This window comes from Vibrio eleionomae (genome assembly GCF_009874545.1).
Lineage (GTDB): Bacteria > Pseudomonadota > Gammaproteobacteria > Enterobacterales > Vibrionaceae > Vibrio > Vibrio nitrifigilis.
Genome location: NZ_WEKT01000009.1, coordinates 1 through 57671, shown reverse-complemented (window position 1 = coordinate 57671; position 57671 = coordinate 1). Strand labels below are relative to the sequence as shown.

The window sequence follows — 57671 nt, the reverse complement described above, 5'->3', positions numbered from 1 at the left end:
TCAAGAACTTAACTTCAATCGTAAACATATTACGATTGACCCAGCGAAAGCATGTCAGCCTCTAGGTTCAGTATTATGTGCGCTTGGTTTTGAAAAAACCTTACCGTATGTACACGGCTCTCAAGGATGTGTTGCTTATTTCCGTACGTATTTTAACCGTCATTTCAAAGAGCCTGTCGCTTGTGTTTCTGACTCTATGACAGAAGATGCAGCGGTATTTGGTGGTCAGAAAAACATGAGTGAAGGTTTGGAAAATGCGTATGCATTGTACAAGCCCGAAGCGATTGCGGTATCGACGACTTGTATGGCAGAGGTTATCGGTGACGACTTGAATGCGTTTATCAATAACGCGAAAAAAGACGGCCATGTTCCTCAAGAATTGATAACACCAAGTGCGCATACACCAAGCTTTGTGGGAAGTCATGTGACTGGCTGGGACAATATGTTTGAAGGTATCTTGCGTTATGTCACCCTTGATCCAAGCGGCGAATATAACCCAGGTACTACCGATAAAATTAATATCGTACCCGGATTCGAAACTTACCTTGGTAACTATCGCGTTATTCAACGCATGTTAGATGAAATGGGCGTGGAATATAACTATCTGTGTGATCCTTCAGAAGTATTGGATACTCCTGCTGATGGTGAATTCCGCTTATATTCTGGTGGTACCTCTTACGATAAAGTCCGTGAAGCACCAAAAGCGAAAGCGACTTTGCTGCTACAACCGACTCAGTTAGTGAAAACCAAAAAATTCATTGATAACACTTGGAAGCAAGATACACCAAAAATTGATATTCCAATGGGACTTGAATGGACTGATAACTTTCTAATGAAAGTGTCAGAACTGACTGGTAAAGCCATCCCTGAGTCATTAACCAAAGAGCGTGGCCGTTTAGTCGATATGATGACTGACTCGCACACTTGGTTACATGGTGTGACAGTGTCACTATTTGGTGACCCAGATTACTTATTGGGTATGTGTAAGTTTTTGACTGAACTTGGTTGCGAAATTAAACATGTCTTGTGTAACAACGGCGCAAAACGTTGGCGTAAACAGCTCGAAGCACAGTTAAAAGAAACCCCTTATGGTGAAAATGCAACTGTGTATATGGGTAAGGACTTGTGGCATTTACGTTCATTAATGTTCACTGATAAACCAGACCTACTGATCGGTAACTCTTACGGTAAATTCATCCAACGTGATACCAAAGCAAAAGGAGACGAATTCGAAGTGCCATTAGTTCGTATCGGTTTCCCAATCTTTGACCGTCACCATCTACACCGTTACACCACATTAGGTTATGAAGGTGCGATGTATATGTTGACCACTATCGTTAACGAAGTTCTGGAAAAATTAGACCGTGAAACGATTGAAATGAACAAAACTGACCTTGGTTTCGATTTGGTTCGTTAATTTCAATCTTGGGTTAGCCCTAGTAATGGGGTTAACCCATGAACTCGCCGTAGGCGGCAAGTTCATCCGGTACATTTTATTCGTTATATCTAAGGGCCGGTGTAGTCCGGCCTATATTGCTGCGAAATAACGTTGCAACGGAATTGATCACAAGGAAGGGAACGCGATGGCGAATGTCATGATTCAATACAATGAAGAAGGCGATCTATGCCTTTACATTGCCAAAAAAGATTTAGAAGTAAACATCACTGAGTTGGAATTTGATGATGAAACGAAGTGGGGTGGGCAAATTCACCTATCCAGCGGTGCCATTTATCATATCGATCCCATTCCCAAGCCCAAACTTCCCATCTCTGTCAGGGCAAAACGTTTACAAGCAGCATAATAGGGAGAAGAGTATGGACACACTCACTGAACAAGCGGCATTGCGAGTCGCAATGGCCGTGAAGTCACTACCTAATGTTAATGTTCGCTCATTACTTGGTTTACTTATTCAACATCTTGGCGAACCGCTTAGCGAAGAAAAACTGATGGGATTGTCAGCACAGGCGTTTCATCTCATGATCAATTCATTAGGTGGTGATGCTAGTCGAAAAGACATTACTAGTGCGTTAAATACGTTAACCGATCCATCGTTGAGTCAAGTTGGAGTTCCAACCGTTAAGGTGACCCAACCTTTGGCTGGGCCTAAGTTACGTGTGGCGCTTACCTCGAATCAAGGGGAAATGATCAATGGCCATTATGGCTCATGTATGCGCGTGCTGATTTATGAAGTCAACGACTTTGCATATCAATTGGTCGATGTTCGCCCTATTGATGCTGGGTTAAAAGGTGAAGATAGAGCATTGTTTTTACTAAGTAAAATTAAAGACTGCCAAATTTTATTCACTCTTTCAATCGGTGGCCCTGCTGCTGCACGCGTCACTCGTGCCAATATTCATCCGATTAAACGAGCGGTGCCACAATCGGCAGATGATGCACTCACCGAACTATCGACGGTGATTCGTCAATCACCACCACCTTGGTTGCAAAAATGCATGGGGATCTATCACCCCAAAAATTTAGTGGATGCCGATGTCGCGTGAGGTGTGCACGATCATTTAAATCGCTCATAGGTGAATATGTATGGAAACGAATTCAACCAATCGAGCACTGTTAGATGAAACGCAATTGGGAGATATTGGTACTAAGTTGGATGAAGTGGTTAATCGTCAAGTTGATTGGTTAGCCTTGATCCAGCAGCAATATCCTCAATTACGTTTTACGGTGTGCTCAGAAGATGATACGGGATGTCATGAACCATTTCATAGTTATGACCAATTTGATTTGCACCTGGTCTCTCATTCACTGAGTGGGTGCAGTTCATTAACCCAAGATGTTAACCACTGTACTGGTCTTGTTATTGCGCTTCACGAAGAGTGAAGCGCTTTTTTTTGTCGTGTTTACGACATTGTCGCACTCTTGTTACCTACCATCCTGATTTAAATAGCACATATAGCTCTTTAAATTCATAAATTTCAGATAGTTATCTTTTTGGTTTGTAAATTGCACCATAGGTAAATCCACTTACACTGCTGCAGATATGTGTAGTTTGGAGACCAATCACTCGTTATCTACGAATTGCTTGCCTTTGAAACCGAGGCACACAAGGACGCGTCTTTAGCATGATTGGGGACACCATCGATCAGGAAGGATCGTGAGCAAAGGTTGGAGGGGCCTATGAAACAATCAGAAATAAAATTACTGCAAGATGAACCCGCTTGTGAACATAACAAAGGGAATAAAAGCGGTTGTAGCCGCCCTAAACCCGGTGCGACAGCGGGTGGCTGTAGCTTTGATGGCGCGCAAATCAGCCTATTACCTATTGCTGATGTTGGTCATATTATCCATGGTCCTATCGCCTGTGCGGGAAACAGTTGGGATAACCGAGGTACGCGTGCGGTAGGCAGCGATCTGTTTCGTTATGGCTTTACTACCGATTTAAATGAACAAGACGTGATCATGGGGCGGGCAGAAAAACGCCTGTTACATGCAATTAAGCAGTTGATTACTGAATATCATCCGCCCGCAGTATTTGTGTATATGACCTGTGTACCAGCATTAGAAGGCAATGACGTGCAGGCGATTTGCGAAGTAGCACAAGAGCGTTGGCATATTCCCGTTATCGCAGTCGATGCAGCAGGTTTTTATGGTAATAAAAACCTTGGGAACCGAATTGCGGGCCATGTGATGGTGGAAAAAGTGGTAGGCACGGCTGAGCCACCAGCCAAACCCTTGATGAAACATGACCCATCGCGCCACGTACACGATATTGTGCTGATTGGTGAGTACAACATTGCTGGTGAGTTTTGGCATGTGTCGCGCCTCTTTGAACAGTTAGGCATTCGCGTGCTGTGTTGCCTTGCTGGCGACACCTTATTTCATGAAATTCAAACCATGCATCGCGCCGATGCGGCGATGGTGGTTTGCGCGCGGGCGCAAGTCAATGTGGCGCGCCGATTAGAAGAAAAATGGGGTATTCCTTGGTTTGAAGGGAGCTTTTATGGCATTGAAGATACGTCTACAGCTTTACGTACCTTTGCTAAATTGCTTAATGATCCCAAGTTGGTCGAAGAAACTGAAGCTTTGATTGAGCGTGAAGAAGCCCGAGTGCGCGCGGCATTTGCTCCGTATAAAGCACGATTGGAAGGCAAACGAGCGTTACTTTATACCGGGGGCGTGAAATCGTGGTCGGTGATTTCTGCCTTGAAAGATCTCGGTATGGAATGTATCGCGACAGGGACAAAAAAATCCACTCAATCGGATAAAAAACGCATTATCGATATCATGGGCCAAGATGCCAAAATGCTTGATGAGGGTGGGGCTCGCTTACTGATTGATACCTATCATCAATACCATGCCGACGTGATGATTGCGGGCGGCCGTAATATGTACACCGCACTAAAAGCCCGCTTGCCATTTCTGCACATTAACCAAGAACGCGAACACGCCTATGCCGGCCACGAAGGCATGATACGTTTGGCTTTGGAGTTGTGCCGTACTTTAGAAGCGCCAATCTGGCAGATGGCCAATACCAAAGCACCCTGGATTGAATCTGCTACTTCTCGCAGCAGCGACAAAGCGTTATCTGACGACAAAAAACTCACCTCTAATCTGATTAAATAAGGAGTAGCAGCATGGCAAAAATCATCAAACAAAATACGCCTTTGGTTACTCAGCCATTAAGAACTAGCCCTGCAACCGGCGCCATTCTGGCAAGCTTTGGTTTTCGTGGCGTGATTCCTCTTTTGCATGGCGCTCAGGGGTGCAGTGCGTTTGCCAAAGTATTTTTAATTGGTCACTTACGTGAGCCAATCCCATTACAAAATACAGCCATTGATCAGGTGTCTGCCGTCATGGGCGGCGATGACAATCTGACCGAAGCGTTAGTGACGTTATGTAAGAAACACGGTCCGGAATTAATTACGGTGATGACCACCGGGTTAACCGAGCTACAAGGCACCGATATCTTTCGCGTGATTAGTCAGTTCAAACGTGATTATCCGCAATATCAAGCCTCTCGTATCGTTGCTATGCATACCCCTGATTTTGTTGGGTCGATGCAAAGTGGTTTTGCCTTTGCAGTGAATAGCGTCATCAAGCAATTAGTGAAAGAGCCATCACTTAGGCCAAAACAGCGCATGCAAGTAAATGTGTTGTGCTCCGTTGGTTTGACTGCCGCAGATATTGATACGTTAAAACGTTATTTAGATGCTTTTGATATCGAGGGAATTTTTGCTCCCGATCTTTCTATCTCTCTTGATGGCCATTTAGGTGATGACGATTTTTCACCCACCAGTATTGGTGGAACGTCAGTTCTTGAGATTGAAATGATGTCGGAAAGCGATGCCACAATAGTGATCGGTGATTCGCTGAAACCGAGCGCGGTGTGGTTAGAAAAACGCTTTGGTATCGCTTATACCGAAATTGGGATGGGGATGAGCTTAGAAGATGTTGATGAGTTAATCATGACACTCTCTGCGCTCAGTGGTAAGGAAGTGCCTAGCTGGATTACGAGAGCCAGACAACGCGTACAAGATGCGATGTTAGATAGCCATTTTGTACTGACTCATGAAACCTTTTCGATAGCGCTCGAACCTGATTTAGCAAAAGGTTATGCCCAAATTATTGCCGCAATGGGTGGGCATATTCACCAAGTGATTACCACCAGTCAAGAGCCAGGGCTTGAAGCGCTGCCTTGTGATGAAGTGATCATTGGTGATTTGGCCCAACTGGATCATCACGCTGATGATTTGCGTTTAGTGATCAGTAATAGCCATGCTGCTGTTATTTGCGAACCTGATATTCCAGTGTTACGGGCGGGTTATCCCGTTTCTGATCGCTTCGGCAATATGGATATTCGCCAGTTTGGTTATGAAGGGATGCGTGAACGCCTGTTCGCCATGGCAAACATTATGGCGGTAACAGAGAAAGAAGACGTTGAACCGCACGTTAGTGCTTACCGCTTTAGTGCCGACCAAGTAAAACAAAATGTGGGGGTCGCATGAAAATCAGTGAAAGAAAATTGCATGTGGAACCTACTCAATCAGGTGAAGCATTTGATTTGAAAATTGCGTTTGCGACAGAAAGTCGCCAAAACGTCGATCAACATTTTGGTAGCGCCAGAGGCATGCTGATCTATGGCATTAATCCACAGGGGTGGAGTGTGTTAGAAGCGATTGAATACACAGAGTCATCGGCTACCGTTCACGATAAATTACCTATTCGTATCAGTGATTTAGATGGATGCGCTGCGGTGTATTGTAATGCCTGCGGTGCGGCTGCCATTCGCCAATTATTAGATAACCATATTCATCCAGTCAAAGTGAGCGCTGGAGTCGCCATTCACGATTTATTGTCGGATTTAAAACAAGAGTTATCTGGTCAACCGAGTGGTTGGCTGGCTCGGGCGATTAAATTGCAAGAACAGTCAACGACGGTTACCCAAGAGAGCAGTAGTGAACGGTTTGAGCAGATGATGGATGAAGAATGGTGACGTGATGTCAAAGATCACCTGGTAAGCAGAGACGTTAACAAATAAGGAAAACACCGTGAGCAAAATTGTCAGTTACACCCGGGGGGGAGACGAATGGGAACCCCAATTTATTTCTGAAATCGATCAAGCAAACTGTATTGGTTGTGGCCGTTGCTATAAAGTTTGTTCAAGAGATGTCTTTGATTTAGTGGAAAAAGAAGATGTCGATGATGATGACGATGATGATTATTATGATGAAGATGAAATGATGATGGTGATGAGCATCAAAAATGCTGAGGATTGTATTGGTTGTACATCATGTAGCAAAGTCTGTCCGAAAAATTGTCAAAGCTTTGCCCCGGCAGAGGCTTAGGTTTCACACTGAATGTAAGTTTCAATCTTTTCTTCTAAGGGACAGTCTGCACTGTCCCTTTCTGTTTCTAGTTATTGGCGTCATTTTCCTACTTAGAATACGCACTGAATACGGTTATTTTCGGTATGAATGATGCCGACTAGCACAATGTCGGGGTTTATGTCGGGTTTGTGTCACACCGATTGTCATCATTTTTGTATCAAAGCGAACAAATTGCGCCTATTGAGGGTTTTATTTTGTGTTTGTTTTGTGACCGAGTTAAAAAATAACTCAATACAATTCATGTGCTTATGTCTCATTTTTTCTACTATCTTCGCCAGTTGTCACAACTTGCCATGTAACTTGCAACATTCCTGTAAAGTCTTGAAACACCAACACCATACACACGCACTGGACGCGTGGCGGGCAATAAAATAATTAAGGAGCAGGTATGTGGGATTACTCTGAGAAAGTGAAAGATCATTTCTTCCATCCAAGGAATGCCAAGTTGGTTGAGGATGCAAATGCTCATGGCGATGTCGGTTCTATCAGTTGTGGCGATGCACTGAGCCTGACGCTGAAAATCAATCCAGATACAGATGTGATTGAAGATGCCGGGTTTCAAACTTTTGGCTGCGGTAGCGCTATTGCTTCTTCATCGGCATTGACAGAAATGATCATCGGTAAACCAGTGAATGACGCGTTAAATGTTACCAATAAAGACATTGCAGATTTTCTTGATGGATTACCTCCGGAAAAAATGCACTGTTCAGTTATGGGCATGGAGGCCTTGCACGCAGCGGTTGCCGATTATCGCGGTGAGGAGTTAGACGACGACCACGAAGAAGGTGAACTGATCTGCAAATGTTTTGCAATTGATGACGCGACGATTAAACGCGTGGTTAAAGCAAACAATCTCACTACATTAGAAGAAGTGATCAACTACACCAAAGCAGGTGGTGCCTGTGCTTCTTGTCATGAAAAAATTGAATGGGTGTTGGAAGATTGCCTCGCTGAAATGCAAGGCGAGGCACCAACAGCACAACATGGCGAAGTGATCGCTATGGAAGGGAATCAATCTGCACCAGTACGAAGCGAAGAAGCGCAACGTGTTTGGGATCTCATCAGCCAAATCATTGATGATGTGCGTCCAAACGTGCAAATGGACGGCGGTGATATTCACTTAGTCGATATTGAAGACAATGTCGTGTTTGTTTCTATGGTGGGGGCTTGTACTGGATGTGGTTTATCTGGACTTACTCTAGCCAACGTTGAACATCAAATTAGCCAAGTGATGGGTGAAATGTTCACCGTATTCCCAGTTCAAGAAAGTGGCACAGAAGGTCTAGCAGACCCAAAGGAGGGGACTTATGATCACTAATAATGCAGCTGAAAAACCAATTATTTATCTAGATAATAATGCGACAACTCGCATTGACCCGCGTGTATTGGGCGTAATGATTCCTTATCTAGACCAATATTATGGCAACCCATCTTCTATTCACCGTTTAGGCGCAAAAGTGGGTCAGGCATTAGAAATCGCTCGTGAGCAGGTACAGCAATTTATTGGTGCACGTTTCTCCAGTGAAATCGTATTTACCTCATGTGCGACGGAAGCCACCTCAACCGCCATTATGTCTGCCGTTGAAGCTTATCCCGATCGTAAAGAGATCATTACCACACAGGTAGAGCACCCAGCCACGCTCACTTTGTGTCAAAACTTAGAGCGCAAAGGCTACAAAATTCATTTTATTGGCGTGGATAAAAAAGGGCGTTTGGACTTTAAAGCGTTTGAAGCCGCACTAAGCCGTAATGTCTGTTTAGTGACAATGATGTGGGCGAATAACGAAACAGGTACGATTTTCCCAATTGAACGTGTTTCTCACTTAGCCAAATTCTATGGCGCATTAATGCACGTAGATGGGGTACAAGCGGCTGGGAAAATTCCAATGGATGTTAAATCATTGCATATCGATATGATGTCTATTTCTGGTCACAAATTCCATGCGCCGAAAGGTGTTGGTGCGCTTTATTTACGTCGTGGTACGCGTTTTAGACCTTTACTTCGTGGTGGACATCAAGAACGCGGCCGCCGAGCTGGGACCGAAAATGCAGCATCAATTATTGCAATGGGGGCTGCGGCTCAGTACGCCTTCAACGCGTTAGAAACGGAAGTGCCACGGATACAAATGCTTCGCGACCGTTTAGAACAAGGCCTGTTAGCGCGTATTCCAAACAGTTTTGTCACAGGTAATCGGGCTCATCGTGTACCCAATACTTGTAACTTAGCAGTGGAATATGTGGAAGGTGAAGCTCTGCTTCTGATGATGAACCAAGAAGGGATTGCGGCGTCATCCGGTTCGGCTTGCACGTCAGGATCTCTAGAGCCTTCTCATGTCATGAAAGCGATGCAAATTCCGTTTACCGCTGCACATGGTACGCTACGTTTCTCATTATCCCGCTTCAATACCGAAGAAGACATTGATTACGTGCTCGAAAAACTACCACCGATTGTGGAACGTTTAAGAGAGCTTTCTCCTTACTGGGACAATGCGACCAACAAAGGTAACGTTGACGCGTTTGCTCCGGTGTACGCCTAGGGAGGTTGCGATGGCCTATGGAATGAATATTCCTAGCAAAGTAGTGATTAACGACACCACTTTGCGGGATGGCGAACAAAGTCCAGGGGTCGCGTTTACGACTGAAGAAAAAGTTCATATTGCTCTATTGTTAGAAGATGCAGGTGTCAATGAACTCGAAGTGGGGATTCCAGCAATGGGCCCCGCTGAGCGAGACACAATACGGGCCATTTCTCAGTCACTTTCTCGCGCACAAACCATGGCTTGGTGTCGGATGCTACCGGAAGATGTTGAACTGGCGACGGGGCTCGGTTTGGATTGGCTTGATTTATCTATTCCTGTATCGAGCGTGCAGTTAAAAAGTAAGCTAAACATCTCTCCAGAACGGCTATTTAAGCGCTGTACACATGTGATTCAAATGGCAATCTCGCGCGGATTTAATGTCTGTGTTGGGATGGAAGATGCGTCACGTGCTGATCCAGAGTTTTTACTACGAGTGGCGGAAGTGGCGGAAGCCGCTGGGGCGCAACGGTTACGTTTCGCTGATACTAACGGAATACTCGATCCGTTTACTACTTTCCAGCGTATTGTGCAGTTACGCACCAGTACTCCGCTTGATATTGAGATGCACGCACACAATGACTTGGGTCTTGCTACGGCAAACACATTAGCGGCAATCCAAGCTGGCGCAACGTCGATTAACACGACCATTAACGGCTTAGGTGAACGTGCGGGTAATGCAGCATTGGAAGAAGTGGCGGTTGCAGTCAACGTATTAGATCAGTCTCACACTGATATCGATTTAACTCAACTTCCCAATTTGTGTCGCTATGTTTACATGGCATCAGGCCGTTCAATCTCACCACAAAAAGCGATTACTGGCGATATTGTGTTCACTCATGAATCGGGCGTACACGTCGATGGCTTACTTAAAGACATCAATACTTATCAAGGCTTTTCGCCTACGTTAATCGGTCGTCATCATCATTTGGTGTTGGGTAAACACTCGGGTATTAAAGCGATCAGTGAAGTTTATCGTCGTCTTGGGGTGATTCTATCGCAAGGCCAATGCGAAGCACTGCGCGATGAACTGCGTCATTGGTCTGAAAAAGAAAAGTGTGTGCCTACCAATGATGATTTATTAGGGATAGCCATGCATGTGATGGTGTCAGCATAAAAAGGGAAAGTTATGGACCATATCGACCCAGAGGAATTTTTAGAAGATTTAGAAGAGCTAAGTACCGCTGAAGCCTTCTTAGATTATTTTGATATCGATTACGAGCCAGAACTTGTTGAACGTAAACATATCCAGTTACTCCGTCTGTTTCAAAAATTGTTATCGAGTCAACCGGCTCGATTAAGTGAATACCGTTATTACCATCAAACCTTGAGTATTGCTTATCGTCAATTGGCACTTGGAAGAGAGCCTGCGTTTGATTCACATGGATGCCAAAGTTGTCACAGTACTGAATGTGGCTCACTGACCGTTGTTGAAGAGGAGCGACCATGACTGATTGGGAATTAGAAAGACAACCCGGCATACGCTTTGCCGAAGGAGAGCCTGTGCGCGTTATCCGCACAGTGCGTAATGATGGGAGCTTCCCTGGTTTTGATAAAGGGGACGTGTTGGTTGAGGCAGGCACTTGTGGTGAAGTGCGTAGCTACGGTTATTTTTTACAAACGCAGGTGATTTTCCAAGTCTATTTTCCTGAGGTGAATCGGGTGATTGGTATCCGTGAAACTGAATTGATCCGAGCTGATTTACCTTGGGTGCCTTGCACTTTATACAGTTTGGATAAAGCGCGTTTAACCAAAAGTTTAACCATCAAAGGCGAACCGCTAGCGAGCAAAGGCGATCTGATTGAGGTGAAACGTTCTTGGCGCGATCTCGAAGATGGCTCTCTCACATACGAAGTCGCGTGTGGTGAATACGTCTTTAAATTGGATGCCTCAGTATTAGAAGCCGTTCATGATTCTCTATAGGTCTCGTGGTTAATTGATAGGAAAGGAGTAGGTATGGAAGCCTATAAAAGACATTATCTAACCGCAAAAGTCGCGACAGAGCTTTATCAGTTAAATCCTGAATTTCTGTCGAGTATGCAGCGTGTCAAAGTCGATGAACAGGTGGAACAGCTCTATCGTATTCAGGAAGCCATTTTGCAATCCCAAGAAGCTCAGTGGATTGCTCTGAGCGAGCAAGAAGTTGATCAGGCATTAGATTCTTGTATTGAAGGCTATGATTCGTATCAAGGGTTTATTCAAGCTCTTAACAATCAACACCTCGATGAAGGGAAGTTGCGCCAAGCCCTCAAAGAAGAACTCAAATGCGACAAGGTTATGGAGTGGGTGAGTCGTGATGTGCCATCACTAAGACAAGAAGATGCCGAGCGTTATTTCAATACTCACCGGCAAGAGTTTCATCGCCCACAAATGTGGGATATGAGCCAGATTTTAATTACGGTGAATGAGGCATACCCAGACAATACGCACGCCAAAGTCGTGGCTCGTATTTGGTCTGTCTATGACCATTGTAAAGCGCAAGATGATGATGTGTTCAGCCAGCATGCGCTAAAATATTCAGAGTGCCCCAGCGCCATGAATAATGGCTATCTCGGTTGGTGTGATGAAACGAAACTTTATCCGCAAATAACCGAGCGCTTGGTATCGCTTGCGTCTAACCAGCTAAGCACTCCGATTGAAACTGAATTAGGCTTTCACTTGGTAAAATACCATCAGATGAAACCTGAGGGGATGGCAAGTTTTGCAGAAGCCTTACCTTTTCTCGAAGAGAAACATACCCAACGCGCTCGCCAATACTTACAGCGCCAATGGTTAACCCAGTTGCTGCAAGCCTACCCAGCGTAATGGTCGTTTAAATCATTTCACCATCATCAAACACCACATCTAGCATGTGGTGTTTTTGTGTTTATTCATTTTCACAATATCCAATACGTGGGTAAATATGCCTTGATTGAATGTCGCTTTAGCCGTAAGCAAAATAATTAAATTGGGGATTTAAAGGTATTGACGTAAAGTTATTTTTGCTTGATTTAGGTTGGCAATCATTTGGTCTATTTGCTCGATCTGGCAGGAGAATTTATGTTTTAGTTGATCACATATTTCCTGTTGACTGATTTGAGTCAATTGGCAATGTAATATGGGGCGAATGTCTTCAATTGTGAAGCCAATTTCTTTGAATAGTCTAATTTTGTTAATTAACTCAATGTCATCTTTTTTAAAGTTTCGATAACCAGAATGCGTACGTGTTGGCTTTAACAGTCCTTGTTCTTCGTAGTAACGAATCATTCTAATACTAACCTTTGTCTGTTGCGATAATTCACTGATTTTCATGATTGCTCCTTGACTCTTACAGTACTGTCACACTTTAACATTGTTACTCCAACAAGGAGGATAAAGATGATTAAATTGATATGTATAGTAAAACGTTCACCTGAATTGAGTTATGAAGAGTTCCTAAAGCATTGGGAAGAGAATCATGCCAAGCTAATCCGGAGGCACGCATCAGTACTAGGTATTAAAAAATATACTCAAAATCGGTCAATCAAGGCTGCAGAGCTACAAACTCAGATGGGCGTGTTGAGGGAAGTAACCAGCTTTGATTTCGATGGGATTGATGAGCTTTGGTATAACGATCTTAAATCTCATTTGAGATCGAGACAAACCGAAGCGGGAGCCAATGCCCTTGAAGAAATTATCGCAGATGAAAAGCGGTTCATCGATTTATCAAAATCGCAAATGTGGTATAGCCATGAATTGGATGTTTTATAGAAAATGACTTTTCTATTCACTTTAAAAGCAAGCCACGGGTGAGATCATAAGGGCACAACCGATACGATACTCTGTGATATCAACTCGGGAAGGCATACACGCCTTTAGAGCAGATATTGACGGATACGTGATCGCCAATGGATAAAGGTTCTAGCGAAGTGGCGATCAGTTTGTTCCCTTTAACATGGACCACGTAGTGACATTGGTCGCCTCTAAATTGTTGCTCTTCTACTTGAGTTTCAGCATGGCTGTCGGATTGTAAAATTATGTTGTAAGGTCTCATGAGTAAGATACATTGCTGTTCAATGGTTAGCTCAGAAGGAGAATCGGCCTGAATGATTCCCAGAGAGGTTAAGTAGTCGTTATCTCGAGATTTTGTGGCGGGAAGGTAGCTGCCGCCGCCGAGAAAATCGGCCACAAATTTGCTTGATGGGTGATGATACAACTCGCTGGCTGTGCCGAATTGTTCAATCTTACCTTGATTCATGACGGCCATTTTATCGGCAAAAGCAAAGGCCTCTTCACGGCTATGAGTGACAAAAATCGCTGTGACGCCTTGGCGTTTAAAAATATCACGAATCTCTTTGATTAAGTCGTGGCGCACTTGAGTATCAATATTTGAAAAAGGCTCATCAAGTAATAACAAATCAGGTTGATAGATCAGTGATCGAGCGATAGCCACTCGCTGTTGTTGCCCTCCAGAGAGTTGATGAGGATAACGATCGGCAAAACCGTTCAATCGAACTAAAGAAAGCATGTTATTGACGCGTTCGCGTTTTTCTTGAGTAGTGACTTTTCTAAGGCCAAAGGCAATATTCTCACCTACGGTAAGGTGAGGGAAAAGTGCATAATCTTGGAAAATCATACCAATATTGCGCTGTTCGGGAGGCACTTGACGACTCCCATCATCCAGAGTGCGATTATTGAGATAGATGGCCCCGGTTTTCACTGGTAATAATCCGGCAATGGCTTTGAGTAATGTTGTTTTGCCACATCCACTGGAACCCAGCAAACAAATAATTTCCCCTTGATTAACCGATAAAGACAGAGATTCAAGTACAGTTTGTTGTTCGTACTGACACGTTAAATTTGCAATAGAAAGAGTATGTGTCATCAGTGAGCCCTCTCCAGTGAACGGTTAACAATGATGAGCGGAATTAAACCAACCAGAACTAACAGCACGGCCGGGAGAGCGGCAAGCTCTAATTGTTCATCGGAAGCAAAGTTATACACATAGGTAGCTAATGATTCGAAATTAAATGGGCGCAGCAGTAATGCCGCATTCAACTCCTTCATCGATTCAATGAAAACCAATAATATAGCAACCAAAATGCCACGCCTTATCATCGGTAAATGAACACGTCGTAGCATTTGTGTTTCGTTACATCCCATTGTGCGACTGGCCATGTCCATTGATGGAGAAACCTTACCTAAACTACTCTCAACACTACCAATGGCCACGGCTGAAAAACGCACCACCATGGCGAAGATAATGGCAAACATCGACCCCGATAGCACCAACCCAGGTTGATCCCATGCCATAAACTTTGCCATGTCATTAATCCAATAATCGACTTTGAGAACAGGGGCTAATACACCAATGGCTAGCACTGTGCCGGGCACGGCATAACCTAACGAGGCGGCGCGCATAAAAAATAGGCTCTGGTGAGCGCCTTGTAAACGATGAGTGAAGTTAACAACAATAGCGATAGCGGTTGCAATTAAGGCGGCCAATATTGAAATTTTTAAACTGTTAAAAGCGTATATTTTAAATTCTGGCGTCCAGCTTTGAATAAAATAATCGTAGGAATAACTAAGCAGTTGTACCAGCGGTAGAATAAATGCGATAGCAACTAACCCCCAACACCATACAACTGAAAGGGCTTTTTTCCAGCCATGTAACTCATAGCGCACATCTTCATGGCTGGTATAGCTGGTTTGAAACAGTTTCTGTTTTCTACGGCTGTAGCGTTCGCCACTCAATAGAAGTACGACGACCAACAGCATAATGGCGGATATTTTAGCCGCGGCACCTAAGTTTGAATAGCCAAGCCACGTATCATATACGGCGGTAGTTAGGGTGCTGACAGCAAAATAGCTCACCGTACCAAAATCACCTAACGTTTCCATGGCAACAAGAGAAAGGCCAACTGCCACCGCTGGACGAATTAAAGGTAAAGATACGCGGCGAAAGCTTTCGAGTGGGGAACAACCCAGTAGCCTTGCGGATTGCAGTAAGCTCACGTTTTGTTCCATAAACGCTGAGCGAGACATTAAGTATACATAAGGGTAAAGCACTAACGCTAATACAAAAATAGCGCCGGGCAAGGTACGAATATCTGGAAACCAGTAGTCTGATGCTCCCCAACTGGTGAGGTCTCTAAGCCATTGCTGAATAGGCCCCGCGTAATCAAACCAATCGGTATAGATATAGCCGACGATATAGCCAGGCATGGCTAAAGGAAGCACAAGTGCCCACTGTAAATATTTTTCTCCGGGCACGCGGCACATTGCCATTAACCACGCTGATGGTAGCCCAAATAATAACGAGAGCAGCATGACGCCAGCAACGAGCAATAAGGTATTTAAAGTATAAGTGGGTAACACCGTTGCAAAAAGATGAGAGAATAAATCACCAGAGCCCTGTATCGAAAGGTAGAACAGCGACAAAATAGGCAGAACCAATAGCAGGGCAAATGCTCCACTACCACATAGCCAGAAGTTAGGTTTATCCATCATGCTGGTGGCTCTCTTATAGATCTAAACACCTTAAAAGTCGTTCTTTAGTAAATATTTACTTGTATAGCAAATACTTAAAGATCGAATTTCACTTCATCGAGCAATTTTACCGCTGTACTGTTATATTTCGCGATCTGTTCCAAACTGAGGGTATCAGGCTTAAAATCGCCCCAAGATTTCACCAGCTTAGAGCGTTCAACACCCGGTTTCACCGGATATTCATAGTTCACTTCTGCGTACATTTTTTGTGCCTTATCACCGGTTAGAAACTCCATCAGCTTTTTGGCATTGTCGTGATTCGGTGCATATCTAGCCATCGCCATACCACTGACATTAACGTGAGTGCCTGTTGTCGTTTGATTAGGGAAATTGATATAAACAGACTCTGCCCATGCTTTTTGTTTCGCATCATTGAGCATGTTGCCTAGATAATAACTGTTACCTAAAGAGAGATCGCACAAGCCTTCTTTTATCGCCTTTACCTGTGAACGGTCATTGCCTTGCGGCTTACGGGCTAGGTTCGCTTTTACGCCTTGTAGCCAGGTTTTTGTTGCTGCTTCACCTTGATGAGCAATCATGGATGAAATCAGTGACACATTGTAGGGATGCTTGCCTGATCGAGTACAAATTTTGCCTTTGAACTTCGGGTTAGCGAGATCGGCATAAGTGAAATCGTGACTCAGTTTTCCTATGCGAGCGCGAGAGGAATATACATTACGAGCACGCAGTGTAAGCGCAAACCATTGACCTTTACTATCTCGGTATTGCGTGGGAACATTGGCATCAATAATGGGGCTATCTAATGGTTGTACGACCTGTTTATCAACTAACTCAGTTAAGAGACTAATGTCTGTGGCGATGACTACATCGGCAGGGCTGTATTGACCTTCTTGTACTAACTTTTCGGTCAATCCTTTTTTCGCAAACTTCACATTGACCTTTATGCCTGTTTCCTTAGTGAATTCTTCAAACATGGGTTTAACGAGAAAAGGTTGTCGATATGAATATACGTTAACCTCATTGGTAGCCATGGCAGAAGTGCTGAAAAGACCCACGCAGATAGCTGAAAGAGTCAGCATTTTTTTCATCGATAATCTCCTAATGCACATAAACAAATTAGTAATGATAATAGTTATTAATAATGTTAATACATAATGGAGATAACGATTATCAACAGAGATGATCTAAAGCGTATTTTTAGAAAAATGTTGCCATACAAGTTGCATAAATACCCTGGCGTGATGAAATGGTTCCTATCGAAATGATATTAACTCCCTGTTTTTCAATAATTATTTGGATATATCATGCTTTAAAAAGCACTAAACCTTTATGGTTTAAGCTTAACTTATTGATTTTAAAGAAAATAAAATATAATAGAGAAATACATATCTATTATATGTATATCGTGTATAGTGTCGTTAGCTCTTCTGGTGAGCTATTGATAATACATTTAGTTCAAGATCTTCTCAGTTTTTCGATTAAATTCGTCATATCTATCCTGCGATACCTTTTTCTTCATACCTTATTTAGTAGCTTCCTTTTTAACTCATTCAATGTATCGAGATATATATGTCAAATAAAACAACTGGTTTAGTAAAATGGTTTAACGAAACGAAAGGTTTTGGATTTATCACTCCTGAAAACGGCGGTGCAGACCTATTTGTTCACTTCCGATCAATTGTTAGCGAAGGCTTCAAAACTCTAGCTGAAGGTCAAAAGGTTTCTTTTGATATTGAACAAGGTAACAAAGGCCCACAAGCTAGCAATGTTACTTTAGTCTCATAATTTGCAAAGTCTCTCTTCTAATTTTTTAGAGGAGGTTATTTGGGTATGCATCCATAAAATATTGATGTACGGAAATATCAGATTTCCATAGTCTAAATAATGGTCCCTTTAAGCATCATTTATTCTTATTTTTCCAAAAATAGGGTGAAGTTTAAGATTATATAGAAAGGTTTTAAAGGGTTTTTATCGAAAAATATTAGAAGGAGACTGAGCTTTGAAAAAAACGTCAACGTGCTCTAAGCCTAAAACAGACAAAGCCAAGAGCCCTAGCGCGAACGAAAGTTCTAATAGTATTCATCATACAAGAAAAAAAATTGAAAAAATTTTGTTAGAACGAGAAGAAAAAAAACTTTGGGATCTATAAGGTAGGAACAATATGAGAAGACCAGTAAGAAAATCGATAAAAAAAACACAGAAGAATAACTTCGAAGAGCGATTCGCTGTTATGGTAAAGCAATATCAAGAAGAAAAAGAAATTCTAGAATCTATGGTTGAAGGTTCACCAGAATACATAAATCAGAAAAAGCTATGCGATAAATTATTTGCAAATGCTGAACGATTCATTAATAGAAATTAATTATTAAATTATTTATTCTGCAGTTTAGGTAATTAACTAAAATTTAACCTGAAATATCGATTGATATTGGTAACTTATTTGTTATAAAAATCTATCTCTCCAAAAGACACTTCTTAATAATTAGCAAGGATTCTTTATCAGAATCCTTTCTTTTCTCCCTCCTTATCTATCTTGTCACATTTTCCCTAACATGAGTGATAAGTCATTTAAGCCTATAACGCGTTTTGATGACAACACTGAACTCAATTTATTTCCCGTGATAACAATGGTTTGTATTTTTAGGCAATAAATGGAATCGATTAGGCTAAGGCTTAAATCGGATACATGGATAAAATATCTTCAGTCCAACGACATCAAAGTAAACGCAGCATGGTTAAAACGTTGTGCTCGTTCTTTGTAGCTAAAACTACTTTCAATGGAGACTCCAATGAAGTCGCTCATATTTGTAAGGACATTCTCAGTTGTTTTACTCATGCTTATCGGATTAACGGAGACTTATGCAATGTCAGAATCATCTTTGGATAGAAGACAAATTGCCATTATTCCCATTGCTGCACAGACTGCTAGTGGCGATATCGAAAACCTGAAAATCAGTTTGAACCAAGGTTTAGATACAGGTTTAACCGTCAACGAAATTAAAGAAATCCTGGTGCAAATGTATGCTTACACGGGGTTCCCTCGTAGCTTGAATGCGCTTGGCGCATTCATGAGTGTCGTTAATGAACGGCAAGAAAAAGGCATTAAAGACGAGGTAGGTAAAGAAGCGTCACCATTGCCAGCTGATTACAACAGCCTTAGAAATGGGACGGCAAACCAAACCAAATTGATTGGCCAAGAAGTCAAAGGTCCGCTATTTGATTTCGCGCCTGCCGTTGATGAATATCTAAAAGCGCACCTCTTTGGCGATATTTTTGAACGTGACGTGCTGACTTGGCAAGATCGTGAATTAGCGACCATTGCAGCTCTCGCCAACCTTAAAGGGGCTGGCAGCCAACTCGGGGCTCACTACGCAATTAGCATGCATAACGGCATCACCGAAGCACAAATTCGTGACTTTATCGAAGTCCTACGTAAAACCGTGAGTGCAGAAACAGCAAATGAAGCGGCTAAGGTATTCGACCAAGTCCTCACTGATCGTAAATAACCACTTTGATTGGTACGGTGCATGATCATCTCTCGGTGCCCTCAATGTGAAGGGAAACATGCCGCCTTTCTTTGGTTCTGACTGAAAAAATAACGACCTATTAATCACTAAGGCATTGAACCTGTTCAGTGCTTTAGTTGTTTATGGAGCATACAATTCAAGAGGTAATATCCAAATGACTGATATGACATTGGAAACCCAACTCATCGAAAATACCTTCTATGAAGGTGAACGTCCGTTATTTGCCTGTGAAAACATGACGCTGGAAAAAGTGCGTTTTTATCCGGGCGAATCAGCCCTAAAACACTCAAAACATGTTGTAGCTAGAGCCTGCGAATTTCTATGCAAATACCCATTTTGGCATAGTGATAACATCTTGTTAGAGGACAGCGTATTCACCGTTTATGGCCGCGCAGCGATTTGGTATACCCAAAATGTCGTGATGCGTCAATGCAAAGTCGATGCGCCCAAAATGTTCCGTAAAGTCTCGCATGTTTCTGTTGAAAACACGGTCTTTTCCTCTGCTGGAGAAACCTTTTGGTGGTGTGACAACATAACTCTAGACACTGTACAACTGAGAGGCGCTGATTATGTGTTTATGCATGGCGAACATATCGAGATTAATGATATGCACATGCAAGGAAACTATTCATTCCAAGAAGCAAAAAATGTGGTGATTCATAATTCTCACCTTGAATCGAAAGATGCGTTCTGGGAATCAGAGAATGTGACTGTGTATGACAGTGTTCTTGATGGTGAATACCTAGGCTGGCATTCAAAAAACCTTCGTTTAGTAAACTGCACTATTCGTGGTGAACAGCCATTTTGTTACTGTGAAAACTTAGTGTTAGAAAACTGCGTTATGTCGGATGACGCCGAGCTGGGTTTTGAATACTCATCAGTTGAAGCAGATATCAAATCTCACGTGGTGAGCATCAAAAATCCTAAGAGTGGATATATTAGGGCGAAATCAGTTGGTGAAATTATTCTCGATGAACATCGTATTACTCCAAGTGAATGTACCATCGAAACTGAAGAATAAATAAGGGACAACGTCATGGCGCAATACGATTTTGACCAAATTACTTCTCGCCGAGGCAGTGGCTGTTACAAATGGGATCGTTCACTGGATAAAGACAGTCTACCTATGTGGGTGGCTGACATGGACTTTCCAACAGCTCCGGCCATTATTGATGCACTAACACATCGTGTTCAGCATGGTATTTTTGGTTACACCAAGGTGCCTAGTTTGTATTACCAAGCGTTAATGGGTTGGTTTGAGCGTCGGTATGACTTTGCGATTGAACGTGATTGGGTGCTCTATACCTCCGGAGTGGTTCCGGCTGTCTCTGCGGCAATTAAAGCATTAACCTTATCAGGTAATGGTGTGATCGTGCAGACTCCGGTTTACAACTGCTTCTTTAGCTCCATTCGTAATATGGGCTGTCAAGTCGTTGAAAATACGTTAATTAACCGCGATGGTTATTATGAAGTTGACTTTGAGGATCTTGAGCAAAAAGCTCAAGACCCAAACAATACCGTATTGATACTCTGTAATCCGCATAACCCTGTGGGACGAGCTTGGACTGAAGCCGAATTGCGTAAAATTGGTGCTATTTGTTTTTCCCATGGCGTAAAAGTGATCAGTGATGAAATTCACTGTGACTTGGTGTTCCCAGAACACCATCATCAGCCTTTTGCGGCGTTAGGCCCTGAATTTGCGGCGAACAGTGTGACGTGCCATGCGCCAAGTAAGTCTTTCAACATTGCCGGTCTGCAAATCGCCAACATTATTGTGCCGAATCCTGAATTGCGTGTGCGTGTTAATAAAACATTAAATATTCATGAAGTGTGCGATGTGAACCCGTTTGGTATCGAAGCATTGATTGCTGCTTATCGAGATAGCGAAAAGTGGTTCGATGAGCTGCTTACGTATCTGTACGGTAATTACCAAATCACTCAAGCGTTCATTGCAAAAGAGATCCCTCAAGTCACGCTCACCAAGCAAGAAGCGACTTACCTAGCATGGATTGATTGCCGTTCATTAGGCATGAGTTCTAACAAATTGGTTGACAAACTCGAACACGAAGCACATCTGATTCTTAGCCCAGGTTCTGTGTTTGGCGCGGATGGGGAAGGGTTTTTACGTCTGAATATGGCGTGTCCACGAGCTTTACTCATGGATGGGTTACATCGTTTCAAAGCAGGGATTAAAGCCTGCTAACGTCTTGCTGATGAGGGTAGGAGTTATTCATGAACAATACCAAGAAACAGCCCCAATATGATGTACCAAGACGGTATACGCCATCCAAGTTGACGAAGTGTTACCGCCGAGCATCAGGCTTATTGTGTTCGTTGCTGTTTGCTTTTTCTATCACTGGTACAGCTCAAAGCGCACTAGCAGATAGCCATTCTAATTTAGGGAGTTCACCGATGAAAATTCGTTTTGTTTTTGACGATCAAACAATCCATGCAACACTCAATGACACGCCGACCACTCGGGATTTTGTGCGTCAATTACCGTTGTCATTTGAGCTAGAAGATTACGCGAGTACCGAAAAAATCGCCTATCTTCCAGAAAAATTGACTCGAGAAGGCGCGCCGTCAGGCACTTCAGCGCGAGCTGGCGATATCGCTTATTATGCGCCTTGGGGTAATATGGTGATTTTCTACCGCGATTTCGGTCATGCAAATGGCCTGATTCACCTAGGTAAAATCGATGCTGGTCTAAAGCGGTTCACGTCCGGTCAATCTATGGTTGTCACTATAGAGTTAGACGAATAGTTTCCGCTGTCATATTACGCTCGATCAAAAATATAAACGACGTTTCAATAAAAATGATTCTATTTGTCACAAATTTGTTTTTGCGTATCCAAATGATATTGCTCAAATTTGTATGAGTGCTAGTCTGGCTCCAATATAAGGAGAAGCTCATGCATACCAATTACAACAGCAATCCATTGGATGCTAAAACATACGATACCGATCGCCTACGGTCAGAATTTCTTACCGAAGACTTATTTCAACGTGATGACATTACTTTGGTTTATAGCCACATTGACCGAATTGTGGCCATGGGAGTGGTGCCGAATAGTATGACACTCAAACTTAATGATTTTGTCGATACCAAAGCGTTTGGTGTGGAGTATTTTCTTCAGCGTCGTGAACTGGGATTAGTGAACCTTGGTGGTCCAGCCAAAGTGAAAACAGCAGTTCAAGAATACAGTTTGAACTATTTAGATGCGCTGTATCTGAGCATGGGAGAACAGGATGTTGAGTTTTCGTCATTAGAACAGTCAGACCCTGCGCTCCTATATTGTTTAAGCGCACCTGCTCACCATTGTTATCCATCCAGAATTATTACCCGTGAACAGGCCCGTTATGTTGAGCTTGGTACAACAGAAAATGCCAACGCTCGGACGATCACTCAATATCTTCACCCTGATGTGCTGCCAACGTGCCAACTTTGCCTGGGCGTGACTCATCTCAAACCTGGCAGCGTGTGGAATACCATGCCAGCCCATACGCATGAAAGGCGTATGGAGGCCTACCTTTACTTCAATGTTGCCCCCAATCAAGTGGTGTTCCATTTTATGGGAGAACCTCAAGAAACTCGCCATATTATTGTGCGCGACAAACAGTTTGTACTCTCACCAAGTTGGTCTATTCACTCTGGCTGCGGCACACAAAATTACAGCTTTGTGTGGGGAATGCTGGGAGAAAACCAAACCTTCGACGATATGGATTTTGTGGACATGAAAGATATTCGCTAATTAAATGCATTAGCGAGCTTGTGTGTAATCAACTAACTGATGGAAAAGTACTAAGAAACAGGATGTTGCGCAAAATAAAGGGCTGCATTACGATGATGACACGATTAGATAAAAGGAAGTATCTTGAAATCATTCATATTAGGAATTTTATATGCGTTCATCGCGGTTGTTCTAATCGGATCTCTGGGACGATGGTTAGTGCCTTATCTAGCATCAATTACTCTAATTGATTACGTTGCTTTCTGTGGTGTTTTTGCTATCGGTATTGCGTACTTAGCTTATGACGGCAGCAGCGCAGGTAATCAAGATGTAACGTTACTAATCACTCATCGTGAACTGGTCAGCAGTGAGAGCGATGCAAAAGACCGACACAACCGAATTAGTTTTGCGTTTTCATTAGGTATTGCTGGCATCATGTTATTGCTAATTAGCGCTTTATTGGCTTGGTTGCAGTAAGTCTTTTTCACCTGAACATACCGTAGAATCTAACGAGGATATACACCATATTGTATTCTGCCGGGCGGGAGTAATGAAATCACAAGATTTATCGAGGATGGGAGCTGCTATTGACTGAGCTCCATTAGTTCGAGGTCTGGGGGGATTCTCATGACTATCAGTCAATTGCCGAGAAGTATGCTAGCTTTAACTCTAAATTTCCCTCTCAATTACTAGAGAAACACTTGGTTATAGCCAAGACATGGATTCTTATTGAAGTGACAAACATTTTAACTAGTCGAAATAAACCAGACACATCAATATACATCAACTGGTACAGAGCCAACGTACCAACGTGGATTGAATCTGTGGGGAAAAACGCTATAAATACACGAAAGCTCAAATGGTCAAAAGAACTAGCTCATACATATATTCTGCATAAATCACATCTAAAATTATGCAGACGCATGCTGTTAAGTTCTAAATAACACCAGATTTAGCATTAAAAACACCGCCATACTAACTACTGTTGTAAGTAATACATTTTTAGTTTTCCAGGCCAAAATTCCTGCGAGTAAGGATGCCCAAATGTAAGGGTTAAAGCTATCGAGCCACAACGATTTTTCATGGGTAAATACAATGGGTGCCCAGATTGCAGTAAGCACTGCTGGGCTAGAATAACTTAGGAAACGTTGTACGTTTGCGCTTAGACGCAGTGGCAACTTAGGTTCTAGAAATAAATAGCGGCTAATGAAAACTAACGCTGTCATGGCGAATATAGATAACATAATCATGACTGAGTTCCTTGCAATTGCTCGGTAGCATAACCCGCAAGCATCGCTCCAATACTAGCGATCATAAGGCCGCCATCTAAATTGATCACTGTTAAGCTAACGGAAAGTAATATTGCTACTAAGACAGAAACAATCATGGGCAAACTTTTGATGTTCGGCACTACAATCGCAATAAATGTCGCTGCGACAGCAAATTCCAGCCCTAACTCGTTCAAAGAGGGAATTCGCTTACCAGCCAAAATGCCCGCGAGTGTCGCCAAGTTCCAAACCAGATAGAAACTTAATCCCGCCCCGAGCGCGTACCATTGGTTGAACTGCTGTTCTTTCTGTTGGCCGCACACTGCAAACAATTCATCGGTTAACAAAAAGCCGAGTATGAGTCTCCAACGAGTTGGTAGTGGGCTAATTTTACTACGCATCGACACACTGTAGAGAAAATGACGTGAGGTAATAAACAGTGTTGTAAGCAACATAGTTATTAAACCCGCACCTGTTTTGATCATACCCGTTGCGACAAGTTGCGCTGAACCAGCAAATAAAATAGCAGATAGTGCCTGGCTTTCAAACGGATTCAACCCGGCATCAATAGCGAATGAGCCTGCAAGTAACCCCCAAGGTAAAACAGCCACGCTTAACGGCAGCATGGCAATGACACCTTGCCAGAAGGAACGAGATTTTGATTTAGTGTAAGAATGCTGCGACAAAACGGTACTACTCATGAAGTCATCCTGCTTTGGATTGTTGACGTTATATGAAACACGTAATATTTATGGTTTTTAGCTGAAATTAGCGTAAATCATGACATCACAGTAACGAGGAAAATACTTGTACAAAGTTGCTGCTTAAAAATGACGGTAGCGGATTAATGTTGAATATACTGCTTGGGGGTAATTCCCATCGCTTTTTTAAAGTGGCGGTGGAGATGACTTTGATCGTGAAAGCCACATTCCTGCGCAGTATCTAAAATCGAATGTCCGGCTTTGAGTAGCCTGCGGGCATAGCGTAGCCGAGCCTGAATTTGGTATGCGTGAGGGGGAAATCCAAATTGTTTCTGAAATGCCCGAACCAGATGAAATGCACTGATACCAGCCAATTTAGCCAGTTCTTCCAATGAGACATCGGCTTGTGGAAAGTCATCAAGAAATTCTTTTACCAGAGTTAATTGTTTCTGAGCTTTGGACATTTCAACAGGTTTAGGCGGGGTCTTACCATGACGTGCCATTAGCTTGACTAAACTCGCGTACACCAGAGTTTCTCGTAGCAGGCGGTTGTCAGATTCTTCTAGAGTAGAAAACACCAGACGAAATTGACTGGCAAGTTCTGGGTCTTTCACTACTGCATCGGGAAAGTAAGGAGCCCCGTAACTGCTATTGCAAAGCTCTTGGGTAATAGCCTGAAACTGCTCTGCTAGAGGGTACATTGCTTTATAAGCCCAGCCTCCTTCCACGGCTGAGTGACCGGTATGCATTTCGTCAGCATTGACCAGAATTATAGAGTCTTGCGGAGCTGTGTGATTTGCTCCCGTACGGTAGAAACTCTGTGCGCCGCGCTCAATGACCCCGATAGTGTATCCTTCATGGCTATGACGGGAAAAAGTCTGGGTCTCATATTTAGCATCAAGTAGCTCAATTCCACCAAGTTCATCTGCCACGTGAAACTTTGCACTTTCCTTCGATTTTAGGGTGTGTTGCTTATCCATAATCCACTCTTGTCTACGACAACTGTTTAGTTTATACAAAAAATCACTTCGTGTTTTGTACAAAATTGCTCAGATGACGAAGTATATGATGATGGGGGAGTTGCATATTGCTCGGCATTCTTATGTAGAGACCGATGTATTCCTAATATAGAGGGAACAAGTTAGTTGTAGCGTTATAAAAAACTAGCTCAAAGAATACGTAGTTACCCTTATTAAAAAGTTATCTCAAACTAGTCGTTAACAAAGTTATACTGCACAGAGCAATTTAACCCGTTTTTATAGTGATTATGTTATTGATTTACCGTTGGGAACGGTGTGCTTGGATAAGCTTCCAACAGCGTTAATAATCCAACAGTTAGCTTATCGCCGGAAATCACACGTTGAAAGCTGGTTGGTAGTTAAAGTATGTTTTTATTCATCGTTTCTGAACTCTTATTTGGGGTATTAATGAGACTCTTCCGGCCATAAAACATCTAATTCACTATGCGAAATTCTCCATTCTCCATTTACACGAACATACTGATCTACGTAATGTCCTAGAAGCAAAAACGGATGTTGAGATTGGTCTCGATCAGTAACAAAATCCAGTAGGTAACAGCTGCCAGATGCATTGTTTTCGTCGATTAAAGTAATATCGTGATTGGTTACCGCGTGTACAAAAGGAAAATGTGCTCGGTTTTGTGTATCGAATGCGTGGTAAGCCTCTTTTAGACTTTGTTTGATTTCAGTTAAACCCTTCATTGAACCGACGGTAACTTTAACTTCGGCATTTTCTGTAAAGACTTCTCCCATTTTTTCAGCTTTGCCACTATCAAGTAGCTGGCTGTAACGTAGTCTTAATGCTCGAATATCTTCGCGGTCAAGTAGGGCGTTAATACGTTTATTGTTATCGGACATGGTGGATCTCCAGTGAGTGAGCTAGGTCAGGTTGTTTCATCTAATAGGAGATATTGTATTGACTTGTTTTAAAATGATAATACAGTTCTAATTCCATTTATTGCATCCCATGGTTCCATAATGAAGGTTGTAGAGACTCAATTTTCTGGTGTTATTGAATACGTTGAAACGCTACGAACGGGTTCATTTACTGCTGCTGGTGAACGTTTAGGGCTTACTGGTTCTGCAGTTGGTAAAAGTGTTACCCGGTTAGAAAAAAAGTTAGGTACGAAATTACTGCATCGAACGACACGCAGCTTAACACCAACACCAGAAGGCCAACGTTATTTTGAAGGTTGGATTGGTATACTGGATGAAATCGACAGCTTGGAGCAAGGTGTTGTCGCAGGAAGTGTTCAGGTTTCTGGAATCTTAAATGTTCATCTTCCAGCAGCATTCGGAAGAAGACACATCATGCCAGTTTTGCTGGAGTTAACTAAGAAATACCCGAATCTCGATTTGTCGATTGCATTTAGTGAAAGGCGTATCAATCTGATTGATGAAGGCGTTGACCTTGTGGTACGCATAGGTACATTAGAAGATGATGCGGATTTAATTGCAAGACGATTAGGGGGCCAACGATTGGTTGTGTGTGCCAGCCCCGAATACCTTAAAAAGAAGGGGACTCCTAAGCTAGTGACTGAACTGACAGAACATGACTGTATTGTCGGCGGGCAGAGAAGCTCTCAACCTGCATGGTTGTTTAGGCATACTAATGGTGAAAGTTTTTCACAGGTGGTTCATGGGCGGTATTGTTTTAGCGATGGTGACGCAATGCTATCTGCTGTCTTAAACGGAGTAGGAATAGCTCAGTTACCCACTTGGTTGATTAGTGAGCACCTTGCGACAGGTGCATTAGTGACGGTACTTAATGAATACGCAGGTGCTGAAATGCCAATACATGCTGTATGGCCGCGTTCACGATATTTAAAGCCGAGACAACGGGTAGTGATTGATGCTTTGTTAGCAGAGGCTGAAAAAATGGGTTCGATTTATCGATTATGACTTAGTCTTATCGTTTAAGTTGATTTATTGTAGCTGTGAAGTTCCTTGTGCATCATTCCAATATATTGGCAAAGTTACTGATTCAGTTTTGTCCACTTTCGTTTCAGTTTGCTCTGTCTAAAACGTTTTTGCCCCAAAATCGTTTAGCACGAGCTTCTTGACCTCTTTCTTAAGTCAGTTCTTGACCTACTTTTCTTAATGGTAGATTATGAGTCTAGTTGAGCACTTTTGATTATACAGACATGTTCTGCAATTTATGAGTGGAAGGAAGAATAAGACATATAGAACAGTATGTTGCAGGTATGGCGTCTGTATTTTCTGAAAATATTATAAAGACAATGTCTGCTGAAAAGATACTGTTAAAAAGCTGAAAAAGGGCAAAGCTAATTAAATAGGTTTGGTTCCGTAATCGCTGAGATATTCGAGTCAGCTTTGGCATCCGTTTTGTTGCTGGTTTCTGCTTTCTTTGGTGCAAGCCGTTTGAATTAAGCGCAAGGCTAATATCGCCATTCAACAGATTCGCCAACTTTGCATCATCAAGTGGCAATTAGCTGTTCGTTACTTTCGTGGACGGCGGGGTTTATCACCCACAAACAAGTCTAATGATGTTGAAGGTTTTGTTGTGGTTACACCGTGGAGTGCAGCACTTGTTGGTCGCTCATGACTGTCTTAAACCCAAAGGTTGCTGTAAGGTATGTGGTTACAGTAAAAGCTTTTTTTAACAAGGCGCAGCAGCAGACACAGTTTAGTTGGGCGGGTGCTGTTTAGAGTCAAATATTCGCTAGTGCAATGGCTAGGTGCTGCTGTGCTAGTCGTTATGTGAATTTATGAAGATCGAGAAAGTAGAACGATTACCAAGTGATATTGAAACTCTGATAACTGAAAGCCAATTGGAAGGTTTTCGCTTTTTAGCACGACTTCAAAATGATTTTGCAAGCGGAGTAAATAAGTTCAATAAGAACGGTGAAACCCTTGTGACTGTTAGGGTCGATGGTAAATTGGTAGCTATCGGTGGTATTAATCGCCAAGATGACTGCGCGCGGTTGCGTCGATTCTATGTAAGTAAGTGCAGTCGTCGTTTGGGTGTTGGACGCGAATTGCTCGAATTTCTTGAGAAACATGCGTCTCAGTATTTCACAAAAGTCACTTTATTTACCGATACTCTACAAGCGAATCAATTTTACGAAGCCTGTGGTTATTTACCTGTAAATAGGCACCACGTTAGTCATGAGAAAGCATTCACATAACAAGAGACTATGCCATCAACATACTTTTCCTAATCTGACAGAAACGCTATTGAGAATCAGTTCTAAGACGCTTCTGTCCATCAACGTGTCAGGTTAACCTTGCATATCTAGAACGAAATTGCCCCATTATCATTTAGAGTCCAAGCATGATTACATGCTTATGCGCGTTTGTTTCCCTTATTAAAAATAATCCCAAAAGTGGTGTAATCCATTATATTGAATAGTCTGTACTCGTTTAAAGGTTTACTGTGCGGTGTTTTCTTGGGGTTTGATTGAACAGCTTTTTAAAAGCCTGTACATAGGATGAATCAGATGCGTACCCCAACTCCATAGCAATTTCCTGTATGCTCATTTTCGAGCTTAATAATGGCAGAGATAAAACCAGCCTTATATTTTGTCGCCAAAGAGCAAATGATTGAGAGAACTCTTTCGCACATAATCTGGATAATGTGCGCTCAGATGCTCCGACTTTTTTTGCCCATTCTTTTAACGTAAACGGTAAGTCAGGTTTCTGTTTAAGCTGTAGAAAAATAGATAAAAGGCGTTTGTCCGTAGGGATGAGAAGTGGTATTTCATAACTTTTCGCTGCCTCGATTTGATCTCGTAAGACCGTTAACAGATGTGTCACATTGGATTCCGACTGTGAGAGCGTATCGTTCTGAAATAAAAGCTGTATCAATTCTTTGAGGAAGGCGTTTACCTGACAGGATTTAGGCTCACTTCCATACTGAACTCGTTTGTTAGGGTTGAGGTAAATCGCTAAAAACTGTGTGTCTGTAATCGCAACAGATTTATGAATGGTATTAGCGGGGATAAAGAGCATACCATTGTGAGGGACTATTACACTTTTATCGCTAATATCTGATTGTAACAACCCTTGACGTGGAAAGATTATTTGATGCCATGGATGTGAATGAAAATCATCAATATATCCAGAGATCATGCTGGTTGATTTAGTTATAAATTGTTTATCCGGAAAATCTCTGATTAAGTCGTTAGCTTGCATGATTGGCGGCTTATCTATATTAATTGTCAGTTATTATAAATTACGCCACTCGGATTTGGTATAACATCGTAGGCCAATCGTTAGAAGAGACAAAAGGTAAAAGGCCAAAAGATGCGTGTTCACTTTATCATTCATGAAAATTTTGAAGTTCCGGGAGCTTACGAGTTCTGGGCTAAAGCTCGCGGTTACACCACGACTTATACTCGAGTTTATGACGGTGACTCTCTTCCGATAAAAGTAGATGATATCGATTTTCTGATTGTCATGGGTGGCCCACAAGATCCTGTAACCACTATCGAGCAATGTGCTCATTTCGATGCCAAAGGTGAACAGGCGGTAATAACAAAAGCGATTAATGCAGGAAAAGTCGTACTTGGTATTTGTTTGGGAGCTCAACTCATTGGTGAAGCGTTAGGTGCTCACTATGAGCATAGCCCTGAACGTGAAATTGGTAAATTCCCTATCACGCTAACCAAAGACGGCATTACCCATCCATTGTTTGACCATTTTGGCACAGTGCTGGAAGTGGGCCATTGGCACAACGACATGCCGGGACTGACACCAGACTCAAAAATAATTGCATACAGTGAAGGCTGTCCTCGTCAAATCGTTGCTTATAGCGATTTAGTGTTTGGTTTTCAGTGTCATATGGAATTGACTAAAGAAGTTGTAGCGTTGCTCATCGAAAATGATGATCTTAGTGGGGCAGCAAACTATCGTTTCGTTGATGAGCCTGAAGTACTAATAAATCATGACTATGCTGAGATGAACCAAAAGCTACACGAATTTTTGGACAAACTAGCGAAAGCCTATCAAGCATAAAGTTAACTTTCTGGTCGCTTTTTATTTTATCATCTGCTCATTGAGCTGGCTTTTTATAGATAGTTAGTGAGGAAACACATGGGCATTGATTTGCAAACATACATGCCAATATTGGCAATCACTGGAGCGCTTACTCTCGGCGCTATGAGTCCGGGTCCCAGCTTTATCTTTGTTGCCAGACGAGCAATTTCACTTTCAAGACGGCATGGAATTTTTACCGCGTTAGGTATGGGGACGGGAGCTTTAGTTCTATCGGTTGCCGCCTTACTCGGATTACAAACGATTTTTAGCCTGATTCCGGTAAGCTATTTAATATTTAAAATTGCAGGCGGATGCTACCTCTTGTTTTTGGCATTTGGAATTGTGAGATCAGCTCGAATTCCGTTACAGACCATAGATGCTACTCGATGCCAAGACATTCCCTTATTTCGTTCGTACTTATTAGGTTTAGGAACCCAACTCAGCAACCCAAAAACAGCCATCGTATTTGCCAGCGTATTTACAACACTGCTTCCGCAAAACATACCTATGTATTTCTATATTGCGGTTCCAATCTGCACATTTTTGAGTAATGCAGGATGGTATCTTATTGTTGCTTTAGTTTTATCTGCTTCACGCCCTCGTCAAGCGTACTTAAAATTTAAAAATTTTATTGATTATTTGTCTGGGTCAGTGATGGGAGGATTAGGATTGAAATTAATCATCAGTCGCTAATAAATGTCACTAATGAGCACTTTGCTATACTTTAAGTAATGTATAAAATGCTAATTTAGTGAAATCGATAACTCAAAAATGTCCACTTTCGTTTCAGTCTGCTCTGGCCGAAAGGTTTTTATCCCATTCGGTGTTACTAACTTCATTTGCTTAGCTTGAATTCCTGATTCTTTGACCAAATTTATTTAATACTCAGGATGTGAGTAGACTAAAAAATAGAAGGAGCTGTCAGTGATCACCTGTCACGTTAGATACGTTATTGACCCTAAGAAAATCCCTGAATTTGAATATTATGCCCGTATGTGGATCCCTCTCGTTGAACAGTTTGGTGGTATACATCATGGGTATTTTTTACCATCGGAAGGAGCGAATAACATTGCAATGGCGTTGTTTTCATTTCCATCTTTAGCCGAATATGAAAAATACCGTCATGAATCAGCATCAGACGAAAACTGTAAAGCTGCATTCAAGTATGCAGAAGAAACGGATTGCGTAGTGAGTTATGAACGTAGCTTCTTCCGTCCAATTCTTTCTGAGTGATTTGTGTGTCACTAGCGATAAGCTCTGACACTATTCACAAAAATGCAGTTTTTCACATCAAATTTACGGTACAATGCAGAATTGACCAAATTATAGTTATTTATGTCTATACCAATCAATACATCTCCTTCCTCAAATGTATCTTGCTCAAACTGTAAAGCTTGTTGTTGCCGTCTTGAAGTGATGATCATCTCAGACACTGGTGTTCCTGAAGAATTTATTGCACGAGATGAGTATGGCGGTGAAACAATGATGCGATTAAATGATGGCTGGTGTGCTGCTTTAGATAGAGACACTCTAATGTGTACAATTTATGAAAATCGTCCTTGGATATGCCGCGAATTCGAAATGGGGTCTAGTGAGTGCTTAGATGAACGTGTTAAGTATCTATAAAGCAACAACCTGATGTTTTTATTCAAGGCTTGTTAGTCATAACAAAACCAAAGCTTCAGCATATTTTCCCTAATCCGACAAAAACGTTCTAGAAAATAAGGTCTAGCACGTTTCTGTCTATCAACGTATCGGAGGCTTTGAGTGGCGCGACGAGTAATGACACGAGAGATTAACTCTGGTATCAAGTATTGATTGGTGAGTTAGCGAAAACACGATCAGTGCTGCATGAATCATATTAACTATTTAGACTAGGCTTAAAAATCGCACAGACATTAGGTAAGTCTTTGTCAGTTATGTTTCTAAAACGACCCTAGGACTAAAGGGAAGTGTTTTATTTCTTCCAGATTGTTTTGCTTGATACAAAGCCTTATCTGCTTTATCGATTGCTTCCGTGATGTCTTCGTCCTCGGTAGAGACTAAAGAATAACCTGCGGATATAGTTAACTTATAATTATCAGAGTGAAGTGTTGAAGACACGTCTATTTGTTCGATTTGAGTTCTCAGTTTCTCTGATAATTGAGCAGCACCTTCGAGAGATGTCCCAGGCAATAAAGCAATGAATTCTTCTCCACCATAACGACACAAAATATCACTAGACCTTACAGTTGATGTGAGGGTGTTTGCGACTAACTGTATGACTCTGTCACCACCTAAATGACCAAATGTGTCATTAATTTTCTTAAAGAAATCGATATCGATCATAATAACACTCATGTCATATTTCATACGATAGTGCTTGGCTTTTTCAAGCTTTGCTAAAGAGAAAAAATCTCTTCGGTTACGCAATCCGGTCAGGGGATCTGTTGATGAAACCTGCTGTAACTCTTTTTCTACTTGTCTTCGCTTTTTGTCCACTTTTTCATAAAAGAGAGAACTGATGGTTATCATGATTATGAGAAACCAAGCAATAGTGTTGACGTATAAGCCAAATGATTTAGCTGCTTCAACGTTTATAAGAGAACGAGATACAAGAAACCCTATGCCGAAGCATACGCAAAATCCTGTAACCATCAGAATCCTAGAAAGTTTTCCACCAATATGTATAGAGAGTAACCCTTTTAACAGAGCTCGATTTGCTGTTGAACCTAAAACAGATAATCCCATAATGTAAGCAATACATGTCGTGGTTAAAGACATTTCTCCATAAAAATCGGTAATGTGAAAAGCATATCCTGTTATTGAAACGGAAGGGAATAGTAGACTAAAGAAGCTAAAAACTTGGCTGAGTAGGGGGTTGTGACGCACACGTGATATTAATGCCGCGACTAAACACATAAAGCACGCTAATGTATTTGCTCCCATCATATTTCGTTCACCTGATACAAGTTCATAAGAGTGAACCGGTAAGTCGTTTATTAATTGAAATAGTGATGTGAGTTCTAGGAATCTATAGATGAGGAGCAGTAAACAAACGATTAAAAAAGCATAAACTGCTTTCATGAGTGATCTTTTAAAATAGGTTTGTGCTAAACATATTAATAAACCTGAAATAGCGGTAAGAGGGTTTGTCGCAGGGCCATCAGGATAAGGCCTATAGATTGACTCAATATCAAAGGCATATCCCAAAACTGTTAATAGACAAAGACATAATCCTAAATAAGCTAATAGTTTAGCACTAACCATTGTCCTGATAATTATTCGATTACTTTGGTCGCGGCTTTTTCTTATCAAACTACCCACCCACACATTTCTTAGTAACAAGTACTACTTTAGTGTAGACGTAAATCATTTGATGCAAATCAATTTCTCGATTTCGGTCCGTTTTTCCTCAAACAGATGTCAATTAAATATCTTAATATGTCAAATAACAAAGCCCGTTGCTCGATATGTAGCAACGGGCTATTGATTTCATTTGGGTTTACTAAGTACGATCGGCTAAATAATCTTGGTAATCTGGGATTTCAATATCCACTTCTTCATTAATAAGTGGAGAGTGGAAGATAAATTTAGCGCTAGCTCGGTTAGTTGCAACTGGAATGTTCCATACACTCGCGATACGTAGTAATGCTTTAACATCAGGGTCGTGTGGTACAGAGTTGAGCGGATCCCAAAAGAAGATGAGCACATCAATTTTACATTCAGCAATCATGGCACCAATTTGCTGATCACCGCCCATTGGCCCGCTAATTTTACTTTTTATTGCAAGTCCGGTTTCTTTACTGAGCATACTGCCTGTGGTGCCTGTCGCGTAGAGAAAATGCTGCTGCAAAATTTCTTTGTTTTCTTTTACCCAACGTAAAAGTTCACTTTTGCAATTGTCGTGGGCGACAAGCGCGACATGTTTGTGCGCACTTAAAGTCCGAGTGGTTTTTTTCATGGTGTTTAGTTCCTAATGTTTCAACACATCGCGAGAGACGAACCTATGGTAAGCCGTAGAACGATATTGGAATAATGTCTAATTTAACGTATTTAAAACGGTGGTTTAGTGATGGTATCGATCTATCTTGCGAGCCAAAATGGATTTTGTGCAAAAATGTGGGAAGGAACCGAAGAATGAGAAAATAAAAAAGCACCACCTCAAATGGGCAGTGCTTGGTATTTACGTTAGCGATAAGGGAGAAATGACCCTATCGAAAAATATCGCGATTACGCTAATGCTTTTTCTAGAATTTCACGAGAACGTTCTAGAGTAACCGCTTGGCTTTCACCTAATGCAGTCATACCGTGCTCATCTAGCTGTTTAACGACAGTATTAACGGCTTCTTCATGAGTTAAACCGTGATCGGCAAACTGTGTATCAACATTCAGAGAATGATAGAACACTTCGATCGCTTCGATAGTGCGTTCTGCCAAATCATCACCGGCTTCTAAACCAAATACGTTACGACCCATTTGCTCTAGCTTCGCACGTTTCGCTTCGATTTGATTACGTAGCAACCAAGGTTGAACGATTGCCAAAGAACGACCGTGATCAACATGCCATAGAGCTGTTAATTCATGACCAATCATATGCGTAGCCCAATCTTGCGGTACGCCAGTACCAATCAAACCGTTTAATGCTTGGTTAGCCGACCACATTAGGTTTGCACGCCAAGTGTCGTTATCGCGGTTATCAAAGTTTTGACCGATTTCAAGCAACGTTTTGAGCAGGGTTTCTGCATAGCCATCTTGAACTTTTGCACCAACAGGCATTGTGATGTATTGCTCACAAGTATGTACCCATGCATCCACAATACCGTTAATCAATTGGCGCTCTGGTAATGTTTTCATTACGTCTGGGTCCATTACCGCAAAGCGAGGTTGAACTTCTGGTGAGCGGAATGGCAATTTAGTCGCAGTCTCTTTTTTAGTGATAACTGCGCCTGAGTTTGATTCTGAGCCTGTTGCTGGCAGAGTTAAAATAGCACCGATTGGCACAGCTGATTTAACGCTGTATTGACCAGTCATAATATCCCAGCCATCACCTTCATAGTGCGCTGCAGCCGCTACGTATTTGGAACCATCAATCACGGAACCACCGCCGACAGCTAAGATAAATTCAATATCATCTTGCTTAACAATCGCAACGGCTTTATCTAATGTTTCTTTGGTTGGGTTTGGCTCAACGCCCGCAAATTCTTGCCATTGGTGTTCGCTTAAAGCGGCGACGACTTGGTCATAAACACCGTTACGTTTGATAGAACCGCCACCATAGATAACAAGGACTTTTTTATCTTTAGGAATTTCGCTAGCGATAGCTGCGATTTGGCCTTGACCAAAATGAAGACGAGTTGGGTTTGAATACGTAAATTGCATCGGACGCTCCTTTTGCTTCCAGAAAAGGGGAATACCTTTTCAGGCTGTTATTCCTGAATTGATGTTCTTTGCATCAAATTTCAAGAGCTCATGTTGAGAAAAATAAATCAGCTCAACAAAGTGATATGCATAATAGTCCTATAAGTTGGCAAACAGTAGGGGTATTTCTCCATATTTATTGCCTATTCCTCTAGAATATGAGAGATTTAGCCAAAATATAACCAGAGAGGTATTTATGGTTGAATTAGCCGAGTTAATGACACAATACGCTGACAAATTCCAATTAAATCAATTGGAAGGTTCTATAGATACCGCAATTCCGGGCGTGAGGTTTTATCGGAGTGGGTTAACCGCTGCAAAAGCGCCATTTATGTACGACTCTGGAATTATCATTTTAGGTCAGGGACATAAAAAGATTACGGTGGGTAACGAAAAGCAAGTGACCTACGGCCCCAATGATTATTTGGTGGCTGGGGTACCTATGCCGCTGGAGTGTGAATCGTTTGGTAGTCAACAAGAGCCCATTTTGGGGCTGACGATCCGAATTGATCACGCCATGATCGTTAAACAAGTGCGTTTGATGAATGAACTGGGGGCCACGGTTAAACGTAAGCATCAAGATCGCTGTGGGGTAAACTCTGTCGCGATGAATGAAAAAATGTTGCATAGCTGCAAGCGCTTGATGCTTGCTTTGCTTGATCCCATTGAAGCAAAAGTGCTTGGTGATGTGTTACTGGAAGAGATTTTATTTAGGGTATTGACCAGTGAAGAAGGGCATTTGTTTGAGCAGTTAGCCAGTTTTGATGGTCAGTACGCAAGGGTGGCTAAAGCGTTAGCGAAAGTGCATGCGGATTTTTGTCAGCCACTAACTGTGCAAGAATTAGCGCAAGAAGCAAACATGAGTGTGTCTGCTTTTCATCAAGCTTTTCGTCATGTCACGATGGAGTCACCACTGCAATATTTGAAAAAAGTTCGACTTAACAAAGCCAAACAGATGATTCAAACCGAAGGGGTGAGAGTCAACGATGCTGCTCGGTTAGTCGGGTATAGCAGCCCTTCACAATTTAGTCGTGAATTTAAACGGCATTTTAACCAAACACCACGTGCAAGTAAGTCGCTTAATGAGGTGGTTGAAGTTTAAATCAAGGGTTTCAATCGGGTACGCTATTTTTAAAAAGGGGAAGGTAACAAAGGGAAAGTTTACTCTTTTCTTATTACGTGGTTGAGCCATACTCAAAGAACCCCCAATGAGCACGTTCGCTCCTGATAATTAAAAACCACTTATTGGCTTTGCCAGTAAGTGGTTTTGTGTTGTGACTAATTTCTCTACGCTATGAGAATGTGTAGCTTTCTGGAACCACGACAATTCCGTTCTCTGAAATATGAAAGCGTTTAGCATCTTCACTGGCATTTAAGCCAATCGTTGTGTTGGCGGGTATTTTTACGTGCTTATCGACAATACAGTTTTGCAACTGGCATCCTGGGCCAACTTCCACGTCATCAAACAAAATGCTGTCTAACACGGTCGCGCCATCTTCAATACGCACGTTAGATGAAATGATACTGTGCTGGACTGAACCACCAGAGTTGATCACTCCGCCAGCAATGATCGAATTAATAAAAATTCCTTCATTACCTGTGGCGGAAGAAACGGTACGAGCCGGTGGATATTGAGGTTCGTAGGTACGAATTGCCCAATCTTTTTGATACAAATCCATTGGTGGAATCGGCTCTAATAGATCCATGTTGGCTGCATAAAATGAATCGATAGTGCCAACATCACGCCAATAACAGTCGCGATTTACGCGTCCTTTTTCACCAAATCGATAAGCGTGAACAGTTTCACTCGGAATTAATTCCGGAATAATATCTTTGCCAAAATCATGGCTAGAGTTTTCAAGATCGGCATCTTTATTTAATGCATTTTGTAGTGCATCCATATTGAACACATAGATACCCATTGAAACTAAACTGCGATCTGGTTGGCCAGGAATAGACGGTGGATCGATTGGTTTTTCGACAAAAGAACGCACAATATTTTGTTCATCAACGGCAATGATCCCAAACGCACTGGCTTCTGAGCGGGGCACATCCATGCACGCCAAGGTGAGGTTAGCACCTGTAGCAATGTGTTCTTCAATCATGGCTTCATAATCCATGCGATAAATATGATCGCCAGACAGTACAACCACATATTTAGCTTCACTGCGGTCCAGTAGCCAGCTATTGTGGAAGAGCGCATCAGCGGTCCCTTCGTACCATTTGCCCCCTTTGCGCATTTGCGGCGGAACGGCAGTGATATACTCATTTAACTCTGGGTTGAATACAGACCAACCGTCTCGTAAGTGCTTTTGCAATGAGTGAGATTTATATTGCGTAAGGACCAAAACTCGGCGCAAACCAGAGTGAAGACAGTTGGTTAGCGTAAAATCGATAATTCTATATTTACCACCAAACGGGACTGCGGGTTTGGCGCGGTCATCCGTTAAGGGTGACAGTCGGGAGCCGACACCTCCGGCTAGTACGACAGTTAGGGTATCTTGCATCTTATTTCTCCCTGAAATTGTGCAATTCAGCGCCAACAGGAGAGGTTGGCGGTAGGACCATATACAATTTATATCAGAAACGGCTTATCAAAACGAAGGCTTTCTCAATACTTTTCAATATTAAGTATGCACATGTTAATGGCACTCTCAAGGCATGGTAAATGTACTGATTAACTTCTCAATAGTGATATGCCTATTCAGACATTCTCGTTTGATTGTTCGTTAAGCTGCTTATCTATTTTAGATGGTGCATGGTAATGATTAAATCACCAATGTGTCACGCCATCGAATATGCAATTCAGATACTAATGTGATCTCAATAACATTCAATAGTTTCATTGTTATGGTGATTATTTCTGATTCTTGTGATCCACGTTTTGAATCTCCAGACTGAAATTTGAAAAAGCGCACGTTTTGCTATGGAACCGGTTGTAGTGGCAATAACTTGGCGTACGCTGAAACCGGTTGCAAAAATTATTATTACATTTAAATCATTCCAATAATGAAACAAAAGGTGATCGCATGGCCTCAGCAATTAGAGATTATGCCCAACTCGCAAAAGACATTCTTAATGAAGTGGGCGGGCAAGAAAACGTCAAAGATTTTTCACGTTGTGCAACACGTTTGCGCTTGATTTTAAAAGAAATACCAGAAGGGGCTAAAGAAAAAATTAACCAAATGCCAGGTGTCATTACTGTGGTTATCAGTAGTGGTCAATTCCAAGTCGTTATCGGGACTCACGTTGCCGATGTCTATGGCGCAATGGGAAACTTGGTCGATAAAAGTTTGTTAAGTGAAGGCGAACAAAAAACACGTGTTCTTGATGCGGTCATTGCGTCAATGTCGGCTATTTTCGCACCGCTATTATTCATTCTAGCCTCCGCTGGTATTTTGCAAGGCTGTCTTATCGTAACGAAACATTTTTTCCCGGCAGTTGTGACATCAGGTACGTTTGAAGTATTGAACTTTATGTCATGGACTCCGTTCTCATTTTTGCCTGCGTTTATTGGTTTTACGGCAGCGAAACATTTTCGTTGTAACCCATACATTGCCGTATTGTGTTGTTGTGCGCTAATTAACCCAAGTTGGGCTCAAATTGCCGGACAAATCGCCAATGGGGAAGTGTTCACTTTCTTAGGTTTGCCGCTAGCGAAGACTGTGTACACATCATCGGTATTACCTCCTATTTTCTTAGTTTGGGCACTGTCTTATGTTGAACGGTATACCAAGCGCGTGCTTCCTGATGTCGTGAAAGAGTTGTTCACTCCACTTGTATGCATGGTGATCATGGTGCCTGCAACACTGGTTGTGATTGGTCCAGTGACCAGTGGCGCTGCTGCTGCCATCGCTGTGGGTTATAACTGGCTGTATACGACTGCACCTTCTATTGCTGCCATTGTGGTTGGTGGTGTTTGGCAGGTCTTGGTTATCTTCGGTATCCACTGGGGAACGACCCCTCTTGTCTTCGCTAACTACGAACAATTTGGTAAAGATTCATTCCAGGTTTTCCAAACTTGTGCGGTTGTTGCTCAGATGGTTGCCGCGTTCGCTTGTGCTTACAAATCTAAAAACAGCACTGTGAAGAAAACCGGTTATTCTGCTGGTATCACTGCCATCTTTGGTATTACCGAGCCAACGCTATACGGGATTACATTACGCTTTAAAAAACCATTTGTGTGCGGTTGTATCGGCGGCGCTGCTGGTAGTTTAGTGTCGAGTTTATTTGATACTCACTACTACGTGTATGCGGGACTATCAAGCATCATCACAACTGTGAACGCGATTACCACAGAAAATCCTTATTCATTTATCGGGATGATGGCTGGTGTCGGTGTCACCATCGTAGTGACCGCTATTCTTGTCTTTGTCGTCGGGTTTGAAGACCCAGCAGAAGAAAGCACAGCGGAAACCACCACAGCATCACAACCTGCACAAAGCACGACCACTGCTAATGGTCAGCCAGAAACGGTCACACTCGCAAGCCCAGTAAAAGGCATTGTTGTCCCGCTGAATACGGTAAACGATGAAACTTTCTCACAAGGTCTATTGGGTGAAGGTGTGGCGATTAAACCTGAAGAAGGGTTGGTGACTGCACCATGTGATGCCGTTGTTTCTTCTGTGATTGAATCTAAACACGCCGTTGGCCTGACCTGTGCAAACGGTATGGAATTATTAATTCACGTTGGCCTAGATACCGTCGCGTTGAAAGGTCAGTATTTCGATACTTTGGTTGAACTTGATCAACCTGTTAAGGCGGGTGAGCCTCTAATTCGTTTTGATAAAGAAGCGATAGAGAGTGCTGGTTATGATGTCACCACGCCATTCATTGTTCTGAACAGTGATGAGTTCAAACTCAACATTTTGGATGAAAAAGAACATTCTGTTGAGATGGGTGAACCCGTCATTCAAATCGCATAGGAGTTGTTATGAGTAACGTTTTTCCCGAAGGTTTTTTATGGGGGGGTGCGGTCGCTGCACACCAGCTAGAAGGTGGCTGGGATCAAGGGGGAAAAGGCGTCAGTATTATCGATGTGGTAACGGCTGGTGCTCATGGTAAGCAGCGCCAAATCACGGATGGTATTGTTGAAGGCGAGTTCTATCCAAACCATGAAGCGATCGATTTTTATGGTCGATATAAAGAAGACGTAAAATTGTTCGCAGAGATGGGGTTCAAATGTTTTCGTACTAGCATCGCTTGGACACGCATTTTTCCTAATGGTGATGAAGCAGAGCCAAATGAAGCTGGCTTGCAGTTTTACGATGATCTGTTTGATGAACTGTTGAAATACGGCATCGAGCCAGTGATTACACTAAGCCACTTTGAAATGCCTTACCACCTTGCTAAAGAATACGGTGGTTGGTTAAACCGTAAGGTGTTGGACCTGTTTGTTAAATTCGCTATGACCGTCATTGAGCGTTACCAGCACAAAGTGAAATACTGGATGACGTTTAACGAAATCAACAACCAAAAACATACAACACCGGATATTTTTGGCTGGACATGTTCAGGGATTCGTTTATCTGAGCAAGAAAAACCAGAAGAAGCGGTTTATCAAGCGGTGCACCATCAGTTTGTTGCCGCTGCGACAGTCGTGAAACAAGCTCATGAATTAAATCCTGAGCTGCTCGTGGGTTGTATGTGTTCAATGGTGCCTTATTATCCTTATTCATCGAATCCGGATGACGTCATGTTGGCCCAAGAGTCGATGCATGACAGGTTCTATTTCTCTGATGTGATGGTGAAAGGTCACTACCCAAGTTACGCTAAGAAAGAGTGGCAACGTAAAGGGTATAACATCGTCATGGCTGAAGGGGATGAGCAAATCCTTAAAGAGGGTAAATCGGATTATCTAGGATTCAGCTACTACATGTCTAACACCGTCAATTCAGCGGCAAATAATAGCGATGGCGACAGTGTTGATGGGAGTAGTGCTCATTCAGTGAAAAACCCATACCTAAAAGCAAGTGATTGGGGCTGGCAGATCGATCCCGTTGGTTTACGCTACGTGCTTGCAACGCTATACGAACGCTATGAGGTGCCTTTGTTCATTGTCGAAAACGGCTTCGGTGCGGTCGACAAAGTCGAAGAATCTGGGGAGATCAATGACGATTATCGTATTGACTATCTACGTTCACATATTGAAGAAATGGGTAAAGCGGTCAGTATCGATGGTGTTGACCTAATGGGATACACGCCATGGGGTTGTATCGATTTAGTGTCGTTCACCACCGGTGAAATGAAAAAACGTTACGGCTTTATCTACGTGGATAAACATGACGATAACACCGGAACACTGGCTCGTTCACCGAAGAAATCGTTCTACTGGTATAAAGATGTGATTCAGAGTAACGGGGAGGTTCTCTGATATGACATCTTTCTGAGCCGGTTATCCGGCCGGCTCAGTTTTTCTCAATATAGAGTGATGATACCCAAATGGCCTATACCGGTAGGGGAAACTCAGTCTGTTACAGGGCTAGTTTTTGGTAATAGGTCGTTTGGGTATCATCGTTTTCTTTTAACGAACAGTTAATTGCACAGGATGTTTTGTGTTAGATTGAAAGCAAGTTGAATATTTAACTGCTGCTCAATAAGAAAAATAGAGCGGTGTGGGCTAGAGAGTTACTATGGTTACCATGTTAGATGTTGCCAAAAAGGCAGGTGTGTCAAAATCGACCGTTTCGCGCATATTAAGTGGCAGTGTTGCTGTTAGCGAAAAAGCCAAAGAGGCCGTATACCAAGCCATTGAAGAGACGGGTTACAGACCCAACTTATTAGCGCGCCAACTGGCGACGAAAAAGACCAGTTACATTGGCTTCGTCATGACAAACGTGCTTTATGACGGGCCTTATTTTTCCACAATTGTATATAACGCGGCGTCTTTCAGTGAAAGTAATGGTTATCAGCTTGTACTTGCCGATGGCAAGCATTCGGCCGAAGAGGAACGAAACGCCATCAACTTTTTACTCGATATGAAATGTGCGGGTATTGTTGTTTATCCGACTTATCTCTCTGAAGAAGAGATGGGACAAATTATTGAGCAGTCTGAAACGCCAATTATTGTGATAAACCGCCATGTGCCGAGTCATCCAGAAATAGCCTTTGTTGCGGACCACTACCAATGCGCAGTCGATATGATGGAATATATTATTTCTCAAGGTCACCAACATATTGCTTTTATTCGTGGTACTAAGGGGTCTTCCTCTGGAGAACAACGTTTTAAAGCCTATAAAAATGTGCTCGAACGCCATCAAATCCCCTTCAATGAACAGCTTGTCGTGCAAGGCGCGTGGCGACCAGACGATGGTTACGAAGGCGTTAAAGAGCTAACGGCGCGCAAACAGACAATGACCGCTATTTTGGCGGGTAACGATGAAATGGCGTTCGGTGCCATGAAAGCGCTTAATGAATTAGGCTTTCGTATTCCCCAAGACATTTCGATTGCGGGTTTTGATAATATCGCGATGAGTAATTATGTGACACCAGCATTAACGACGGTGGGCATACCTTTTGATCGTATTCTACAAAAGGGCATTCTCTATTTGATTGGTGATGAACGTCATTCCGATGTTATCGACTTAAACTGTGATTTAATTATTCGAGATTCTGTTTGCCCACCACATCAATAACTGTATGAGTAGCAACAGCAACAAAGACCACTCTGTGTTGCTTTATGTAAACATAGTATTTCAATAAAAAGTGATGAAGTACTCATTTTAGCTCACTGTTTCCATTTAGTCTGGTCAATTCACATGCAGTGGAACCACTGCTGTAAAGCCGGAGGAGATAAAATGAAACCCACCATCATTGTCTATCGTGAACTGCCTGAACCGGAAAAGGTACGGTTACAATCTCATTTTCATATTATTGAATTTAAAGAATTAAGTAGTACTGATGATCCGCAGTTTATTGAGGCGTTAAAAACGGCAGAAGGCTTAATTGGCGCTGGGCTGCCATTAAAAGCCGATGTATTAGATAAAGCGCCTAAGCTCAAAGCGCTTTCAACCATTTCAGTGGGAACTGACGCATTTGATCTCAACTATTTGGGCAAACGTGGTATTCCTCTTATGCACACTCCGACTGTGTTAACGGAAACCACCGCCGACACGATTTTCACGCTCATTCTGGCTAGTGCACGCAGAGCGGTGGAGCTTGATAAGTTTGTGCGCAGTGGGCAATGGCAGTCGAGTATTGGCCCAGATCTGTTCGGCAGTAATGTGCACGGAAAAACATTGGGCATTTTAGGTTTAGGACGTATCGGCAGTGCGGTCGCCCGTAGGGCTCATCACGGCTTTGGTATGCGGATTCAGTACTACAATCATAGTCGTAAAGCTGAAGCTGAGACGGAATTTGATGCACGTAAGATGTCGTTAGATGAATTGTTACGTACGTCTGATTTTGTTTGTTCAGTATTACCTTATGTTCCAGAAACTCACCACCTGATTGATGAGCATGCATTTGCGATGATGAAAGAGAGTGCATTCTTTATTAATGGCGGCCGTGGCAAAACGGTAGACCAAGCTGCGTTAGTGAATGCGTTAGAACAAAATGTCATTAAAGGCGCCGGGTTGGATGTGTTTGAACAAGAGCCGCTGCCAGCCGATTCACCATTAATGATGCTCGATAATGTGGTTCTGCTTCCTCACATCGGTTCAGCCACACATGAAACGCGTGATGCAATGGCACGATGCGCAGTCGATAACCTAATTAGTGCGTTAAATGGCGATATTTCAATTAATTGTGCTAATCAGTCACAGTTAGAAGTGCTAGTTTAACGTAGTGTTAAGCTGCGTGGCCTCTGCCCCAATGAACGGGTGAGAGGCCGAATGCATCTTGTTATGCCTGTGGTTCACTGTGTTTGGAACTAAAACAGCTGACTCGGTTTCGTCCACACTCTTTCGATTCATATAGCGCCATGTCGGCGCGTTGATAGGAATCTTCTGGATGCGAGGTGAGCTCACTAAAACCAATACTAATGGTGATTTTGTGATGATGCTTGTTACTTATCATCACACGAACGCGATCAAGAACTTCTTGAGCTTCTTTTAAATCAGTATGTGGCAGAATCACTGCGAATTCCTCACCGCCAATACGAGCGATAAAATCAGTTTCGCGTACTGCTGTTTTGATGGTATGTGCCACCGATTTGATCACATGATCACCATACGCATGCCCCTTGGTATCATTGATCACTTTGAAATGGTCAATATCACAAATCGCGAAACACGCCTTGTATTGATCTGGATAGCGTTTGATATGTTGGCAATGATAACGAAAAACTTGGTCGAATTTACGGCGATTAGGGATATGGGTCAAAGAGTCGCGTTCGCTCTGTTCGCGTAATTTATTCTCTAGTACTTTACGCTCAGTGATATCGACAAAAGAAGCAACATAATAACGAATATCACCGTGATCATCGACGATCGTTTGGATTCGCAACAGCTCAGTCAGCAACTTGCCATCTTTACGCTTATTGGTGACTTCTCCTTCCCAAAACCCTTGTTGTTGGATGTGGTTCCACATCTCTTTGTAGAATTCTTTGGTGTGAAGTCCAGAAGCAAACATGGAGGGATGTTGGCCTTTGACATCATGAAGTTGATAACCACTTAAACGAGAAAACTGTGAATTGACTTTGATGATGCGATTATATTTGTCGGTAATCACCAAGGCAGACATCCCTTCCATGACGGTAAGTGCCAATTTACTCTCAATGGTTTGATGATTATGTTTCCGGTTCCAGGTTAAAAAGAAGACCGCTAACCCACCCATTAAAGCGATGATCGTTCCGCCTTGAGTTAAAATGGAAGCATAGCGTTCATTTTCTTTCTGCTCGATTACCCCATGGCCAATGCTATCTAACAAGTAGATGTCCTCAAGGTGAGGCGACAAAATGTGTAGTGGTACGCGTACAAAACTATACCAACCTAGCTGAGTTTTAAACGAGCCAGAATCAGCCTGCTTTATGTTGTCCCAGACGCTGGGGGAGAGGGTCTTCAAATTTTGATAACCAATCTGGTCGTTCTGATCGCTGTTTGTATTCAAAACAGCCGTGTGGATATTACTAATTAGATAATTACCATGACTATCAATAACTTCTGGGGTCGATAAGTTACTCTGTTTGATTAAATTGTCATAGATCTGATCGACATTGATATCAGCGAACAGATAACCCCGCTTTTGTCCGCCTGATTGCAAAGGCGCCACTAAATGCACGCTAGAGGTTTTATTTGCTTCTTGGGGTAAGGAGATAAGAATCGTTGAGGAATGAATAGGCAGAGCTTGAATTTTTTTGAATATTTCTTTTTTGTTGATGTTTATCAACTGATTTTGTGGCGTGATATGGACATTGGCATCATCCATATAGAGATTAATCAACTGAAGACCTTGCAGGTTCAACAAAGAAATACTTTCTAATGAATTTTGTGAATAGAGTAATGCTCGCCAGAAATCTTCTAACACTTCGATATTAGTTTTGTTAGGAGAGTTGATAGCGCGCTGCAGAATGTTGCTGTCAGAGAGAATGTGAAAGGTATCCAGCATGCCTTTGGTTGATTTAAGCAAATTCTGCTTACTAAACTCTAACTTGATTCCATGTTCCGATTGGACCATTGAGTAAATACTACCCGTGACCTCTTGAAACTGCTTATAGAAATATAGACAAGGCACAATGCTTAGAACAGCCCAAATCATCATGAATTGGCCAAAATTTTTGAACTTCAGTAATGAAAACATAACCGCCTTGTGTGTCATTTTAACGGTGTAATTAAATAGTGATGCGTGCGTATTAGATGGATAAATGCAACATTTTAACGTTGAAGCGTCAGAACTCCCTAACTTTGCGCTAAAAATGCGTGAGGTTCACTAATTGCGCTGAAAAACATCAGTTTTTACTCATTTAATGCAGAGCATTTACAATGTAAAGTTAGACTAAATTGAACGATATTGATAGTAGTTTTATTGCATATTATGACACCACTATCGGTTACATCTCACAAATTTGTGGCTTACTTCACCTTACTTGAAGAAGATATTTAGACAGACATAAAACTCTCGCCAATACTTGCCTATATATTTCCTCTAGTGTCAATAAGGAGTTAGTAGAGGATGAAGAAGATGATCATGCTACTTCTGCTTCTCCTGGGGTTAGGGGGGGCCGGAGCTGGCTACTACATGTTTTATTATGCTCCCGAACATGGCTCTATATTTGACATGTATATTTCGGTGGGTAAAAAACCTGAAGCCGCACCGCCGGTTAATCACGCGGCGGTAGAGGCCAAAGATGATATGTCCAATCCAGAGATTATGGATTACTACGTTCATGACGAAATGCTGCCTATTCGGCGCCAACCCGTAATAAGCTCGTTTATTGAAGGGCATTTGTATCGTGGAGATAAAGTCCATTTATTGGAAAAACGCAGTGGATGGGGGCGTATCTCGGAGTATTTCGTTTATCAAGAAGGAAAACCAGCAACAGCCAAATGGGTACCACTTGATGGACTGCATGTTAATCCTCCTAATATTACGTCCGCAGAGCGACGCAAAACAATATTAAGCTATATTGAAAAATCTGATGACATCGAAAAATACCAAGAGACTTTTGTCAAAACGACTGACGACTTACTGAATAAGGATCGTTGTAAGCCAGATGATTTTAAAGAAATTGGTGGTTGGGTACGCTCGGTCAATTTTGAAAATGAAGATGTTTACTTTGTTTATTGCGGTGGAATGAGCAGGGTAAACAAAATTTATTTAAATGCTCAATCAGGACAAGTATTTGAGCCCGACAATCAGTAAATAGCGTGGTGGTATCTGTACGATTACACTGATAAAAGGCACATTAAATTATCATTTTTAATGATAAAATGTTAACAAATGGCCTAAATTCACATTTTTTTTAATAATTTATCCCTTCCTATATACACAAATGTCAATTTATAGCCTATTCGTATAATACTCCCTTAGAATTAGAGGGAGTATGCTTGCAGCACGATTTATTGTGTTTAATTCTTGAATGTGGAGTAACGGGTGTTACGAAAAACGAGTAAACCAGTGACCAGTTTTGTCGGGAAATCGATGTCATTTGTCATCATTTTGGGGCTATCAATTATGGTTTATTCGGTCATCACTCTATCGTCTTCTTTAGATGACGCTCAGCTGATTAATCACTCAGGATCGATGAGGACACAAACCTATCGATTGGCCATGGATATCGCGCAAAATTCTGGCAAAACTCAGCAGCATATGCGTGAGTTCGAACGGATACTGTATAGCCCCGCAATGCGTAAATTAGACAGTTGGACGATACCGAACGATATTCGTAATGATTATCACCGCCTGATTATCCAATGGAAGAGCTTAAAGAGCATGTTACAAGGTCACGAAAGAACGCAGTTTTTGGATAATGTTGAACCATTTGTTCAGCAGTTGGATCGATTCGTTTTACAACTGCAAAATTACAATGAAATAAAACTTAAACGCTTAGCTTGGGTGGGTTTCATTTGCTTGGTGGGTATTTTACTTATTTCACTCTGGGTCGTGCGGTATATGGGTAAAAATGTCGTCGCCCCACTCGGACAGTTACTTAAGGCCAGTGAAGATATTAAGTTTGGTTCTTTCAATATTAAGCTCAATACCGATTTACCGAATGAATTAGGGATTCTGGCAAAAACGTTCAATAGTATGGCCAGTGAATTAGGGAAGCTGTACCGCGGGTTGGAATTGGCCGTTGATGAAAAAACCAGACGCTTAAGGCAAGCAAATCAATCGCTTCAAGTGCTGTATCAATCATCGCAAGAGCTGTCGGCTTCGAGAATTAAACTTGATAACTTTCAAGCAATGCTACATCACTTCACTACTTTAGAAGGGGTTATTTCGGCAGAGCTAGAGGTGGTAGATACTGGCGGGAATAGCCTGACATTACAAGATGGTTTGACTTGTCAAAAGTTCCCTCATGAACAAGAGCTGACAGTCGATGGCGAAATAATTGGCTATTTACGTTGGAAAGAAGGGCTGCCATGTCCCGAACGTTCTTTTATCAATAGTTTCAGCCGAATTTTTGGGCGAGCTATTTACTATAATCGTGCTCAAAAACAAGCTGATCAACTGCTATTACTTGAAGAGAGGGCAACGATTGCCCGTGAGTTACATGATTCACTCGCTCAGTCTTTGTCTTATTTGAAGATCCAGATGACGTTATTAAAGCGCATCATGAGTCAGGTAGAGGATCAAGAGATTCAAGATAAAACATCCCCAGTGATGTCAGAATTAGATACGGGGCTTTCAAGCGCTTATAAGCAGCTTAGAGAATTGTTAACCACGTTCCGTTTAACGCTCAAAGAAAGCAATTTCGGTGAAGCGCTCAAGGAAATGGTCGAGCAGTTAGATTCGCAGACAGACGCAGAAATTGTACTGATTAATCAGCTATCTTCGCTGGATATTGATGCCCACCGCCAAGTGCATATGATTCAGTTGCTGCGAGAAGCCGCGATTAACGCGATGAAACACTCACGATCAGACAAAATTGTTATTTACTGTGGGGAGCAAGATGGAACTGTGCTCGCTTATGTAGAAGATGATGGTATCGGTTTTTCTGAACCTGCATCTAGAATAAACCATTATGGAATGAACATTATGTATGAGAGAGCGCAAAGGCTAGGAGGGCAGTTACAAATAGACTCACAGCCGAATGAAGGATGTAAAGTCACGCTCACTTATCAATTAGAAAAGGAGAAAAACCTTGACCACGTATAAAGTGATGCTCGTCGATGATCATCCACTCATGCGCCGAGGAATACAGCAATTACTTAGTATAGATCCAGAATTTGAAGTGATTGCTGAGGCGAGTAGTGGTGGTGAAGCAATCGCGTTAGCGCGCAACGATGAACCGGATATGATTCTGCTCGATTTAAACATGAAGGGCATGTCGGGTTTAGATACACTCAAAGCGTTAAGAGGGGATGAGTGTAGTGCGACTATCGTTATTTTAACCGTATCGGACAACGCCGGCGATATTGAAGCACTGATTAAAGCTGGGGCAGACGGTTATCTACTCAAAGATACTGAGCCTGAGCAGTTAATTGAGCTGCTAAAGGATGCGGTGACCGGAACTAAGGCATATAGTGATGCTGTCTTGCGTTACTTAAGCCTGCGTCGCGATCGCCGTGATGTGTTTGATACGTTAACTGATCGTGAAGCACAAATCCTAGGTGAGGTGGCGAAGGGCTTTCGTAACAAACAGATTGCTGACCGCTTATTTATTTCCGAATCCACGGTTAAAGTGCACATGAAAAGCTTGTTGAAAAAACTGCAGGTTCCATCGCGAACTGCAGCAACCGTGTTGTATCTAGAACGGTATGGTGACTTAAAGTAATTCATTCCATCCTATACGAAGTAATCTCAAGATGTAGGATTAAGATAAAGATAGTGGCTCTCTCCATAGGGATGTGGAGAGGGGCTATCTGTTATTTCCCTTAACAATGCAACAGCCTCTTATGTTGAGCTCTTATTCAACTGCACTCACTTTAGTCAAGTAAAATTACAATATATTAAACTGGTTTATTTAAATTTATTAGAATTAAAGACTTTTTATTTACCAGCAAGTCGGATTCTTCGTCGGATATTTTGCATTTTAGAGTTTATTTAATAATATGGACAAGGACTTAAATCCTTACAGGACGTTATAAGGACTAATAAATGGAAATTAGAGCCGCGGAATACCGCGATTATGAAAATATCGCTAAGCTCCATGCGTTGAGCTGGCGTACCCATTACCATGGTATTTTGGGTGAAGAGTATCTTGAAAACGAAGTGTTAGAAGATCGCCTCCTTATCTGGCAGACTCGCCTAACCAATCCCCCTTTTAACCAGCATATTGTTCTGATTGAAGAACAAGATGAACTTCTTGGCTTTATCTGCGTGTTTGGTAATCATGATTTTGATAAAGGAACCATCATTGAATCGCTGCATGTTGCGCCAAAGCATCGTGGTAAGGGGTTAGGTAAATTGCTGATCCAAGAAGCACTAAAATGGGTTGATCACTATTTTGCTGATTCTGGTGTGTATATCGAAGTGATGGAAGAAAACCATCAAGCGGTTGATTTTTATGATCACATTGGTGGAATTCACCAGCTAGAGCGAGCATGGAAAGCACCATGTGGCCATACTATTCCAGAGTTTATTTATACCTGGGAAACGCCCAAACAACTTGCTGAAGCTGTGCATTGATTCTCATCAACGGCTATTGTAAGAAACACCCATATCTTTGAAAGGTATGGGTGTTTCTGTATGATGAGTAAGGAATACATGACAAGGGAAACAGTGGCAACGATGAATATTGATTTTGAACGTTACAAAGGCTTAATTTTCGATATGGATGGTACCTTGCTTGATACAATGCCAAACCATGTCGCTTCATGGAAATTAGCCGCAGAGCATTTCGATTTCCCTTTTGATGGACCTTGGTTAAATAGTATGGGCGGGATGCCGAGTGTTAAAATTGTCCCGAAAATTAATGAGCGTTATGGCAAGCAGTTTGATTCCAAAGCTGTCGCTGATTATAAAATGGAACGCTATGCAGAAATGCAACATCAAGTCACTTTGATTGCGGATACTAATGATGTGTTAAACCGTTACTTGGGTAAAAAGAAAATCGCGGTCGGCACAGGAAGCCAGCGTGATAGTGCCACCAGATTACTGACCCAAGCTGGTATTTGGGACAAAGTCGATACGTTAGTCAGTGCGACCGACGTAAGCCACCATAAACCCCATCCAGAGACGTTTCTGACCGCGTGTGATGAGCTTGGTTTATCATCTAATGATTGTGTTGTGTTTGAAGATACCCTATTGGGGATGCAAGCCGCTCATGCTGGTGGAATGGATTGTGTGTTAGTCACCGCGCAAGGGTTAGAGTTTCACCCTGTCTCAATGCCTTAATCTTTTCGCTGAGCGTGCCGATACAGTTTTTAGTACGAAAAAGGGAGCATTTGCTCCCTTTTTGTCATTCGTGTTGTGCTTACTTTTGAATTGCCAACAGTTCGACGTCAAAAATAAGGGTTGATGACGGTGGAATAGGGCCTGTGCCACTTTTTCCATAAGCAAGCGTACTTGGAATATAAAACCGCGCTTTTTCACCCACAACCATCAGTTGTAGTCCTTCTTGCCAACCTTTAATAACCTGTTTCACGCCGAATACGATCGGTTCGTTACGCTTATAAGAGCTATCAAATACGGTGCCGTCGATTAATCGGCCCTCATAGTGCACCTTAACTTTATTACTTGCTGTTGGGTGAATATCCCCAGTCCCTGGTTCTAAAATTTCATACTGTAATCCGCTTTGGGTCGTATGAATTCCTGCTTTGTGCTGATTTTCGGCAAGGAATGCTTGGCCTTTTGCGAAGTTGACTTCCGCTAATTTATGATTGTTCCAAGTACGGTAAATAAAAAAGCCCGCAAGAATGAGAACGATTAAGGGCAACACAATTTTAGACATAAAGTAATACTCAAATTTGTTAAGAGGTTCTCTTAGCGACATATATCAATACTGAATTATTCGCAAGAAGCCATAAACTTGGCTAAATTTTGGATAGCAGTTTAGCGATTGACGAGAAGATGTAAAGCGACCTATGTGGTTCAATATCCCAATCACAAACAATAGTGATCATTACCCCCTATAAAAGCGTCAGATTGAAGGTAATGAAAATGGTGTTACGTGAAAGAGGGGACGGGGAATTAATTCAAGATGATTAGGGTAAGGTAATAATTTTTCGTAAAGTTTTCTAAATTTGGCCGATATAAATTAAGTAATCCATCAATGAGTGGCGAGTTTGATGAAGTATTTATTTCTTTTATTGTCTGTAATCCTAAGTGGCTGTAGCTCTTTGGGCATGGATAATTTTGATTCTTTGACCAAAATGATGAGCGGGAGCAAATTGGATGTGGCCCCTAAAGATGCTTCTGCTGTGCGTAATCCTGATTGGGGGACACCGCCAGTCTCACAGCAACAAGTGACTCGCCCTGTGGTTGTAACAAACTACAGTAAATTGATTCGATTTCTGCAGCAAAACCATATTGATTACAAAGTGATACCTGGTAAATACATGATGGTATATATCGAAGATACCATCCACTTTAAAATTAACTCGGATAAGGTACTGCCAAGATCGTATCCATGGATGCAGAACCTCAGTTATTTTCTTGCTCATAATCCAGCCATTACCGTGGTTGTGAATGGTCATACCGATACGACCGGAACTTACGCGTTAAATGATAATTTATCTGAACGTCGTGCGAAAAGTATTCAACGTATGCTGCGCCAAATGCAAGTGCCTAAAGAATCAATCTATACGCGTGGTTATGGCGAATATATTCCTGAATGCACCAATCTAACTCGCAGCGGACGACAGTGTAATCGCCGCGTCGAATTACTCTTTATTGTCGATGGCACAGCGTCTTAGATAATTTGGTTCCCTAATAGAAAATCTCGCAATAGGCGAGATTTTTTTGTTTTCGTGTATTGGTTAGCGAGTAAAAGTGTGGGGATGTTTCCATCTTTTATCTGCAATAAAAAGCAGTCTGTCAATTGACATTTCTCTGTCAAAACTCTCTTAATATTAGTTAGTTAGTTAGTTAGAGCGAATTGTTATTGCGGACATTCGCAGAGACTCGCTCGATGAAACCAAGCCGGTGACTTTGGCTGAAGCCACCGGCTTGTTATCAAGTTGGTTTGTTTCATTGTGCGATACAAATTGGAGAACAAAAATAATGGCATATCGTTACGATGCGGATTTGGAGTTTTTAGGTCAACTGTCTTCGGATGATCTGGAAGACTTAGTTTATAGTTTAACTCACGACAATGACGGACAACCGCGTTGGACAGAGGAGTTAACAAAATCAGTAGGGTATAACCGTCATCATCCTGATCACGCCAAATATTGGGAAGATATCGCAGCAGAAATTCAAACTTATGGCGCGAATACCGTTGCTACTTTTTTCCGTGGTGGAAAAGGTGTGGAATATAAAGAAATTCTGGTTGATGTGTGCAGTAAGCTAAAAGTTAATTTCAATAAAGAACAAGATGTTGAAATGATTGAAACTCATCTTCTTATGAAAATATTAGAAGATGCTCTGGATAATATGGACGATGAAGAGCTGCGTGATTTTGCTCAGGCTGCTGGTGTAGAAAATACTAGTGTCGTAACCAAACAAACCGTGTTAATGGCGTTTCAAGCGGCATTCAAAATCGGTGGGTTTAAGTCATACCAACTGACTTTAGTCATTGTTAATGCAGTGATCAAAGCGCTGATTGGTCGCGGCCTGTCATTTGCTGGCAATGTCGCATTAACTCGTGCCATGAGTATTTTAGCTGGGCCTGTTGGTTGGGCTATTTCTGGCGCATGGACAGCGGTTGATCTCGCTGGAGCGGCATATCGTGTGACCATTCCGGCAGTGATTCAAGTAGCGGTATTACGTCAGAAATATCGTTTTGAGCAGCCTGTTAAAGAAGCAAAAGCGAGTTAAATACAACGCGCGGAAGATGAATAACATCTTCCGCGATTTGACGTATTACTCTGGTTTAGGGAAGCGTGATTTTGCTTCAAGATCATCTAAGTCTATGTGATTACGCATATACATGTTACTGCTATCAAATATAGGTTGGTGATCCCATGCCAGTCTTTTCCCTTTATTGAGTGCTTCAACAACCAATCGGCGTCGGCGTTGGCTCACTAATACATCTTGGGTGAGTTTCTCTGAGTCCCAGCGCTGAAGTGCTTCGGTTCTAAATGATTGTGCAATATCAGCAAATTCTGGTTGATTTGCGAGGTTACACAATTCAAATGGGTCGTTATTTAAATCAAATAATTGGTCTGGGTCTAGGGGACAATGTATGTATTTGTACTGAGAGCGGCGGATCATATAGATTGGCGCTAATGCTCCCTCACCAAAATATTCCCCGATTACTTCATCGTGTTTTTCACCTTGCCCCGTTAAGTGCGGCATTAGGCTGCGTCCTTGAATCGGCATCGCATAGTCTTGAATTTGGGACCCTGTTGCCAGCTCGGTAAACGTAGGCAATAAATCCATCGTAGACACTGACTCTTTGACCCGTTTAGGGGAAAATGTGTTGGGTGCATACACGATCATAGGAACCCTTGCTGACCCCTCGAAAAAGGACATTTTATACCAGAGATTGCGTTCACCCAGCATATCGCCGTGGTCACCGGAAAATACCACAATGGTGTTGTCATCTAATCCAGATTGTTTCAATGCTGCTAGTAGGCGTCCAATTTGATCATCGACATAGCTAATGGCCCCATAGTAGGCTCGTCGAGCACGGCGAATATCATCATCTTCAATAGGTTGATCGTAATAAGCGTATACATCTTGTAAACGGAGTGAATGCGGATCTTGTTCTTCTTTGCTCAAGCGAACTTTAGGCAAATCGATATCGTTTTCATCGTAACGTTGCCAATACTCTTCTAATATTGTGTAGGGATCATGCGGGTGTGTCATCGATACGGTAAGACAAAATGGGCGCTCCTGTTTGCCACGCACATAATTATATATATAGCGTTCAGCATGGAAAACAACCTCATCGTCAAAATCAAGCTGGTTACTGCGTACACATGGCCCTGCTTGAGTAACTGAAGACATATTGTGGTACCAAGTTGGCCGTTCTTCTGGTTTATCCCAGTTAGGAAACCAGCCATAATCGGCAGGGTAAATGTCAGTCGTTAACCGCTCTTCAAAACCATGCAATTGCTCTGGACCACAAAAGTGCATTTTTCCCGAAAGCGCTGTTTGATAATTTTGTCGGCGTAAATAATGGGCAAATGTAGGAATATCCGCTGGAAAATCTGCGGCATTGTCATAAGCTCCTATTATGCTAGGAAGCTGTCCTGTCATGAGTACATAACGGGATGGCGCGCATAGAGGGCTGTTACAATAGGCTGAATCAAATACGACCCCATTATTTGCCAGATGGGTCAAGTTAGGTGCTTTTACTACAGAGTTACCGTAGCAGGGAAGCGCATTGACTGACATTTGATCAGCCATAATAAATAAAATGTTAGGTTGTTGGGTCGACATCGAATTCTCCTATTTATATTTAACAAGTTCTCCAGAGAAACAAGCGTTGTTTATTCAACTAAAGATGTGTCAAGCCGCATTACCTTGCATGGAATTTTTAGCGCTGTAAACTGAGTGAAAACTTATATNATCTTATACCATGAGTAATGAAAAAATAAACTTTAAGACGTTAATCGCTTTTGAAGCATCAGCTAGGCTTCTAAGTTTTACTGGGGCCGCTAGAGAATTGGGGACAACTCAACCTGCTGTAAGCCAACAAATCAGTAGTTTAGAACAGGAACTCGGTACCGCGCTTTTTCGCAGAATATACCGGGGAGTGGAGTTGACTGATGAAGGGCATATGTTGTTTGTCACTACGCAAACGAGCCTACAAGATATCACTGCAGTCATTCAAAAAATTAAACAACGCAACCAAAGTCAGCGTATTACTTTTGCCACTGATTTTGCCTTGGCGGCATATTGGTTGGTTCCAACCATAACTCGTTTTCGTCAAGCGTTTCCCCATATTGATATTCGCCTCGAAACGGCACAGTCTTCATCGCGCGTGATTGATGCCGAAACGGATATTGCGATTCTTTTTGGTGATGGACATTTTCAGGGGTGTCATTCTGAACTTCTGTTTACCGAGCAAGTTTGCCCTGTTTATAGTCCTTTACTCGTTGGTTCAAATTCGCGTTTGACGACATTAGAAGCTATCTGCGAGCAACCCTTGCTACGTCTAAATTCTGATAACAAAGAGGCTTGGATTGAGTGGGAGTCCTTGTTTGACTATTTTTCTACTACTTGGCAACCACCGGAGGTTTCCATTGAATTCGATAATTATACGTTATTGGTGCAAGCGGCGTTAAGTGGCCAGGGAGTCGCGTTGGGTTGGACCCCATTATTAGATGAATTCATCCAGCGAGGTGCCCTTATTGCAGAAAAGCAATTCACTGCACGAACCTCACAAGGTTATTACCTAGTGATTCCGGATAAACAAAAACCCACTGCTGAGGTGAGGCTATTTATCGATTGGTTAAAACGGGAAAGAAATAAAGACAGTATATAAA

Annotated in this window: 58 protein-coding genes (1 of these 58 running past the window's edge); 42 read left to right on the top strand and 16 right to left on the bottom strand. The window is 42.2% G+C overall.

Going from position 1 to position 57671, the window contains the following annotated elements; translation table 11 throughout:
- From nifK to F9817_RS07350, 14 genes are all read left to right on the top strand, one after another.
- Nucleotides 1-1417 carry the 3' portion of a nitrogenase molybdenum-iron protein subunit beta gene (gene nifK / locus F9817_RS07415; protein WP_161154325.1) on the top strand. 155 nt of this gene lie to the left of the window's left edge, so 1417 of the gene's 1572 nt are visible here — the last part of the coding sequence; its start codon lies off the left edge, out of view; it ends in the stop codon at nucleotides 1415-1417.
- A 166-nt stretch (nucleotides 1418-1583) separates the two neighbouring features.
- Nucleotides 1584-1802, top strand: coding sequence for a putative nitrogen fixation protein NifT (nifT, locus tag F9817_RS07410; RefSeq protein ID WP_161154324.1), 219 nt, complete (start codon nucleotides 1584-1586; stop codon nucleotides 1800-1802).
- Nucleotides 1803-1815: 13 nt separating this feature from the next.
- A complete protein-coding gene (locus F9817_RS07405) occupies nucleotides 1816-2502 on the top strand; it encodes a NifB/NifX family molybdenum-iron cluster-binding protein (protein WP_161154323.1) in 687 nt (228 codons plus the stop codon).
- Nucleotides 2503-2542: 40 nt separating this feature from the next.
- Nucleotides 2543-2839 carry a DUF6129 family protein gene (locus F9817_RS07400; protein WP_161154322.1) on the top strand — a complete coding sequence of 99 codons (297 nt, stop codon included), beginning with the start codon at nucleotides 2543-2545 and terminating at the stop codon, nucleotides 2837-2839.
- Between the two features lie 297 nt (nucleotides 2840-3136).
- Nucleotides 3137-4582, top strand: a complete 1446-nt coding sequence (gene nifE / locus F9817_RS07395) for a nitrogenase iron-molybdenum cofactor biosynthesis protein NifE (protein WP_161154321.1) — start codon at nucleotides 3137-3139, stop codon at nucleotides 4580-4582.
- An 11-nt stretch (nucleotides 4583-4593) separates the two neighbouring features.
- Entirely contained in the window at nucleotides 4594-5964 is a 1371-nt protein-coding gene (gene nifN / locus F9817_RS07390) for a nitrogenase iron-molybdenum cofactor biosynthesis protein NifN (protein WP_161154320.1), read from the top strand.
- Nucleotides 5961-6452: a NifB/NifX family molybdenum-iron cluster-binding protein gene (locus F9817_RS07385; RefSeq protein ID WP_161154319.1), complete on the top strand. Its 492-nt coding sequence runs from the start codon at nucleotides 5961-5963 to the stop codon at nucleotides 6450-6452. The genes nifN and F9817_RS07385 overlap by 4 nt, the downstream gene beginning before the upstream one ends.
- 55 nt (nucleotides 6453-6507) lie before the next feature.
- Nucleotides 6508-6804 (top strand): ferredoxin III, nif-specific, encoded by a 297-nt coding sequence (gene fdxB, locus F9817_RS24265; protein ID WP_161154318.1) that lies wholly within the window; start codon nucleotides 6508-6510, stop codon nucleotides 6802-6804.
- Between the two features lie 430 nt (nucleotides 6805-7234).
- Entirely contained in the window at nucleotides 7235-8164 is a 930-nt protein-coding gene (gene nifU, locus F9817_RS07375; RefSeq protein WP_161154317.1) for a Fe-S cluster assembly protein NifU, read from the top strand.
- Nucleotides 8154-9383 (top strand): cysteine desulfurase NifS, encoded by a 1230-nt coding sequence (nifS, locus tag F9817_RS07370; RefSeq protein WP_161154316.1) that lies wholly within the window; start codon nucleotides 8154-8156, stop codon nucleotides 9381-9383. The genes nifU and nifS overlap by 11 nt, the downstream gene beginning before the upstream one ends.
- Before the next feature lie 10 nt (nucleotides 9384-9393).
- Nucleotides 9394-10539, top strand: a complete 1146-nt coding sequence (gene nifV, locus F9817_RS07365) for a homocitrate synthase (RefSeq protein WP_230389652.1) — start codon at nucleotides 9394-9396, stop codon at nucleotides 10537-10539.
- Nucleotides 10540-10551: 12 nt separating this feature from the next.
- Nucleotides 10552-10872, top strand: a complete 321-nt coding sequence (locus F9817_RS07360; protein ID WP_161154315.1) for a nitrogenase-stabilizing/protective protein NifW — start codon at nucleotides 10552-10554, stop codon at nucleotides 10870-10872.
- On the top strand, nucleotides 10869-11345 hold the full coding sequence (locus F9817_RS07355; RefSeq protein WP_161154314.1) for a nitrogen fixation protein NifZ: 477 nt from the start codon (nucleotides 10869-10871) through the stop codon (nucleotides 11343-11345). The genes F9817_RS07360 and F9817_RS07355 overlap by 4 nt, the downstream gene beginning before the upstream one ends.
- 33 nt (nucleotides 11346-11378) lie before the next feature.
- Nucleotides 11379-12227, top strand: a complete 849-nt coding sequence (locus F9817_RS07350) for a peptidylprolyl isomerase (RefSeq protein ID WP_161154313.1) — start codon at nucleotides 11379-11381, stop codon at nucleotides 12225-12227.
- 150 nt (nucleotides 12228-12377) lie between these two features.
- Here the strand turns inward: F9817_RS07350 and F9817_RS07345 are convergent, their stop codons facing one another.
- Entirely contained in the window at nucleotides 12378-12713 is a 336-nt protein-coding gene (locus F9817_RS07345) for a MerR family transcriptional regulator (protein ID WP_161154312.1), read from the bottom strand.
- A gap of 66 nt (nucleotides 12714-12779) precedes the next feature.
- On the opposite strand from F9817_RS07345, the gene F9817_RS07340 reads away from it, so the two are divergent.
- Nucleotides 12780-13151, top strand: a complete 372-nt coding sequence (locus tag F9817_RS07340; RefSeq protein WP_161154311.1) for an EthD domain-containing protein — start codon at nucleotides 12780-12782, stop codon at nucleotides 13149-13151.
- Nucleotides 13152-13230: 79 nt separating this feature from the next.
- On the opposite strand, the gene F9817_RS07335 is transcribed toward F9817_RS07340, so the two are convergent.
- The 3 genes from F9817_RS07335 to F9817_RS07325 all read right to left on the bottom strand — a co-directional run bounded on the left by F9817_RS07335 (nucleotide 13231) and on the right by F9817_RS07325 (nucleotide 16978).
- The gene (locus F9817_RS07335) at nucleotides 13231-14265 is read right to left on the bottom strand and encodes an ABC transporter ATP-binding protein (RefSeq protein ID WP_161154310.1); all 1035 of its coding nucleotides are present in this window, start codon (nucleotides 14263-14265) and stop codon (nucleotides 13231-13233) included.
- Entirely contained in the window at nucleotides 14265-15890 is a 1626-nt protein-coding gene (locus F9817_RS07330) for an ABC transporter permease (RefSeq protein ID WP_161154309.1), read from the bottom strand. Before F9817_RS07330 ends, F9817_RS07335 begins: the two co-directional genes overlap by 1 nt.
- Before the next feature lie 74 nt (nucleotides 15891-15964).
- Nucleotides 15965-16978 carry a Fe(3+) ABC transporter substrate-binding protein gene (locus F9817_RS07325; RefSeq protein ID WP_161154308.1) on the bottom strand — a complete coding sequence of 338 codons (1014 nt, stop codon included), beginning with the start codon at nucleotides 16976-16978 and terminating at the stop codon, nucleotides 15965-15967.
- A 481-nt stretch (nucleotides 16979-17459) separates the two neighbouring features.
- On the opposite strand from F9817_RS07325, the gene cspE reads away from it, so the two are divergent.
- The 8 genes from cspE (at nucleotide 17460) to F9817_RS07285 (ending at nucleotide 23625) form a co-directional block, all read left to right on the top strand.
- Nucleotides 17460-17675 carry a transcription antiterminator/RNA stability regulator CspE gene (cspE, locus tag F9817_RS07320; RefSeq protein WP_161154307.1) on the top strand — a complete coding sequence of 72 codons (216 nt, stop codon included), beginning with the start codon at nucleotides 17460-17462 and terminating at the stop codon, nucleotides 17673-17675.
- 376 nt (nucleotides 17676-18051) lie between these two features.
- Nucleotides 18052-18252 (top strand): hypothetical protein, encoded by a 201-nt coding sequence (locus tag F9817_RS07315; RefSeq protein WP_161154306.1) that lies wholly within the window; start codon nucleotides 18052-18054, stop codon nucleotides 18250-18252.
- A 502-nt stretch (nucleotides 18253-18754) separates the two neighbouring features.
- Entirely contained in the window at nucleotides 18755-19396 is a 642-nt protein-coding gene (locus F9817_RS07310; RefSeq protein WP_202436377.1) for a carboxymuconolactone decarboxylase family protein, read from the top strand.
- A 175-nt stretch (nucleotides 19397-19571) separates the two neighbouring features.
- Nucleotides 19572-20438 (top strand): DUF3737 family protein, encoded by an 867-nt coding sequence (locus tag F9817_RS07305; protein ID WP_161154304.1) that lies wholly within the window; start codon nucleotides 19572-19574, stop codon nucleotides 20436-20438.
- A 15-nt stretch (nucleotides 20439-20453) separates the two neighbouring features.
- Nucleotides 20454-21620: a MalY/PatB family protein gene (locus F9817_RS07300; RefSeq protein WP_161154303.1), complete on the top strand. Its 1167-nt coding sequence runs from the start codon at nucleotides 20454-20456 to the stop codon at nucleotides 21618-21620.
- Nucleotides 21621-21649: 29 nt separating this feature from the next.
- The gene (locus tag F9817_RS07295) at nucleotides 21650-22180 is read left to right on the top strand and encodes a cyclophilin-like fold protein (protein ID WP_237476200.1); all 531 of its coding nucleotides are present in this window, start codon (nucleotides 21650-21652) and stop codon (nucleotides 22178-22180) included.
- A gap of 149 nt (nucleotides 22181-22329) precedes the next feature.
- Entirely contained in the window at nucleotides 22330-23169 is an 840-nt protein-coding gene (kduI, locus tag F9817_RS07290) for a 5-dehydro-4-deoxy-D-glucuronate isomerase (protein ID WP_161154302.1), read from the top strand.
- A 123-nt stretch (nucleotides 23170-23292) separates the two neighbouring features.
- A complete protein-coding gene (locus F9817_RS07285; protein ID WP_161154301.1) occupies nucleotides 23293-23625 on the top strand; it encodes a hypothetical protein in 333 nt (110 codons plus the stop codon).
- A 452-nt stretch (nucleotides 23626-24077) separates the two neighbouring features.
- Here F9817_RS07285 and F9817_RS07280 read toward each other — a convergent pair whose 3' ends face one another.
- From F9817_RS07280 to F9817_RS07265, 4 genes are all read right to left on the bottom strand, one after another.
- Entirely contained in the window at nucleotides 24078-24398 is a 321-nt protein-coding gene (locus tag F9817_RS07280) for an AzlD domain-containing protein (protein WP_161154300.1), read from the bottom strand.
- Nucleotides 24395-25117, bottom strand: a complete 723-nt coding sequence (locus F9817_RS07275) for an AzlC family ABC transporter permease (RefSeq protein ID WP_161154299.1) — start codon at nucleotides 25115-25117, stop codon at nucleotides 24395-24397. Before F9817_RS07275 ends, F9817_RS07280 begins: the two co-directional genes overlap by 4 nt.
- Before the next feature lie 143 nt (nucleotides 25118-25260).
- Nucleotides 25261-26097 (bottom strand): AraC family transcriptional regulator, encoded by an 837-nt coding sequence (locus F9817_RS07270; RefSeq protein WP_161154298.1) that lies wholly within the window; start codon nucleotides 26095-26097, stop codon nucleotides 25261-25263.
- Nucleotides 26098-26541: 444 nt separating this feature from the next.
- Nucleotides 26542-26994, bottom strand: coding sequence for a nuclear transport factor 2 family protein (locus F9817_RS07265; protein ID WP_161154297.1), 453 nt, complete (start codon nucleotides 26992-26994; stop codon nucleotides 26542-26544).
- Nucleotides 26995-27114: 120 nt separating this feature from the next.
- On the opposite strand from F9817_RS07265, the gene F9817_RS07260 reads away from it, so the two are divergent.
- Both F9817_RS07260 and F9817_RS07255 read left to right on the top strand, forming a co-directional pair.
- Nucleotides 27115-28038, top strand: coding sequence for a LysR family transcriptional regulator (locus F9817_RS07260; RefSeq protein WP_161154296.1), 924 nt, complete (start codon nucleotides 27115-27117; stop codon nucleotides 28036-28038).
- 827 nt (nucleotides 28039-28865) lie between these two features.
- On the top strand, nucleotides 28866-29285 hold the full coding sequence (locus F9817_RS07255; RefSeq protein ID WP_161154295.1) for a GNAT family N-acetyltransferase: 420 nt from the start codon (nucleotides 28866-28868) through the stop codon (nucleotides 29283-29285).
- A 235-nt stretch (nucleotides 29286-29520) separates the two neighbouring features.
- Here F9817_RS07255 and F9817_RS07250 read toward each other — a convergent pair whose 3' ends face one another.
- A complete protein-coding gene (locus F9817_RS07250; RefSeq protein WP_161154294.1) occupies nucleotides 29521-30291 on the bottom strand; it encodes a helix-turn-helix transcriptional regulator in 771 nt (256 codons plus the stop codon).
- 111 nt (nucleotides 30292-30402) lie between these two features.
- Here F9817_RS07250 and F9817_RS07245 point away from each other — a divergent pair, with 111 nt between their 5' ends.
- From F9817_RS07245 to F9817_RS07230, 4 genes are all read left to right on the top strand, one after another.
- Nucleotides 30403-31113 (top strand): type 1 glutamine amidotransferase, encoded by a 711-nt coding sequence (locus F9817_RS07245; protein ID WP_161154293.1) that lies wholly within the window; start codon nucleotides 30403-30405, stop codon nucleotides 31111-31113.
- A gap of 78 nt (nucleotides 31114-31191) precedes the next feature.
- Nucleotides 31192-31827, top strand: coding sequence for a LysE family translocator (locus F9817_RS07240; protein WP_161154292.1), 636 nt, complete (start codon nucleotides 31192-31194; stop codon nucleotides 31825-31827).
- A gap of 231 nt (nucleotides 31828-32058) precedes the next feature.
- Nucleotides 32059-32367 (top strand): NIPSNAP family protein, encoded by a 309-nt coding sequence (locus F9817_RS07235; protein ID WP_161154291.1) that lies wholly within the window; start codon nucleotides 32059-32061, stop codon nucleotides 32365-32367.
- Between the two features lie 102 nt (nucleotides 32368-32469).
- Nucleotides 32470-32760, top strand: coding sequence for a YkgJ family cysteine cluster protein (locus tag F9817_RS07230; protein WP_161154290.1), 291 nt, complete (start codon nucleotides 32470-32472; stop codon nucleotides 32758-32760).
- A 291-nt stretch (nucleotides 32761-33051) separates the two neighbouring features.
- Here F9817_RS07230 and F9817_RS07225 read toward each other — a convergent pair whose 3' ends face one another.
- The 3 genes from F9817_RS07225 to F9817_RS07215 all read right to left on the bottom strand — a co-directional run bounded on the left by F9817_RS07225 (nucleotide 33052) and on the right by F9817_RS07215 (nucleotide 36495).
- Nucleotides 33052-34200 (bottom strand): GGDEF domain-containing protein, encoded by a 1149-nt coding sequence (locus tag F9817_RS07225; protein WP_161154289.1) that lies wholly within the window; start codon nucleotides 34198-34200, stop codon nucleotides 33052-33054.
- Nucleotides 34201-34621: 421 nt separating this feature from the next.
- Nucleotides 34622-35077, bottom strand: coding sequence for a methylglyoxal synthase (locus F9817_RS07220; RefSeq protein WP_161154288.1), 456 nt, complete (start codon nucleotides 35075-35077; stop codon nucleotides 34622-34624).
- A gap of 269 nt (nucleotides 35078-35346) precedes the next feature.
- Nucleotides 35347-36495, bottom strand: a complete 1149-nt coding sequence (locus F9817_RS07215) for an iron-containing alcohol dehydrogenase (RefSeq protein WP_161154287.1) — start codon at nucleotides 36493-36495, stop codon at nucleotides 35347-35349.
- Between the two features lie 235 nt (nucleotides 36496-36730).
- On the opposite strand from F9817_RS07215, the gene F9817_RS07210 reads away from it, so the two are divergent.
- On the top strand, nucleotides 36731-37636 hold the full coding sequence (locus F9817_RS07210) for an AraC family transcriptional regulator (RefSeq protein WP_161154286.1): 906 nt from the start codon (nucleotides 36731-36733) through the stop codon (nucleotides 37634-37636).
- 190 nt (nucleotides 37637-37826) lie between these two features.
- On the opposite strand, the gene glgC is transcribed toward F9817_RS07210, so the two are convergent.
- Complete coding sequence (glgC, locus tag F9817_RS07205; RefSeq protein WP_161154285.1) at nucleotides 37827-39041, bottom strand: glucose-1-phosphate adenylyltransferase; 1215 nt, start codon at nucleotides 39039-39041, stop codon at nucleotides 37827-37829.
- A gap of 522 nt (nucleotides 39042-39563) precedes the next feature.
- Here glgC and F9817_RS07200 point away from each other — a divergent pair.
- The 4 genes from F9817_RS07200 (at nucleotide 39564) to F9817_RS07185 (ending at nucleotide 45314) form a co-directional block, all read left to right on the top strand.
- Complete coding sequence (locus F9817_RS07200) at nucleotides 39564-41459, top strand: glucose PTS transporter subunit IIA (protein ID WP_161154284.1); 1896 nt, start codon at nucleotides 39564-39566, stop codon at nucleotides 41457-41459.
- 8 nt (nucleotides 41460-41467) lie between these two features.
- Nucleotides 41468-42907 carry a 6-phospho-beta-glucosidase gene (locus F9817_RS07195; protein WP_161154283.1) on the top strand — a complete coding sequence of 480 codons (1440 nt, stop codon included), beginning with the start codon at nucleotides 41468-41470 and terminating at the stop codon, nucleotides 42905-42907.
- Between the two features lie 259 nt (nucleotides 42908-43166).
- The gene (locus F9817_RS07190; RefSeq protein WP_161154282.1) at nucleotides 43167-44168 is read left to right on the top strand and encodes a LacI family DNA-binding transcriptional regulator; all 1002 of its coding nucleotides are present in this window, start codon (nucleotides 43167-43169) and stop codon (nucleotides 44166-44168) included.
- Between the two features lie 162 nt (nucleotides 44169-44330).
- Nucleotides 44331-45314 carry a 2-hydroxyacid dehydrogenase gene (locus F9817_RS07185; RefSeq protein ID WP_161154281.1) on the top strand — a complete coding sequence of 328 codons (984 nt, stop codon included), beginning with the start codon at nucleotides 44331-44333 and terminating at the stop codon, nucleotides 45312-45314.
- 61 nt (nucleotides 45315-45375) lie between these two features.
- On the opposite strand, the gene F9817_RS07180 is transcribed toward F9817_RS07185, so the two are convergent.
- Nucleotides 45376-47232, bottom strand: a complete 1857-nt coding sequence (locus F9817_RS07180; protein ID WP_161154280.1) for a sensor domain-containing diguanylate cyclase — start codon at nucleotides 47230-47232, stop codon at nucleotides 45376-45378.
- Nucleotides 47233-47643: 411 nt separating this feature from the next.
- Between F9817_RS07180 and F9817_RS07175 the strand changes: the two genes are divergently transcribed.
- From F9817_RS07175 to F9817_RS07155, 5 genes are all read left to right on the top strand, one after another.
- Nucleotides 47644-48333 (top strand): SH3 domain-containing protein, encoded by a 690-nt coding sequence (locus F9817_RS07175; protein WP_161154279.1) that lies wholly within the window; start codon nucleotides 47644-47646, stop codon nucleotides 48331-48333.
- A 231-nt stretch (nucleotides 48334-48564) separates the two neighbouring features.
- The gene (gene narQ / locus F9817_RS07170) at nucleotides 48565-50289 is read left to right on the top strand and encodes a nitrate/nitrite two-component system sensor histidine kinase NarQ (RefSeq protein WP_161154278.1); all 1725 of its coding nucleotides are present in this window, start codon (nucleotides 48565-48567) and stop codon (nucleotides 50287-50289) included.
- The gene (locus F9817_RS07165) at nucleotides 50276-50908 is read left to right on the top strand and encodes a response regulator (RefSeq protein ID WP_161154277.1); all 633 of its coding nucleotides are present in this window, start codon (nucleotides 50276-50278) and stop codon (nucleotides 50906-50908) included. The genes narQ and F9817_RS07165 overlap by 14 nt, the downstream gene beginning before the upstream one ends.
- Nucleotides 50909-51231: 323 nt before the next feature.
- Nucleotides 51232-51762 carry a GNAT family N-acetyltransferase gene (locus F9817_RS07160; protein ID WP_161154276.1) on the top strand — a complete coding sequence of 177 codons (531 nt, stop codon included), beginning with the start codon at nucleotides 51232-51234 and terminating at the stop codon, nucleotides 51760-51762.
- A 78-nt stretch (nucleotides 51763-51840) separates the two neighbouring features.
- Complete coding sequence (locus F9817_RS07155; protein ID WP_237476199.1) at nucleotides 51841-52470, top strand: beta-phosphoglucomutase family hydrolase; 630 nt, start codon at nucleotides 51841-51843, stop codon at nucleotides 52468-52470.
- A 79-nt stretch (nucleotides 52471-52549) separates the two neighbouring features.
- Here the strand turns inward: F9817_RS07155 and bamJ are convergent, their stop codons facing one another.
- On the bottom strand, nucleotides 52550-53026 hold the full coding sequence (bamJ, locus tag F9817_RS07150) for a BamJ family beta-barrel-assembly machinery protein (protein ID WP_161154275.1): 477 nt from the start codon (nucleotides 53024-53026) through the stop codon (nucleotides 52550-52552).
- Between the two features lie 337 nt (nucleotides 53027-53363).
- Here bamJ and F9817_RS07145 point away from each other — a divergent pair, with 337 nt between their 5' ends.
- Together F9817_RS07145 and F9817_RS07140 are read left to right on the top strand one after the other, a co-directional pair.
- The gene (locus tag F9817_RS07145; protein ID WP_161154274.1) at nucleotides 53364-53990 is read left to right on the top strand and encodes an OmpA family protein; all 627 of its coding nucleotides are present in this window, start codon (nucleotides 53364-53366) and stop codon (nucleotides 53988-53990) included.
- Between the two features lie 307 nt (nucleotides 53991-54297).
- Nucleotides 54298-55053: a YaaW family protein gene (locus F9817_RS07140; protein ID WP_161154273.1), complete on the top strand. Its 756-nt coding sequence runs from the start codon at nucleotides 54298-54300 to the stop codon at nucleotides 55051-55053.
- Between the two features lie 45 nt (nucleotides 55054-55098).
- Here F9817_RS07140 and betC read toward each other — a convergent pair whose 3' ends face one another.
- The gene (gene betC, locus F9817_RS07135; protein ID WP_161154272.1) at nucleotides 55099-56622 is read right to left on the bottom strand and encodes a choline-sulfatase; all 1524 of its coding nucleotides are present in this window, start codon (nucleotides 56620-56622) and stop codon (nucleotides 55099-55101) included.
- Between the two features lie 139 nt (nucleotides 56623-56761).
- On the opposite strand from betC, the gene F9817_RS07130 reads away from it, so the two are divergent.
- On the top strand, nucleotides 56762-57670 hold the full coding sequence (locus F9817_RS07130) for a choline sulfate utilization transcriptional regulator (RefSeq protein WP_161154271.1): 909 nt from the start codon (nucleotides 56762-56764) through the stop codon (nucleotides 57668-57670).
- The last annotated feature ends 1 nt before the right edge of the window (nucleotide 57671 follow it).

Coding starts and splice junctions, on each gene's coding strand:
- nifT (WP_161154324.1), top strand. CDS start 1,584: ATGGCGAATGTCATGATTCAATACAATGAAGAAGGCGATCTATGCCTT.
- F9817_RS07405 (WP_161154323.1), top strand. CDS start 1,816: ATGGACACACTCACTGAACAAGCGGCATTGCGAGTCGCAATGGCCGTG.
- F9817_RS07400 (WP_161154322.1), top strand. CDS start 2,543: ATGGAAACGAATTCAACCAATCGAGCACTGTTAGATGAAACGCAATTG.
- nifE (WP_161154321.1), top strand. CDS start 3,137: ATGAAACAATCAGAAATAAAATTACTGCAAGATGAACCCGCTTGTGAA.
- nifN (WP_161154320.1), top strand. CDS start 4,594: ATGGCAAAAATCATCAAACAAAATACGCCTTTGGTTACTCAGCCATTA.
- F9817_RS07385 (WP_161154319.1), top strand. CDS start 5,961: ATGAAAATCAGTGAAAGAAAATTGCATGTGGAACCTACTCAATCAGGT.
- nifU (WP_161154317.1), top strand. CDS start 7,235: ATGTGGGATTACTCTGAGAAAGTGAAAGATCATTTCTTCCATCCAAGG.
- nifS (WP_161154316.1), top strand. CDS start 8,154: ATGATCACTAATAATGCAGCTGAAAAACCAATTATTTATCTAGATAAT.
- nifV (WP_230389652.1), top strand. CDS start 9,394: ATGGCCTATGGAATGAATATTCCTAGCAAAGTAGTGATTAACGACACC.
- F9817_RS07360 (WP_161154315.1), top strand. CDS start 10,552: ATGGACCATATCGACCCAGAGGAATTTTTAGAAGATTTAGAAGAGCTA.
- F9817_RS07355 (WP_161154314.1), top strand. CDS start 10,869: ATGACTGATTGGGAATTAGAAAGACAACCCGGCATACGCTTTGCCGAA.
- F9817_RS07350 (WP_161154313.1), top strand. CDS start 11,379: ATGGAAGCCTATAAAAGACATTATCTAACCGCAAAAGTCGCGACAGAG.
- F9817_RS07345 (WP_161154312.1), bottom strand. CDS start 12,713: ATGAAAATCAGTGAATTATCGCAACAGACAAAGGTTAGTATTAGAATG.
- F9817_RS07340 (WP_161154311.1), top strand. CDS start 12,780: ATGATTAAATTGATATGTATAGTAAAACGTTCACCTGAATTGAGTTAT.
- F9817_RS07335 (WP_161154310.1), bottom strand. CDS start 14,265: ATGACACATACTCTTTCTATTGCAAATTTAACGTGTCAGTACGAACAA.
- F9817_RS07330 (WP_161154309.1), bottom strand. CDS start 15,890: ATGATGGATAAACCTAACTTCTGGCTATGTGGTAGTGGAGCATTTGCC.
- F9817_RS07325 (WP_161154308.1), bottom strand. CDS start 16,978: ATGAAAAAAATGCTGACTCTTTCAGCTATCTGCGTGGGTCTTTTCAGC.
- cspE (WP_161154307.1), top strand. CDS start 17,460: ATGTCAAATAAAACAACTGGTTTAGTAAAATGGTTTAACGAAACGAAA.
- F9817_RS07315 (WP_161154306.1), top strand. CDS start 18,052: ATGAGAAGACCAGTAAGAAAATCGATAAAAAAAACACAGAAGAATAAC.
- F9817_RS07310 (WP_202436377.1), top strand. CDS start 18,755: ATGTCAGAATCATCTTTGGATAGAAGACAAATTGCCATTATTCCCATT.
- F9817_RS07305 (WP_161154304.1), top strand. CDS start 19,572: ATGACTGATATGACATTGGAAACCCAACTCATCGAAAATACCTTCTAT.
- F9817_RS07300 (WP_161154303.1), top strand. CDS start 20,454: ATGGCGCAATACGATTTTGACCAAATTACTTCTCGCCGAGGCAGTGGC.
- F9817_RS07295 (WP_237476200.1), top strand. CDS start 21,650: ATGAACAATACCAAGAAACAGCCCCAATATGATGTACCAAGACGGTAT.
- kduI (WP_161154302.1), top strand. CDS start 22,330: ATGCATACCAATTACAACAGCAATCCATTGGATGCTAAAACATACGAT.
- F9817_RS07280 (WP_161154300.1), bottom strand. CDS start 24,398: ATGATTATGTTATCTATATTCGCCATGACAGCGTTAGTTTTCATTAGC.
- F9817_RS07275 (WP_161154299.1), bottom strand. CDS start 25,117: ATGAGTAGTACCGTTTTGTCGCAGCATTCTTACACTAAATCAAAATCT.
- F9817_RS07270 (WP_161154298.1), bottom strand. CDS start 26,097: ATGGATAAGCAACACACCCTAAAATCGAAGGAAAGTGCAAAGTTTCAC.
- F9817_RS07265 (WP_161154297.1), bottom strand. CDS start 26,994: ATGTCCGATAACAATAAACGTATTAACGCCCTACTTGACCGCGAAGAT.
- F9817_RS07260 (WP_161154296.1), top strand. CDS start 27,115: ATGAAGGTTGTAGAGACTCAATTTTCTGGTGTTATTGAATACGTTGAA.
- F9817_RS07255 (WP_161154295.1), top strand. CDS start 28,866: ATGAAGATCGAGAAAGTAGAACGATTACCAAGTGATATTGAAACTCTG.
- F9817_RS07250 (WP_161154294.1), bottom strand. CDS start 30,291: ATGCAAGCTAACGACTTAATCAGAGATTTTCCGGATAAACAATTTATA.
- F9817_RS07245 (WP_161154293.1), top strand. CDS start 30,403: ATGCGTGTTCACTTTATCATTCATGAAAATTTTGAAGTTCCGGGAGCT.
- F9817_RS07240 (WP_161154292.1), top strand. CDS start 31,192: ATGGGCATTGATTTGCAAACATACATGCCAATATTGGCAATCACTGGA.
- F9817_RS07230 (WP_161154290.1), top strand. CDS start 32,470: ATGTCTATACCAATCAATACATCTCCTTCCTCAAATGTATCTTGCTCA.
- F9817_RS07225 (WP_161154289.1), bottom strand. CDS start 34,200: ATGAAAGCAGTTTATGCTTTTTTAATCGTTTGTTTACTGCTCCTCATC.
- F9817_RS07220 (WP_161154288.1), bottom strand. CDS start 35,077: ATGAAAAAAACCACTCGGACTTTAAGTGCGCACAAACATGTCGCGCTT.
- F9817_RS07215 (WP_161154287.1), bottom strand. CDS start 36,495: ATGCAATTTACGTATTCAAACCCAACTCGTCTTCATTTTGGTCAAGGC.
- F9817_RS07210 (WP_161154286.1), top strand. CDS start 36,731: ATGGTTGAATTAGCCGAGTTAATGACACAATACGCTGACAAATTCCAA.
- glgC (WP_161154285.1), bottom strand. CDS start 39,041: ATGCAAGATACCCTAACTGTCGTACTAGCCGGAGGTGTCGGCTCCCGA.
- F9817_RS07200 (WP_161154284.1), top strand. CDS start 39,564: ATGGCCTCAGCAATTAGAGATTATGCCCAACTCGCAAAAGACATTCTT.
- F9817_RS07195 (WP_161154283.1), top strand. CDS start 41,468: ATGAGTAACGTTTTTCCCGAAGGTTTTTTATGGGGGGGTGCGGTCGCT.
- F9817_RS07190 (WP_161154282.1), top strand. CDS start 43,167: ATGGTTACCATGTTAGATGTTGCCAAAAAGGCAGGTGTGTCAAAATCG.
- F9817_RS07185 (WP_161154281.1), top strand. CDS start 44,331: ATGAAACCCACCATCATTGTCTATCGTGAACTGCCTGAACCGGAAAAG.
- F9817_RS07180 (WP_161154280.1), bottom strand. CDS start 47,232: ATGATGATTTGGGCTGTTCTAAGCATTGTGCCTTGTCTATATTTCTAT.
- F9817_RS07175 (WP_161154279.1), top strand. CDS start 47,644: ATGAAGAAGATGATCATGCTACTTCTGCTTCTCCTGGGGTTAGGGGGG.
- F9817_RS07160 (WP_161154276.1), top strand. CDS start 51,232: ATGGAAATTAGAGCCGCGGAATACCGCGATTATGAAAATATCGCTAAG.
- F9817_RS07155 (WP_237476199.1), top strand. CDS start 51,841: ATGACAAGGGAAACAGTGGCAACGATGAATATTGATTTTGAACGTTAC.
- bamJ (WP_161154275.1), bottom strand. CDS start 53,026: ATGTCTAAAATTGTGTTGCCCTTAATCGTTCTCATTCTTGCGGGCTTT.
- F9817_RS07145 (WP_161154274.1), top strand. CDS start 53,364: ATGAAGTATTTATTTCTTTTATTGTCTGTAATCCTAAGTGGCTGTAGC.
- F9817_RS07140 (WP_161154273.1), top strand. CDS start 54,298: ATGGCATATCGTTACGATGCGGATTTGGAGTTTTTAGGTCAACTGTCT.
- betC (WP_161154272.1), bottom strand. CDS start 56,622: ATGTCGACCCAACAACCTAACATTTTATTTATTATGGCTGATCAAATG.
- F9817_RS07130 (WP_161154271.1), top strand. CDS start 56,762: ATGAGTAATGAAAAAATAAACTTTAAGACGTTAATCGCTTTTGAAGCA.